Here is a 57671-nt window from a genome sequence, read left to right on the forward strand (position 1 = left end):
ATCTTCTTCAGCTGCCGGAAATACGAAAACAGCAGATGGAAAAAGCAAAAGCAGTAGAGAAAAAGAAAATACAAAAAACAAAAAAACTGCTTCCAAAACTTCAACATCGGAAGTGAAAGCAACCAAGACAACTGCTTCAGAAAAAGTTGTCAGCGAAATGAAAGCTTTTTTTGATAAAAAGAGAAAAAATCCATATCCGTCGAAGGTCGATGATTATACAGAGAAACAGATTAAAGAGCTTGGAAAAACATGGAAAAACTACGAAAAACTTTCGGCAGGAGAGAAAAAAGCAGTTCAGAAAGATCAGACGTATAAAGCTTTCCGGAAACTTCTGACTTCTCTTGGAGAAAAGTATCATTTTGATCAGGCAACAGGAACCAATCTGGCTGATAATAAGGAAGATGCACTTCCATGGTATGTTCAGATGGTAGTAAACCCAAAGATTGCTGATGAAAATGAAATAAAAACAATTCAGAAGGTTCTGGGCGAGGAGTCAGAAGTGCTTTCTCTTAACGAGATTCAGTTCGTAGATACTCTTACCGGCGACAGCTGGAAACCGAAGGATATTCTGAATGTGCAGCTTCCCATGGCAGATCTGGGAGATTACAAGAGCTGTATGATTGTACATATCACAGACAAAGGAAAAGTAGAATTCCTGAAAGGAAAAGTATCAGACAGCTATATTACATTTGATGCGGCAGAATTTTCCGCTTACGGAATCGTAGGTTTTATGGGAGATTCGAATGAGATACTTTCTGATCAGGAGAAGAAAAAACCTGTGTGGCCATGGATCGTGGGTGGCGGAGCAGCGTTACTTCTGGTAGTGATCCTGGGAGGTGTGCAGCTTGCTGACAGCCGTAAGGCAAAAGCTGCTTCCGGAAAAAAGAAGGATAAGAGTGAAAAATAAAAATGAATGAAAAAAGAGATACCTTTTCCACCTTTCATCCGGTGATTAATTTTACCTTTTATATCGGGGCATTTATTCTGGGAATGATGTTGATTCATCCGGTATTTCTGGCAGTATCGGCCGTTACGGCCGCGTCCTTTTATATCACTGTAAAAGGCAGGAAGGCAAAGAGCTTTCTGCTGGGAATGATCCCGCTTTTTCTTATGCTGTCATTTATAAATCCTTTATTTAACACTTACGGAGACAGAATTCTGTTTACCTGGTGGAACGGGCGACCCTATACACTGGAAGCTCTTGCATACGGAACCTGTCTTGCTGCTATGGTGGTGACTATTCTCTTATGGTTTGCCTCCTACAGCTTTGTAATGACAAGTGACAAGTTTCTGTATCTGTTTGGAAAAGCAGCGCCGTCGGTTTCGCTGGTGCTGACGATGATCCTGCGTCTTCTTCCCAACTATGAAAAAAAGATCGCGCAGATCGGCAATGCAAGGAAGAGCATCGGAATGTCCGCAGATAATGGAAATGCAAAAGAGAAAGCGGAGCATGGTCTGACCATCGTATCAGCGATGACTTCATGGGCACTGGAGGGTGGCATCATCATGGCAGACAGTATGCGGAGCCGTGGTTTCGGAACAGGAAAAAGAACGACGTTTTCTCTGTACCGTTTTGAAAAAAGAGATAAGATTCTGTTGGCGATCATGGCTGGTTTTCTTGCCATCGTGATCTTCTGCTGTATCATGGGCGGCAGCAGTGCACAGTACACACCGGAAATTCTGGTGGCAATGAGCCCATATACAGTTGTAGGAGCAGTTGCCTATGGAGCGTTTCTGGCTCTTCCTACAGCAGTTAATATTACGGAGGAAATCATATGGCACATTTTGAGATCAAAGATCTGAGTTTCTATTATCCTACAGAAAAAAAGAAACCGGCTCTTTCACATATCAATTTAAAGATTGAGAGAGGTCAGTATGTCACAGTCTGCGGAAAAAGCGGCAGTGGCAAGACGACACTCTTAAGACACCTGAAAAGCGTACTTGCCCCTCACGGAAAAACAGAGGGTGAGATATTTTTTGAGGGAAAACCTCTGAAAGACGCGGATCTTCGTACCCAGTCATCCAGGATCGGGTATGTTATGCAGAACCCGGATAACCAGATTGTCACAGATAAGGTGTGGCATGAACTGGCATTTGGACTGGAGAGTCTTGGCATGGATCAGAAAACGATTCGTCTCAGGGTGGCGGAAATGGCGAGTTATTTTGGCATTCAGAGCTGGTTCCACAAAAATGTGACCGAGCTTTCCGGAGGTCAGAAGCAGCTTCTGAATCTGGCATCGATCATGGCGATGCAGCCAAGCGTACTGATTCTGGATGAGCCTACCAGCCAGCTGGATCCTATTGCTGCTACGGATTTTCTGAATACAGTACGAAAGATCAACCGGGAGCTGCGGACAACGATCATCATTACAGAGCACAGACTGGAAGACATTTTTTATGCATCCGATAAAGTTGTGGTGGTGGAAGACGGAAAGATCATCGCAGACGACGAACCGAGGAAGATCGGCGATTTCCTGAAGAACGGAAACAATGATATGTTTGCGGCTATGCCCACGCCGGTGCAGATCTATTACGGGGTAAAAAAATTCCAGGAAGAGAAGAAAGCCGATCCGGAGAAAGAAACTGTAAAGTGTCCACTTACAGTCCGCGAAGGCGGTGACTGGTTAAGTCACATGTTTGAAGACAAAACTCCGGATATCACCAGGGTCGAGGATAAGATCACTACAGATCCGGATGAAGTAAAAGATCCGGCAGTTCTGGTAAAAGAGGTCTGGTTCCGCTATGAAAAAGATACCCCGGATGTATTGAAAGGAATTACCTTCCAGGTACCGCAGAATTCATTATTTGCCATTGTTGGCGGAAACGGAGCAGGAAAGTCGACGACGCTGAAAGCGATCAGCAATATCTGCAGGCCTTATCGCGGAAAAGTTTTTATCCAGGGAAAACCTGTGAAGAAATATAAGTCAGGAGAACTTTTTGACCATCTGCTGGCAATGCTTCCCCAGGATCCGCAGAGCCTTTTTGTGAAGAAGACAGTGCGTGAGGATCTGGAAGAAATGGTTCACGGAAAGGATGAAGAGAAAAAGAGCAGAATCGAAAAAGTGGCAGAAACCTGTCACATTGCACATCTTCTGGAACATCATCCTTATGACCTCTCCGGAGGAGAACAGCAGAGAGCAGCACTGGCAAAAGTGCTTCTTACAGAACCTAAAATCCTTCTGTTGGATGAGCCAACCAAAGGAATTGATAATTTCTTCAAACTGGAATTTGCAGAGATCCTGAAGGATCTCAAAAAACAGGGAGTAACGATTATCATGGTTTCTCATGATGTGGAATTCTGTGCAAAATACGCAGATCTGGTAAGCATGTTTTTTGATGGCAGCATCATCACGACAAATACACCAAACCGTTTCTTTTCGCAGAACAGTTTCTATACAACGGCAGCAAACAGAATGAGCCGCCATATATTTGAAAACGCTATTACAAATGAGGATGTGATCGAATTATGCAGACAGAATCTGTAAAATACTGGACTTTAAAAAGAATTTTAAGCTATGTGCTGATCCTGATTCTGATGCCTGTGACCCTGATGGTGTCCTGGCGTTTCGGAGATCGAAAATATTATCTGTGCAGCCTGATACTGATCGTTTATTCTATCATTCCGTTTCTGCTCAGTTACGAAAAAAGAAAACCACAGGCAAGAGAGCTGGTAACGATCGCAGTAATGTGTGCGATCGCGGTGGCTTCCAGAGCTGCATTTATCATGCTTCCGCATTTTAAGCCGATGCTTGGAATCATTATGATCACAGGAATGGCATTTGGCGCGGAAGCGGGATTTCTTACAGGAGCGCTTGCTGCTTTTGTGAGTAATTTTATCTTCGGACAGGGTCCCTGGACACCGTGGCAGATGTTCGCCTATGGAATTGGCGGACTGCTTGCAGGACTTCTGGCGAGAAAAGGGATCATGTCAGAGAAAAAGAGAATCCGCACTGCTGTGATCGGCTTTCTGATCATTCTGTGCATTGTGGGACCGCTTCTTGACACCTGTTCTGTTTTTACCATGGTGACAAACTTTACCAGGGCTTCGGTGGCTGCAATCTATATGTCGGGGCTTCCGGTGAATATTGTTCATGGAATTGCCACGGCGCTGACACTTCTGATCCTTTGTAAACCTATGATGGAAAAACTTGAGAGAATCCGGATCAAATACGGAATGATGGGTGAGGAAGATGAGATTTGACAGTTATCATCCGGTGATAAACCTGATCTATTTTGCGGCAGCGATCGTATGTACCATATGGTTTCATCATCCGGTATTCCTGGGAATATCTTATGTCTGTGCATTTGTATATTCCGTGAAGCTTAACGGGAAAAGAGCGGTGATCTTCAATTTGTGTCTGATTCCGCTGATTTTTCTGTATACGGCCTGGTACTCCTATTACAATCATTTTGGTGTGACAAATCTCCGTCAGAATTTTATCGGAAATCAGATCACACTGGAATCGGTCGTATACGGAATTGTCAGGGGAACCACAGTGGCAGCGGTGATCATGTTTTTCTCCTGCGTATTTGCGGTGGTTTCATCGGATAAAGTGGTGTACCTGTTTGGAAGAATATCACCAAGGTTGTCATTGTTTCTTTCGATTCTTCTGCGTAGTGTGCCGAGAATCAAGGAGAGAGGACGGAAGATCGAAATATCTCGAGAAGGAATCGGAAAAGGTGTGCGACAGGGAAATATCATTCAGCGGTTTTTGCATGGTCTCGGTCTGATTTCAATTGTGATTACCTGGACCCTGGAAGATTTTGTAGACAGCAGTGTTTCCATGAAAAGCCGGGGGTATTCACTGAAAGGAAGAACTGCTTTTTCCATATATCGTTTTGATAACAGAGACAGAAGTTTTGTTGTGATGATTTTCCTATGTCTGACTTTTGTGGCATCAGCTATTCTTCTGGATCAGACGGAAATTTACTATAATCCGGAGATCATTATGAATCCGGTTACGCCCATGTCTTTTGTATTTTATGCGGCTTACGCAGTGTTGCTGCTTTTGCCTATGGGCTTACAGATCGTGGGTGAGATCCGTTATAAGAGAAAGAAATAAAAAGTGTGAGCATTATTGTGAAGACCGGATTTACTGACAGTTTTCACAAGATGTAAATAAATGGCACAGAAATCTGTACCGAGAAAAAGAAAGAGAGGTAAAAAGATGCTTAGAAAAGAACTGCAGAAAAAAATGCAGGCAGTTGCAATGGCAGCTGTTGTGACACTTACTACCGTAGGTGCACCGGCTACTACCTTTGCCGGGGAACTTCCGGAAGAAGTGACTGCTGAAGACTTCTCTGATGCTGGGGAAGCAGTGACGGAGGAGGTCACAGGAGATGATTTTTCGGACGGAGAAGCCGTTGCAGAACAGAGTAGTGCAGACGAAAACGGAGTAGTTGAGGATGTTCCGGCTGTACAGGCTGAGGAGAGCAGCGAAGGAAGCACAGAGGACGAGCAGGCAAAAGCCCAGGCTTATCTGAAAGAAAACTTTATTGACGGAAGCAATAAGATCATAACCAGTGGCGGTACAGGCGTTACAAAAAGTGAGGATGGTCTTACTTACAATGTTGCCCTTACGATCCCGACCAGCGGATATGCTATCAGAAGTATGAGATTAAAATATGTGAATACTGTTTATAAAACAGGATGGTACATTGATAAGGATAATCCGTATGTTGGCTATAAAGCTCCGGCGACAAACGGTAGCAGAAGTATCACAAGACCTACCGCAGAGCAGGGTCCATACACCTTCACAGCAACCCTGAAACTTTTCGCCCTTGATACAGACACAACAGCGATCAACGACGGAACTGCAACAGCGCTTGCAACACAGGACTTCACCATCGTTCTGGCTCCGGAAAAGAAGAACTATACCGTAAATATCAAACCGGTAAACGCAAAAACAGGGGAAGCCATTGAAGGCGCAACCGTAGATATTCAGAAAGACTGGAGTTCCCTTACTCCGGCAGACGATGGAAGCTATACACTGGTAGAAGGTTCCGAGTATACACTGACAGTAACCGCAGACGGATACGATAAATATACACAGACGATCCTTCCATCTGCAAGCGGAGATATAGAAGTAAAGCTTTCTCCGATCGTATACAGAAATACAACCTTCGCAGTGACAGGAAATGACGGAGCAACCATCACAGACGCGGATATCACAGTAAAAGAAGGCTGGTATACAACTCTCAGACCGCAGGAAGACGGAAGCTACAAGCTCCAGGCAGGCAAAGAGTACAAATATACCATCACAAAAGACGGATATAAAGAAGCATCCGGAAGCTTCACCGTACCGGATGAGGCAGGCGATTATACCTTCCCTGTCACCCTTCAGTCCAATATCGATCCTGCAGATCAGGCAGCGGTAGACGCAGTAAAGAAAGCCTTTGACGCAGAATTCGGAACCTTACGTCCTGTTTACGGAACCGATTCTAACATTGCGGACATGGTACTGGCAAAAGTCAAAAAGTACAATCTGGATGTAGATGTATCCAATGTAAAGGTTTCTCTTGCAACATCTGAGGATACGGATTATATCGGCACTGACGGAACCATTCATTATGTAAAGAGTGATCTGAACAGCATGGGTGTGTATTCCAAGAGCCTGGACTGCACCTTTAAGTTTACCTGCAACAACGCGTCTGCAGTATCTGAGAGCCGCAGAGTAACTGTCAGCTGGGATCAGGAATATTTCAGAGGCAAAATGCAGGCAGAGGCTGACCAGCTTACCTGGGACAGCATTAAAGGAAATAATGCGTCACAGGAGGAAGTAACTTCTGATCTGACACTTCCGGGCTGCATGGGTACCAGCATGCGTAATATATGGTCTACCGTAACATGGGAATCTTCCGATCCGGAAGTGATCTCCATCCAGAATCCGTCCATCGATTCCCCAATCTATCCGAGAACCGGAAAGATCAACCCGAAAACAGAGGACACAGAGGTTACTCTGACAGCTACCTTTAAGGCAAACGATACACTCCTTAATGAGTATATTGAAAAAGCTGACAGTTTCGGAACCATTACAAAAACTTTCGAAGTAACTGTAAAGGGAAGCGGAAGCCAGGCACCGACTGAGGAAGAATTAAAAGCGATCCTGGATAAATATTATACAGCAGATCAGCTGAAAGATTTTACAACGCAGACACAGCTTGATACAGCGAACTGCACCGGTGACATTCAGCTTCCTCGTTACACAAGGATCAAAGATGAAAACGGTGAGTATGTATTTAACAATAAAGAGATCACGGTAACTTCCAGTGATGCTAACCTGATGAAGATCAATGGATACAGAGCAGCGGTGGATCTGTTTGCATATGATAAAGATACAACAGCAAATCTTATCGTTACCTTCACAAGAGAAGGCGTAACTGCCACAAAAGAGATCCCGATCACAGTTTCCGTAAAAGATATCAACGAAAAACTGGACGCAGAAATTGCTATGATGGATTACGCAAAAGCCCATTATTTCGATGGTATCAAAGGGGACAACGCTGACGCGGACAGCATTACCACAAACCTTCACGCATTCCAGGAAATGTATCTGGATAACGAAGGAAAAGCTGTATGGGTATATACCGCAGATGACAAAACAGGCGCAGGTATCATCACAGATGATTATTTTGATGATCCGTGGATCATGGAAGGACAGGGATATAATCACTTTAAATCTTCCAATAACGCAGTGATCCAGCATGAAAACCTTGTTGTGAACAGACCGGAGAGCAATACACAGATTACCATCAGTTCTCTTCTTTCCAGTGAGAAATACGGCCAGTTTGCAAAAGATCATCCGGATAACGCAAAACTTCAGAAACTTTACAAACAGGAAGCATCTGTCACAGTAACCGTAAAAGGAACAAAAGCAGAAAGTGAAGCTCTGAAAGCCAAGATCCAGGAAGCAAATACACTTCTTGAGAGCATCACAGAGGGAACAGAAGCAGGACAGTATCCGGAAGGAACAAAGAATGTTCTGGCAGAAGCAATCAAAGCTGCACAGGCAGTTTCCGATAACGCAGAGGCAACGGAAGCACAGCAGACAGAAGCAATCACAGCTCTTACCAAGGCTATGAAAGATTGTCAGGATTCCAGAATTCCGCAGAGCGCTGATGTAACAGTTATCGCTGCAACTGAAGCAAATACATCCGGAAAAACACAGGCTCTTACAGTAAAGGCTACAGATGCAGCGCTTTACGGATATACAAAACCGGAATCCGTACAGGCAGAGGTAACTGTTCTTGATGCACTTGCAGACCTTCATGCAGCAATGTACGGAGATGCATTTAAGGCAGCACCGGAAGATTACCTGGTAGTCAGTGAGCAGGGCTGGATCAATAAAGTATTCGGTGTTACTACCGCCAGTGTAGGCTTCTTTGTAAACAACAAAATGCCGATTTCTGCAGATACCGGATATGGAAGCACATGCAATGAGGCAGTTCTGCAGAGTGGAGACATCTTAAATGTAGTTTTATATCATGATACAACAGGATGGAGTGACAAATATCTGTATTTTGACGGTATTGCTTCCGATATCATGGCTAAGAAAGATTTTACCCTGAATGTAAAAGGATTTACAGCAGCATGGGGTGATGAGTCAGTTGCACAGAAAGACATCACAGTAGAATTACGTGACAGCGAAGGAAAGGCAGCAGCAACAGGAACAACTGATGAGAACGGAAATGTAACACTTAATGTACCGGCAGAAGGAACTTATACAGCTGTTATCACAAAAACACCTTATGAGTACTATATTCCTGTAGATGCCCAGATAGTTGCAAAAGCACATGAGCACAGCTACACTACATGGAAAAAAGTAAGCGACGCAACGGTATTCGCTCCTGAGAAACAGGAAAGCACCTGTGATTTCTGCGGAGAGAAAACAACAAAGGATGTCGGAAAGAAACTGGATCCAACTGTTAAGCTTTCAAAGACAACAGTTGCACTGACATTAAAACAGTCTGAAACAGTAAAAGTAAGCGGACTTGCAAAGGGTGATTCAGTTAAGGGCTGGACATCCTCTGACAAGAGTATTGCAACCGTAGATAAAAACGGAAAGATCACGGCAACAACAAAAGAAGGCAAAGCAACAATTACAGTAACACTGGCAAGTGGAAAGAAAGCGCAGATTGCAGTAACTGTAAAAGAGACCAAGCATGTTTACACCAAGTGGACCAAAGTAAGCTCAGCAACTGTATTTGCCCCTGAGAAACGGCAGAGTACCTGCAATCTGTGTGGCAGAAAAATAACCAGAGAATTTGGTACAAAACTGACACCAACAGTCAAGCTTACCAAGACCACACTTACTCTGAAAACAAAACAGTCTGTAACAGTAAAAGCAAGCGGACTTGCAAGAGGAGACTCAGTTAAGAAATGGACATCCTCCAACAAGAGCATTGCAACCGTAGACAAAAACGGAAAGATTACAGCAACAGCAAAAGAAGGTAAGGCAACGATTACAGTGACACTGGCAAGTGGAAAGACGGCAAAAGTAGCAGTTACTGTAAAACTTATCAGAACAACCAAGCTTACAAATGTGCCGAAGACACTGAGCATTACAGCCGGAAAGAAATATACATTAAAACCGGCTGTAACACCATCCAATTCTCAGGAGAAGGTAACTTATAAGAGCAGTAATACAAAAATTGCCACAGTAAGCAGCCAGGGTGTTGTTACAGCTGTGAAAGCAGGAAGTGCAACAATTACAGTACAGTCCGGAAAACAGAAAGCAACTGTAAAAGTAACTGTAAAGAAAGCACCGGCATTAAAAGCAATCAGAAATGTTCCGGGCAGTAAAACAATCGCAAATGGTAAAACTTATACATTAAAACCACAGCTTTATCCTTCAGGAGCAATTGCAAAAATTACTTATACAACCAGCAATAAGAATGTTGCAACAGTAGACTCAAAGGGAAAGATTACCGCAAAGAAAAAAGGAACAGCAGTGATCACCGTAAAAGCCGGAAAATTTACTGCCAAATGCAAAGTTACTGTAAAGTAAACAAATTATAAAATTAAAATCGCAGAAATGTGAAGTAAAAACCCCGGAGTACAGCAGAGTGCTGTTCCGGGGTTTTTTAATGCTGATAAGATATGGTATAATGGGAACCGTTAATATAAAACAAAGGGAGGATATGCGAAGATGAAGCCGGAAAAACTAATAGAAGTTCTTTCCCTCGCAGAACGCTTAAAAGATGCCGTCCGCCACTGCTATACATCCGGCGGCAGGCGTGAGAGTGTTGCGGAGCATTCCTGGCGGATCACGCTGATGGCGTATCTGGTCAGTGATGAATTTCCGGAGGCGGATCTTCTGAAGCTTATGAAAATGTGCCTGATTCATGATCTGGGAGAAGCTTTTACCGGGGATATCCCGACGTTCGAAAAGACAAAGGCAGATTCTGAGAAAGAGGCGGATGTGCTGGGAGAATGGGTAGAATCTTTGCCGGAACCGTTTTGCAAAGAGATGGCGGAGCTTTATGAGGAAATGGAAGAGCAGCAGACTCTGGAGGCCAGGATCTATAAAGCTCTGGACAAGCTGGAAGCCCTGATCCAGCACAATGAATCCGATATTAAAACCTGGATTCCGCTGGAGTATGATCTGCAGATGACTTATGGAAATGAGCAGGTAAAATTCTCAGAATATCTGACAGAGCTGCGTGAACAGGTAAGAGAGGACAGTGTGAAGAAGATCAGGGATGCCCGGAGATGAAATTTCTGTTCATGACGCAGCAATTGATGCTATGAGCTTCTGCCTTTTGATACATTGATTTTTTGAATTGGTATAGAAATAGAGGTTGTCGAAATGATGACCTCTTTTTGTTATACTTTTTTTGAAAATAAATGGTGAAGTGAAACTTTTTATGTTTTTGCAGGATATATAAGAGTGTAAAGATTAAAAGCTTTTAATTGAACACAAATGGCGAAATAAATGATTATTTTCGCCGGATATCAGAAAAGAAAGCAGGTTGAAAATGGCAGATGAAGAGGTACTTTTGCAGCGCCTTAGAAACAGAGAAGAGAATTCTATAGATGAAGCGATCGAGATTTATACTCCTTATCTGAGTACTGTTTTGTACAATATGGCCGGGAGCGGACTTCCAAAAGAGGATGTTGAGGAAATCATATCAGATGTATTTGTTACACTCTGGAGAAATGCGGAATACATAGATCTGAAAAAAGGTACATTGCGGTCATATATTGCAGCAGTGGCGCGTAATTTTGGGCTGAAACGGCTGAACAGAAAAAAGGATCACACATCCATTGAGGATGTTGAAATACCGGATGAAAGGAATCTGGCAGAAGAGACATCAAAAACAGATCTGGTGTGGAATGCCGTTATGAGCTTAGGCGAGCCGGATAATGAAATTTTTGTAAGACGGTATAAATTTGATGAAAAGATCAGAGACATCTCAAATGCAATGGGACTTAATATTTCTACAGTCAAGACCAGGCTTTCGAGAGGTAAAAGAAAACTCAGAAAAATTTTATCAGAAGCGGAGGAAAGATTATGAGGAAACAGGATTTGCTCAGAGACTTAAAGATAAATGAACAGACAGATATTTCCGGCAGTGCGCTTGACATTGACACAGAAAATATCAGGCGAAGCGTGCATGCAAAGCTTGACTTCGCAGATAGTGAAAGGAAGCAGATGACTATGAGATCTAAAAAGAAACTGATACCTTTATTAATAGCTGCGACGCTGACGATCGGAGTAACTGCTTTTGCGGCAACAGGAACGATTTCAAGCTGGATAGGTTCATCTTTATCCAGACCGGATTACAGAACACTTCCAACGGAAGCGCAGGTCAGAAAAGATATCGGTTATGAGCCTGTACTGATAGACACATTTCAAAATGGATATCGCTTCAAAGATGGAAATATCGTGAAAAACAGACTGCAGGATGATAACAATAATGTGGTGGAAAAATTCAGATCCGTTTCTTTTACTTATCAGAAAGATAATGACGAGGTTATTTTTTCACAGGAAAAATTTAATTCGGAAGTTGCTCCGTTCGGTGAAAATATTGCAGATGTAAATGGTACAAAAATATACTATACACATTATATAAACAAAACTGTACCTGCAGATTATGAACTGACAGAAGAGGATAAGGCGGCAGAAGCCAGCGGAAAACTTGTGTTCAGCTGTGGTTCTTCCAAAGTGGAAGTGCTGAAGGTTCAGAGTGTCACCTGGAAAAAAGATGGCATACAGTATCAGCTTCTGCAGTTAGATGGTAAGTTGTCTGCTGATGAGCTGGTTGACATGGCAGGGGAAGTTATTGAAAAATAGATGGAAGAAAATAACCTTTACACGGATCATTTTATAAGTTACAATAATTCTACATGAATTTTCAGAAAAATTAAATAATGATTAATTATAGACATAACGCCTCAAAACATTTACACATCTACTTCGATGCAGCAATTGACTGAGGCGTTTTGTTTATAATTATAGCATTTTAAGAAATGGGGGAATCTTATGAAACAAAAGAAAATAGCGGTGCTTCTGGCAATGGCACTTACGTTTTCGCAGAGTACAGGCGTAGTAATGCCGGTGACAGCAGAAGAACTCACAGAGGATGCCGGACTGGTAGAGAGTCAGAGTGAGAACAATGAAGAGACAGAGATGGCAGAGACAACAGAAGCAGATATGACAGAAGGTGAGGAAAACAGCGGAAATGAAACGGCAGAACTTCCGGATGAAGCAGAAGATATTCAGGAAGAAGACCTGACCGGAAAAGAAGCCGGGGAAGTGGTGGAAGCAGAAGAACCGGAAGAAGATGACACTGTTTCAGAGATTTTTTCGGACGAAGAAGGTGAGAGTTTCAGTGATGGTTCGGGAGCTTCGGAAGCGGCAGGTACAATTGCAGAAGAGTATCAGTTTCACTATGATTATGTGGACAGAGCACAAAGTGATCCGATGCTGCCAAACAGTCAGATAACGATCAACACCTGGATGATGCACAAAACAGCGAATGGTTCATGGCAGGATGATCCCTCGGCTGAATATAAGATGGAGATTTTGCCACCGTACGATTCCGACTTGAATTATGTTGGGAAAGCGGATATATCATTGGATGGTAATAACATTGTCATAAAATCTCATAATATAACGGGTCCTATTTCATTTAAAGTAAAGGTTACGAAGGACGGAACAGATCTTGGCATGTATGATTTATCAGCCAATATCAGTGAATACATGATCCTGCCGGAGAATCTCAGAGATGCTGGCGGGGATGAGCTTAACCCGGAGGTCGGAGAACAGATTGACATTGAAAAAGATCTGAAGCCACAGCTTGTCCGTTATAAAGATGGAAAGGGCGACCCGATTCCGGTAACCGGAAATAATTATAAGATTGTAATAGAATCATGGACAATTAGTAACATGGATGAAATTGTATGGGATTATGATACCAGTGCATGGAAATGGATTGATGTTCCGGGCCAGGAGCTTCCCATCCTTGAAAGAACAGCAGAGAATGACTCATGGTTTACACTGGCAGCAAAAGAAAAAAATGCAGACGGAAACTGGATCACGATCGCCAGCCGTCGGTATAGAGTTGGAAGCTTACAGACCGATGATAAAGCGCATAACGATAACAGTGAGGAAAAAAGTACTTATAATCTGCAGTGTGGATTTGAGGGCACGACCGGAAATGGAGCAATGCTGCCGAACAGTCAGATGACGGTTATAACAAGGCTGGTTAATAAAATGAATTATGAGGAGATAGGTGATTACAGACTGGAAATTCTAAGCCAGTCAAAGAAGGGAGATGTTTCTGTTTCCCAGGATGGAAAAAACCTTCTGATCAAATCCGGCAAAAGGACCGGCATGGGATGCTGCTATGTATCGGTACAACTTCCGGATGGAAATGGCGGATATCAGGAAGCCTTCCGGAGGGATATCGGGTTTGAAGTCAGTGAATATGTGATCCTGCCAGAAGATATCACGGATGCAAGTGGAAATGTGATCAATCCTGAAATAGGGCAGCAGATCGATATTGTAAAAGATATGAAACCACAGCTTGTCCGTTATAAAAACGGAAAAGGCGATCCAATTCCGGTAACTGGAAATAATTATAAGATCGTGATATCTTCAAACACAGATCAGAGTACGGGCGAAACACGATGGGATTATGACAATGTAAACTGGAAATGGATCAGTGTTCCGGGCCAGGAGCTTCCAATCCTGGAAAGAGCATCTGCTTATGGTACATGGTTTAGTTTGACCGCCATGGAAAAGGACGCGGATGGAAAATGGAGCCAGATCGCCAGACGTCAGTATAATCTGGATATTTTGCCGGAATATAAAGACGATAATATTTACGAAAAGGATCATAACGATAACAGTGAAGAACAGAGCTCTTATGCTTTGGGGACCTCTTTGGAAAACGGTACTGGAGATAGTTCGATGTTGCCAAACAGCCAGATGACGATCAAAACGGATTTGGTAGATAAAACAAAGAATTATCAGAGTGTAAAAAATTATAAGCTGAAGATTATAGAAACGTCGAAGCTGGGCGAAATATCTGTTTCCCAGGATGGGAAAAATCTTCTGATCAAATCCGGTGACTTCAGTGGTGGTGGCTGTTGTTATGTGTCAGTACAGATTCCGAACGGAAAAGGAGGCTATAAAGAAGCATTCCGAAAGGATATCTGGTTTACAGTCAGTGAATATGTGCTCCTGCCAAAGACTCTGAAAGATAAATCAGGAAAAACGATCAATCCGGCTGTTGGCAAAAGTGTCGATCTTTCAAATTTGGGAATAAAGATCGTGCAGTACAAGAAAGGAAAGGGTAACCCGATTAATGTAACAAGCTCCAATATGAAAGTGACAATAAACTCATGGAAAGATGAAAGTACCGGAAAGACAGAGTATGATTATGACAGTAATACATGGACTCTGAAAAAGGTAGCAGGTAAAGATCTTCCAATCCTCACCAGAAAAAAAGTTGATTCGACATGGGTTGCATTGACACTTATGAAGAAAACCGGAGATGGAAACTGGAATCAGGTTATTCGTAAAACATATAATATCGATATTGCAGAGCATACTCACGCTTGGACGACAGAAACCATTATAAAAAAAGCTACATGTACAGTAAAAGGAAGTCAGATCAAGAGATGTACGATCTGTGGTGAAGAAAAAAAGGTAAGTATTTCGGCTAAAGGACATACAAAAATAAAAGATGCTGCAGTTGCGGCAACCGTATTTAAGACAGGAAAGACAGAAGGAAGCCATTGTAAGGTATGTGGAACTGTGATTCAAAAGCAGAAGAGCACAGCAAAGCTGAAACCGGCCATTAGTCTGACTGCATCTTCTCTGAAACTGAAAAAAGGTCAGTCCACGTCTGCTTTTAAAGCAACAGGTTTTGCAAAAGGGGATTATGTGACAAAGGTTACCTCAAAGAATTCTGCGATCGTGAAAGTATCATCCGTAAAAAGTAATGGAACATTCAAGCTGACAGCAGGAAAAAAGACAGGCACAACTACAGTCACAGTTACCTTGAAGAGTAAGACAACAAAATCTTTCAAGGTTACTGTAAAGAACACCTTGGTAAAAACTACCAAGCTTTCCGGAGTTCCAAAAAACAAGACAATTTCCAAAGGAAAAACCTTTACTATCAAAGCAGTAGCAGCACCAAAGAATACAGATGAGAACATTATTTATAGATCATCTAGCACAAAGGTTGCAACTGTAACCTCAAAAGGCGTAGTCAAAGGTGTGAACAAAGGGACTGCAACGATCACAGTACAAAGCGGTTCGAAAAAGATGAGCTGTAAAGTAACAGTGAAATAAGTTTTACAAACAAAAAAATGACCTCCGCAAGTTTGACATGCGGAGGTCGCTTTTTGTTTAAAATTATTTACCGAAGTATCTCTTAAGAAGACCTGCGAATGCTTTTCCGTGGCGGGCCTCATCTCTTGCCATTTCATGAACAGTGTGAATCACTTCGCCTTCGGCTCGTGATCCTGAAAACCGTTACAGGTGTTGAAAATTCAGGTTTTTTAGGATTTTTATATTAGCACACTGTGTAATTCTTTCACGATGCTTCTTTAATAGTTTGCACACTGATCTACACTATTGGGGGTCAGAAAAATGGCAAAACAGAATGATGTAGGTGTATTTCAGCTCGATAATGGAAAATGGGCATTTCGTTATACGTTTACGAAAAATGGAAAACGTAGTTCTAGGAGAAGTTGTAAAGATGAATTTGGAAATCCGTTAAATACCAAGAGAGCAGCGATTAAAGCAAGGAAGAGTGCAGTAGAAGCGGAAACCTTAAATCAACCATTAAAACCAATAATACATAAAACAGTTGCGGAAGTATTCAAAGAATATAGAGAAAAGGGCTGTTCTGGTAAGGCATACCAGACAATCAAAAAACAGGATTCTTTGTGGAAAAATCATATCAGAGATAAGTTTGGTAAAAAATATGTTGATAGTATCACAGTAGCAGAAGTTAATGATTATTTAACTCAATTGTATTATGTGGACGGCTACGCATACAAATATACGGAAAGTTTTTTGAAGATGTTTTATCTGATTTTTGGACAAGCATATTCTCGTAACTATTTGAGCATTGATACATATAGTAAACTTTGCATTAATAAAGATACGAAAATTAAAATGCCAAATTTGAAAACAGATGAAGATACCGAAATTGTGACATTCAACAGAGAAGAAATCGCTCTTTTAGATGAATATTTCAAGGGAACAAACGCGGAAACAGCATATTTACTTGGAAAGTATTGTGGGCTTCGAATCAGTGAGTGTTATGGGTTGAAATGGGATAATGTGAATTTTAGGGATAATTCTATTAGCATTGACAGACAGATGCAGTATCAGAACGGGTTAATTAAGTTAGTGTCATTAAAAACAAGAAATGCCAAAAGAACAGTGTACATGAATAAAGAGTTAAAAAATCATCTGAAAAAGAAGTGGCAGCAGGCAAAATCGGATGCAATTACCTTTGCCGCAGTAAGAGAACAGAAACAACGTTTTATAGATGACCTTGACGACAGTAAAATTTCTTCTACGGAACTCGTGAATTGCCTGCCTAATGGAACAATTCAGACAGTAAACTCTTTTAAATACCCGTCAAGGGAGATAAAAAGCAAATTAGGCATTCAGTTTAAATATCATTATCTGAGACATACTTTTGGAACAAGGATGGCTGAAATGAACACGCCGCAGCATTTACTTTGTTCTATCATGGGACATGGAAATATTCATGTAACGCAGCAATATTATATAGCAGTATCTAAAAGAGGAATTGAAATTTTACAAAATAATCTAAATCAACTTTAAGTATCAACTTTTAAGAAGAAAACCGTCAGAAGCATTAACTTTTTGACGGTTTTCTATATCCTTTATTCATTTTTATAACGATCTGAAATATCAGAGAGGAATTTTTTCATATCTTCCACTACATCAGATGGAGCAATGATTGTTGCTTTTTTGCGGAAACCGCAGACCCACGCAAGAAACTGATCGCTGATTTCTACGGTGGCAGCTACTATAAAATGAGAATCGTCATCTGCGGTATAAATAGCGTCTTTTGTTCCAAAACGTTCGATTGCTGTGTCCAAAAGAGGATTTATAAAACGTATGCGGACACGGCGTTTTTTGCCACAAAACATAGAAAAAACTCTTTGTGTATAGCTGTTCATATCTATTAATAAGTATTCATCTTCGCCCTCTCTTGGCTGTTCTTCCAGAACTTTAACATTTTTCATGCGGTCTACACGAAATGTTCTCATAGCTTTCGCATAATCACTGTATGCCAAAAGGTAATAGTTTCCATCATTTATAAGTAGTTTAAAGGGACTTACAACATAAGCTGCTCCCTTGCGGCGTTCAACTTGTGAATGAACATCACTGATTTGATATTTCATGTATTGAAAACTGATTTTTGATGGTGTTCGTGGCTGTGCGTCCCAACGGCGTGACATAGCATAATTGATATTAGCGATATTATTCAAAATTCCTTTTCTGTTGGTCTTTACACGATCACAGAGAAATACTTCTTCTTGAAGCTGTTCTGCTGCAAAATTACTTCCTAGTGAACCAATTTTTTCCACAAGCTCTTTTGCTTTATTTTGAGAAATAAATTTTGTAGCGTAAACACATTCTGCAAGTAATTTCAGATCATCAAGTTCAAAATCACGTGAAAGAAGTCGATAATAAGAGCCGCCTTGTGAGGGGCATTCAATATCCATACCAAACTCGTCACGTAAAACAAGAATATCTCTGAGGACAGAACGGCGTTCCGCAAGAATATCATGCTCAGTTTCCAGATAATCTATAATATCTTTGATGGTTGTTGGATGGTTTTCATCTGTGTTTTTTAAGAAATATTCAGCTATATAGAGTGTTTTCAGCTTTTGCTTTTCTGATTTCGGCATAATTACAACCCCAAACATTTTTCTTTTATTTTACCATTCCAAGAGAAACAGGGAAACAAGTTTTATATTTTTTCCCTAAGGTTTAGCGACTATAATAAAAATAGAATCCTCTGCTAAACCTTAAGGAAAAAATATAGTTGTTCCAAGAGCAAAGAAAAAGAGTGGAATCCCACTCTCATTCAATCTCGATGTTTTCAACGCCATATTTCAGAATAATATTGATTAATTCATTTCTGGAATAGTTGGTTTCTGCGGCAAGTTGGTCTAATGCTGAAAGAGTGTCCTCTTTAATACGAACGGTAATAACTTTACTACCGTCTTCCCCTCGTTTTTTGAGCTTTAAAGGCTTATTCATCATGTCAATCCACCTCTCATTTTGTAACCATTATAGATTGACGTTATGTTTTTAAATATGCTACAATCAGATATATAAATGTAATACAACTAGATTGCAAAAAAAGAAAGGTGTGGGGTAAAATGCAAAGGAAGGTAACATTTACAGAAAGTAACAGAGACCAAAAGATAGTTCAAGGAATCCTTGAATATAAGGAAAAGCAAGGATTGACTACATTCATTGATGCGGTGCGAAATATATGTGAAATCGGTTTGGACTACAAGAGATTACAGGAGAAATAGAGGAAAAATATCATGGAAGAAAATAAAAAAATGTCGAAGCCTACAAAGGTAATCTTGGGGATTCTTATTGCCATTGTTTGTATTTGTATAGCTTTCTTTGCTATGTCAAATATTAAAAAAAATAAAGTAAAGAAAGAATATAAGGATTTATTAGAAAATGGCATGGATAATATTTCTCAGGACTATAATTTATCAAAAGTAAATGTTCAGGTAACAGGCATTGAAAAGAGAAATTTGGAATACGATTTCGATGCTATTATTGATTGTGAAGGTGATAATAATGCACTAATATTTGATGATGGTAATAATGAAGAATATGATTATGACCAAGTAAAGGATTTTAAGGAGGCTATTAAACGTGTCGTCTATTATGCTAATTATGATTTAACGACTACCATCAAAGGTGATGGCGAGTCCAATTGGGATCTAAATACTGCGGTGACTTTTAATGGAGAGACTATAAAAATGGCATATAATGATAAGGTGTCCAGTAGTTCATCTAAAAATTCATTAAGATGTAAGTATTGCGGTCGTTCATTTACTGATGATGAAAATAAAAAAAGCATTCGACATACAAATATGTGTTTAAATTGTTACGATAACTATCAATTTGGAGCAGCAGCTCAGTCGGCAGCAGAACAGTATAGACAAAATAATTAGCGTAATGGAGATAAAGATGGGATTTATAGATGATATTGTTAAAGTTTTTAAAGCCTTATATCCTTCGCTTGGAGAAAAGAATGAACAACTACGGAAACAATTAAGGAAAATAGAAATTATCAGTATAGTAAGTGTAGTATTAATTGAGTGTATAGTTATAAGATTATTCTTTTTCTGGATGCCTGGGCTAATTTATAGTGTTAGAGACATGTGGAGACTTGCTCCGGGTGCCGTTCTTATCTTAGGAATATGCTTGCTTGCTATAGATGTTTTTGGTATTGTCCCGCCTATTGTAGTTGCGATTTATAAATCAAAGACACGTGATTTGAGACAGAAAAAAACTTTTTATCAGAAATGTATTAATAATGGACTGAAAGAATGTAATACTGAAATGGAGAAAGAAAAAGCTACATTGATAGCCAAACAAATTGGTATCAAAAAAATCTCAGAAATTTCAAAGTATTTTTATGAAGCTAAAAAAACAGTAGAGTCAAATAGCTTAGAGAAAGCCGAAACTGTACAGAAGAACAAACTGGAAGAACAAAAAAAGCAAGAAGAAACATTATGTAATCAATTAAATAAATATTCTTCTTACTATGGACGAGAGAAACGTATAGCTATGCTGAAAGATGAAAGACGCGAAGTATTAGCAAGGATAAAAGAAAAGCAAAATCTTGTTAATGGAGTGAATAACGTTTTCTTTGAAAAAGAACATGACCCTTACCTGCATGGTGGAATTGCTTCTGGAATTGCAGGAACAGGGGCGGGAGTTGTCAGAGCTTTGGAAGTTCAACAAAAAAATGCTGATATTCGCGAAAGAAATGCCCAAAACACAAAATTATTAGGCCCTTCGCTTTATAAGATGAAAGAAGAAATAAGCCATGATAAAACGTATGCAGGACGATTATTAGAGTCGGTCAATGATGTTGAAATAAAATTGGTGTTAGAAGAACCACCTGCTGCTTGCTTTGAAAAATTAACATTTAAAAATACCAGAGTTGAAATATTGGAATGTGGTAGTTGCGTTGTGACGGTTGATGTAGAAATGTTAGAACCTATGCGTATTTTAGAAAATTTGAATGGTATTATAGATGGTACAGTTATTGCAGAAATTTATGATTCAAATAAATGTATAGGTAAAGCAAATATGGTTCTTCCTAAATATGGAATAAAATACGGCGATAAAATTGAGTTAAAGGGTATGGCATTATTTTGTGGAGAAACAGATAAAAATTATACTGTTAAATTCTGCCCGTCAGAGAATCTTTGGGCTATGGAGAAATAATACAATCAGGAGTGGATTTGCGTCCACTCCTTTCTCATGCTTATAATAGCTTTGCGTGTCCCTCAATGGCTTCTTCTATCCGCTGTGGCTCGATTCCTATATAACGCTGTGTAATGGAAGCAGAACTATGTTGCAGCAGGCGTTGGACTAAGGTAATATCATAACCGTTATTTTTATAAATTTCCGTTGCATACCATTTTCTGAAAGAGTGGGTTCCGATTCCCTCAAATCCAAGGTAATCGCAGACAAGAGCAAGTTGTTTACTGATTGCACGTTCGGTCAAATCAAAAATCTTTTCATTTTTTCCAATCCCATTTCTCAGACAATAATTTTCAATGTACTGCTGAATGATAAGCGGAACGGTGAAAACTCGTTTCTTTTTTGTTTTCTGTTCCGTTATCTCCAATCTGTATCTGTCCCCGTCCCTCACAATATCGGAAAGCCGCAGACTCAGAATATCAGATATTCTAAGTCCGAGGTTTCCTTCCAAGACAAGGGCGGTTGCAATTCGTTCATTAGGACGACAGCCGCAAAATCCTTCCCTCATGGTCTGAATGATTTCCTTGTACTGTTCTGTGGTAAGGGCTTTCGTTCGCTTATTCATTTTTTATCAGTTCCCTTCATCTTTTCCAGTTCTTCAATACAACTATTGATACGATTATTTACATCTTCCAAAAGTAAACTAACTGTGTTTCCTTCTGGAAAGAAGTGTTCATTGTCAAGTGCGATACAAGCAACATCAAGAAAGCTGCTGCATCTGTTCAATGTGTCTTGGATTTTACAGAATTTCATTTGCGGTTCCCCCTTAATAGTTCTTATTTTGTGAGTGAATAGTTCCATATTTCCTACAACTTTTTGGAAAGCCGCGGAAATAATGGATTTTATAGTTCTTATAATTTGTATTTTAAGAACTTTCCTCTCTTGGCTCATTTTTTGAACCAAGAGAGAAGAATTTCATGCACTGATTGAAAAACGTCTTGAGCGTGTCTGACGAAGAAACGCGGTATAAAGATTTTCGTAAACCTTCTTGAATTCCTTGGAGTTGAACTTGGAAGTAAGAACTTCTGTCCATCTGACTGTGTAGCGGTCTGTGGAAAGGCTTTCTACTTTTCTCTCTGCCATCTCATTTTTAAGGTTGTCTTTCAGTCCGTCTACAATTCCTTTTACTTCATCCAAAAGTGCTTCATACTCCATGATTTCCTCTACTGTTGAGTTGATTTTTTCGTTTGTCATAATTTGTTATCCCCTTTTCTTTTGGTATTGGTGAGAGGTTCAAGTGGTGGTTGGCTATTTAAGTATCTAGCGTTCTACTCAGTGCATCCCAATCTCCCTTATCCATTTCCACTCTGACCTTGTATTCTTGGTTTCGGCTTTCGCTTACTTTCGTCTATCCTTGACTTGTTCCTCTCTCTTAACTTGTCTTTATTATACCACTAATATCTAGTGGAATCTATTGGCAAAACCACTAAATATTAGTGTGTTTAACCACTGGTATTTAGTGTATAATTACCACTAGCAATTAGTGGAATATTGTGATAAAATATTGATAACATGGAGGAGGTGGATTCTGATGATACAATACAAATTTAATGTAATGGAAAAACTGAAAGAGATTGGTTATAATTCCAAAAGACTAAGAGATGAAAAACTTTTAGGAGAATCTTACATGACGCAATTAAGAAGGGGAAACCTTGTGTCTTGGAAGACCATAGACACACTTTGCAGGCTCTTAAACTGTCAAGTAGGGGATTTGGTCGAATACGTGGCAGAAGACACGCCAGAAACCGCAGAATAGCCCTTTTAGCATATTCCAATAGAAAAGAGGGAGTGTGCGCGGTCAGTCCTTTAAAGAGACCAGAAGGGCAGCAGGTAAGCGTCAGAGGGGGCAGGTATTCAGGATTCTTCTGGAAAAATTCGATTTTCCGATTATACGAGGGCAGAACTCCCACTAAGAGGTGCTTTCATTTCAGAAAACGGATGTAAGGGAAATACTAGAAAATAAACGCAAAAAAAGGCAAGTCCATTTATGAGGTCTTATAATCTCATAAATGGACTTGCCGCAATTTATTTATTAAATCCTGCCAGAAGTTCATCAAGTGCCTTCTCGACAGTTTTTTCAAGTTCTGCTTTGATAGAACGTTCAAGTTCCTGCTGCTCTCGTTTCGCCATTTTCTCCTGCCGTATTTTACGGAACTTCCTTCTTTGGACTTTATCAAAAGCACGACAGATTTGATTAACGTCATATCCGTCGAGATACATTGTATCGTAATAATCTGGAATACCGTCCCTTCTGTCTAGTTCATCTTGAAGTGTTTCATGTTCATACATCATAATGTGTCCTTTCTTTTCCTGCTGCTGCGGAAATTTTTATTCTTTACTATATATAAAAATTAATGAGGAACGGTTATCCTATTATGGTTAAGGAGCAGGAACGAACTATCATTAAAAATTTTTCCTTAGAGGTTTAGCAGAGTATAAGAGTATAATTGAGATAAACCTTTAAGGAAAAAATCAGGAGATAAATTTTATTGTCGCCGCAGCCTTGTTCTCAGTTGTTTATAATATAAGATTTTGAACAATTTCCTCTGTGAGAGAAAAGATTTCGTGGTAGTCTTCATCATACCAGGCATTAAAAACAAATGGCTTAACATTGTAATAACAACAATTAAATTCATTCCATAATTTTGAAAAAGTATATTTCCATCGAGTAGGAGAGATTTTATTTGTATTGGATTTTTCTTGATAGGCTCGATCAGCTTCTTCAAGATATTGGCTTCTCTTAATTTTAAATTTTTCATATTCAGCCATTTTTTCCTTGTCACCAGAAACTCTCTCTTGGCATTTTATGTCGTATTTATTTTCGTAAGTACGCCATACTTGGCGATCACCAAAATCTTTTAAAAGTATACCTCTTTGGATAAGTTTACTTGCCCAGTTCCTCATAGTGCTATCTGCTATGGAAATACCATAGTCTGTATAAAGAATTGATGCCCTTGTATTCCATGGTGATGTTTGAAATGTATAATCAGTATTTAGCAGATACATTACAATAGCAAATGCTTTTAAATTTGTTTGTTTATCAAGAGATAATTTTCTGATTAAGAGTTCTCGCAATTTTTCTTCTACAGTTGAAGGAACTTGTTTAATTTCTACTCTTTTTGAAGAATAGTGGTATTTATATCCCCAATTATTAAGTCGTGTTTGAACCTTATTAGCAAAATTTTTATCATTTGGGGCGAGTTCCATGATTTCTGCTATTTCAGATCTTGAATAAAAACGCTTTTGTAATTTCTCAACAGTCATTTTGGACTTTGATATTTTTTCTAAAACCTTTAGCAGACTAGCATATTTTATAGTCGCTAAACCTTAAGGAAAAAATATTGGTTATCCTTTCTCAAGTATTGTATAATCATGCACCGACCTTTTTATTTCCTGTTGAAGAAGCGGGAAAGTCTGCAACCTTTTTTTCTGCTGCCGCAGTTTCTTCTTCTGTTACTGAAATACGAATGATTCTGGCTTTTGGTTTTCCTTCATTTTTCTCATAAACAAGTTTTCCATTTCTTAACTTTGGAATGTTTCTATAATTTGGAAATTGTTCCATAAACCAGTCGCGAACAAATTTGTATGGACTGGATTGTCCTTTGGACTGAATTTCAATAGTATCCATTACCGCGTTCATCTCTTCCGCATTATCTAAGACACTGATGTATTCGCGCATCTTTTTATAGGTAAGATTTTTAAATTTGGAAGGTGCTTTTTTCTCTCTGCCAGACTTGATAATAATAGTCATTGCAGGAAAGTCTGCAAGAACATCTTTAAGAAGTTTATATTCAGGTGTGCCGTATTCTTCAGATGCTTTTTTGAATGTATAGTTTACTGTGATTGTGTTATTTGTGAAATTGATTTTGTAACCCTTAATTGTTGTGTTTTCTCTGTTATTCATAATATCTTACCTCTTTTTTCTGTTTCCTTTTGGAATTATTGATTTATGCTACAAACTCGCTATATTTTTCGTTCTCTTCTTGCTCTTTTTTGCTTTTTTCTTCCTCTTCCAGTTTCTTGAAGAATTCTTTGTAGGTGCTATAATCTTTAAATTTTTCAAGGAACCAAGCAAGTACGGCTTTGTAAGGATTTGCCTGAACTTTTGCCATGAGTTTCTGACGTTCAAATTCTTTCATATAATCAATTGCGTTATCATTTTCATCTTTTTCTACTGGCTGAACTTTGATAAAAAGTTCCATATTTTTATAAGTAAGATTTTTGTAAGTTTTCTTTTCTGGATTCTTTTTAATAGTCTTTGTTACCATTTTTGCATTAGGAAAATCTTTGCGGTATTCTTTCCACAGTTTATATTCATCTGTCCCGAAAATTACTGCATTTTTTGCGAATGCTTTTGTTACCTGTGCTTCTGTTTCACTCATCATTTTAATTACCATTTTTGCCATTGTTTTGATCTCCTTTGTATTTTATTTTTCTTTGTTTCCCTTGCTCTTTATGTATTTAGTATATCATGTAACAAAATAATACTTGTACTATAAATAGATGAAGTGATATAATGTACATAGAATAGTTCACGATACTTTTGGACTAATTTTTGGTAGAATTCATATTAGATTTTTAGAAGAAAGAGGGGCAGCAGGAAAAGGAAATTCAAGAATGAAAGAACTTGACAAAAAGATGATGATTTTTGCTTGGAAGTTGCCAAAAGTTGATGGAAGTATTTAATTAAAAATAAAATAGATCAGTTTGCACATTATTAGAGTTACACATTTCATTTATTTTGAAGTGTAGAAGAAAGAAAAATTTGCACATCATTTGCACATCTGTATCAACACGGTAAAAAGAAGATTTGAGTAGTGTTTGCACATTATTGAACTTGCACATTTGGGGTGTTGGGAGAGCAGGAGAGAGAAGCGGTTGCAGAAATATTTACACATTTTTATCAAGAACATCAAAAAAGGAAGGAACCACTTCTGTGATTCCCTCCTTAAAAATCCTTATTTTATGCGGATTTCTTATTTGCCGAAGTATCTCTTAAGCAGACCTGCGAATGCTTTTCCGTGTCTTGCCTCGTCTTTAGCCATCTCATGTACTGTGTCATGGATTGCATCAAGATCAGCTGCTTTCGCACGTTTGGCAAGATCGAATTTACCTGCTGTAGCGCCGTTCTCAGCGTCAACACGCATCTGAAGGTTCTTCTCTGTGCTGTCTGTTACGACCTCGCCGAGGAGCTCTGCGAATTTAGCTGCATGCTCTGCTTCCTCGTAAGCAGCTTTTTCATAGTACATACCAACTTCCGGATATCCTTCTCTGTGAGCAACTCTTGCCATTGCAAGATACATACCAACCTCAGAGCACTCGCCCTCGAAGTTTGCTCTCAGGTCTGCAAGGATGTCCTCGCTTACACCTTTAGCGATTCCTACAACATGCTCAGCTGCCCATGTGAGCTCGCCTTCCTGTTTCGTGAATTTAGAAGCTGGTGCTTTACATACTGGACAGGCTTCCGGTGCCTGCTCGCCTTCGTAAACATATCCACATACATTACATACCCATTTTGCCATAGTGATGATCTCCTTTTCTTATAAAAATTTATTTTGATTTTTTGTTTCTTCTAAATTAATAATAGTAATTATTACTGTTTTATAATAACATGTGATCTTTATTTTGTCAAGACTGTTTTTCCTCTTTTTTGAGGCATTCTTTGCAGATTCCGTAGAAGCTTGCGTCTACATCAAAGACCTTGCCATGGACGAATTCTGCAGCGACCTGTTCCAGGATTCCGTTGAGGCTGTCTGACTGCATATCGATCACCCGGTTGCACTTCGTACACATGAAATGTGAGTGCGGTGCGACCCTTCCATCATAGCGGTCCGCGCTTCCGAAATTGGTCAGCTTCCGGATCTCGCCGATGTCACTGAGAAGAGAAAGATTACGGTAGACAGTTCCGAGACTGATGTTAGGATAGATCTGTCGAAGATTCTCGTATACTGTATCTGCCGTTGGATGATCTGTTCTGGATCTCAGAAATTCCTTGATGGATTCTCTCTGACGGCTGTATTTAAGTGCTGCCATAATGATTCCTCCCTGTTAGTAATAGTAATTATTACTGATATTAATATAACCGACAGAAGAGGATTTGTCAATGAGTTTTGTGAAAAAAATATATACTAATTTTATTAGGATATTTTGTACAGATTGCGATATTTTATTTATAGGAAATGATACAGGGATTTTGTAAATGATAGCAATTTATCAATAAAAAAGCTTATTGAAAAAATTTTAAAAATAAGTTGACAGAGACTAACTCAAGTGATATGATTGCGGTAGTTAGAGAGATCTAACTAATGTATAAAAGGAGAATGCAAATGACTTGTGCAAAATTTGAATCTGTCATAGGTTATCATTGTTCCCCTGTATTAATGGGAATGAAACCGGCGAATCTTGTATCCTTTTCCAAGGAAAAAATGCCGGAGCTGCCGGAGATCGTTTCGGATTATAAAGAGGGTCTTGAGCGGGAAGGTATTCATATGGAGATCATCTGTGGATGCAGAAAGCATTATCTTCTTCTGGTATACCGGCAGGATATGTTGCAGGAATATCTTGAACAGGAAGAAGCCAGGAAACTTTTACTCCAGGATGGGTATGATATAAATGGGACTTTGGATGAGATGATCGCTCATCTGAAGGAGCGTTTTTTTCATAAAACGGAATTTCCGCATGAGATCGGATTATTTCTCGGGTATCCTATTGAGGATGTTAAGGGCTTTCGCAGGTTTGGAGGCAGTGACTGTAAGCTTTGTGGTTACTGGAAGGTTTATGATGACGTGGAGCAGGCGCGAGTGATTTTTGCAAGCTATGACCGTTGTCGGGAATTTACTGCGGCGCAGATCCGTCAGGGTTATTCGATTTTGCAGGTAATTGGCATGAGGCATCTCTGTACATCTCAGATGTATGTATAAATAAAGTTAAAAACAGGAGGTTTTTAAGATGAGCAAGGTAGGAATTATTTACTGGTCTTCTACAGGTAATACAGAGGCAATGGCACAGGCTATTGAGGAAGGTGCAAAAGCAGCTGGTGCTGATGTTGAGATCATGGAAGTTGCAGATGCAGATGTAGATAAAGCTCTCTCTTATGATGTTCTGGCACTGGGGTGCCCGGCAATGGGAGATGAGGAGCTTGAGGATGGCGAGTTTGAACCGTTTTTCTCTGATCTGGAAGGCAAGCTTTCCGGTAAGAAGGTTGCGCTTTTTGGTTCCTATGACTGGGGCGATGGTGACTGGATGAGAACATGGTGCGGCAGAGCGAAAGATGCTGGTGCAGAGCTTGTTGAGGATGAGGGACTTATTGTAAATAATACTCCTGATGATGAGGGGCTTGCTGCCTGCCGTGAGCTGGGCGGAAAACTGGCGTAGGATTTCTGGATATAATTAAAAACTGAATTGGGCATTGGATTTTTTGTGGAAGCTGCCTGGATGAAAGGATGTGGGTCTTTTTGTCTGGGTGGCTTTTTTTATATGGGGAATGGGCGTCGGCGCGGTGCTGGATGCTTTGAGGGTGTCGAATAATGAGATAATTTTTGGATGAAATTTGATTGGATATTTTGGGACTATGTGGTAAAGTTATCATATCTTATAAGATGTTTGTCTGTATGGACTTCTTTTTGCTTCGATTTCCGGAGCGTTTTTCCATTTGGGTGTTTGAGATTATAGAGAATCCGGTTTATGGGATTTTTATGTTTTTGTGTGTGGTATAATGTAGATACCAGAGGAGTATGAATGACTAATAATACAATATTTGACGATGTTTTCCGTACAATGATGGAAAAGATGACATATCTGGTGATTCCGCTTATCAATGAAGTGTTTCATACGTCGTATCCGGATGATGTGAAGATTATACAGCTTCGCAATGAGCATCAACTGGAGGATGGAGAGATTATTACGGATGCCAGTTTGCTGATTGAAGGTAAGGTTTATCATATTGAATGTCAGAGTACAGATGATACAAGTATGGCGATTCGGATGGTGGAGTATGATTTTGCTGTTGCATTGGAAAGAGCAGTGAAATTTGGACGAAAATATCGTGTGGAATTTCCCAAGTCGTGTGTGCTATACTTAAGATGTGGAAGAAATACTCCGGATTTTCTGGAAGTGGAGATGGTACTTCCAGATGGAAAGTTGTGCGAGTATAAGGTTCCGGTAATTAAAATGAATAAGTATACGAAAGACAATATTTTTGAGAGAAAACTTCTGATGCTGCTTCCATTTTATATTATGAAATATGAGCAGATGGCTGATAACATAGAGCGGGATTCGGTGAAATTGCAGGAGATGTTAAAAGAATTCGAAGACATCCGGAAAAAACTGGAAGAGGAGATTTCAAATTCCGGAAGAGCAGAATTGTATATGGATCTGGATAAACTGATCATCAGAATAGCAGACTATATTTTCAGGAATAAAGAAAAAATCAGGAAAGGAATAGGTGAGGTTATGGGTGGAAAGGTTTTGCAGCTGGAATCAGAGAGATTGCGTGCGGAAGGCGAAGCGCGCGGGGAAGCGCGAGGGGAAGCACGCGGAGAAGCCAGAGGTAAAGCTATGGGTGAAGTTCGCCTGAGCACATTGATTAACAGGCTGATTCTGGATAATCGAACAGATGAAATACAGAGAGTGGTGACAGATGCTGACAGGAGAAATGAATTGTATAAGGAGTATGATTTATAAGTAAAAATTTTGGTAATAAATGATGTGGGAAGCTGCCTGGATGAAAGGATGTGGGTCTTTTTGTCTGGGTGTCTTTTTTTATATGGGGATGCCCGGGAGAATGAGTGAGGTTTGAAGAAATATAGAAGAAATGAATATTCAGACGGAAGAAACTGTGTTGATTTTAATATTTAAGTAGCCTAAAATAGATGAAGATGAGTAATTAATTTATGGATGAGGAGGTGTCGAGGGATGACGCGGGAAGAGGCAGAAAAGTATTTGTATTATGCGATGACGATCGGGGAGCAGCTTCTTAGCTGTGGTGCGGAAGTTGGGCGTGTGGAGGATACGATTCGGCGTATCTGTATGGCGTATGGTGCTTCCAGGGCGGATGTTTTTTCGATTACTTCCAGTATTGTGACTACGATCTATGGGGAAGATTTCGGGATCTGTACGCAGACGAGGCGTGTGCCGGGGATGGCGAACGATCTGGGGCGACTGGATGATTTAAACCAGCTTTCCAGGTATATTTGTGAGTACCGGCCGAAACCGGAGGAGATCAAAAGGCGACTCGAGGTGATTCGGAATAAGCAGGGGTATTCTTTTAAGACGCAGATTCTGATCTATGCGGTAATCTCAGGTTCGTTTTCCGTATTTTTCGGAGGCGATTTCAAGGATATGATCGCTTCGGCGCTGATCGGTATTGCGTTGAAGCTGTTTGAGGCTTTTGTGAAACGTGGGGCGCTGAATTCGCTGCTTACGGTGCTTCTGTGTTGTGGAGCGGGTGGTGTTCTTTCCAATCTTACGGTGTTGATCGGGCTTGGACATCATGCGGATCTGATCAGTATCGGAAATATTATGCTGCTGATTCCGGGAATCGCTTTTACCAATTCTCTGAGAGATATGTTTTCCGGAGATACGATCACGGGTCTGATCCGGTGTATGGAATCGATACTTCTGGCTCTGGTCGTAGGACTTGGATTTACGGCTGCGAATCTGCTGTTCTAACCGAATAAACTGTGGCAGTTATTCGTATATAGAGCTATGCAGCGAATGTAGATTGAGAATATTAAGTTCCAGACAGGAACTCAAAAAGCAATAAGCAATGGATGGGGACCTTGCTTGTATCGGGAGGAAAAATTATGCGGGAGATTATACAGCTGATCGTATCTTTCACGGGATCCCTCGGCTTTGCGGCATTATTTAATATACATGGAAAAAAACTCTGGTTCGCAGCAGTTGGTGGTTGTTTGTCGTGGGCGGTGTATCTGGCAGTGGAGTTCATAACGCCAAGTCCGTATGCGTGTGGTTTCTGGTCAACAGTAGCGATCACTTTGTATGCAGAGTGCATGGCGAGAGTTCACAAAACACCGGTAACGGTGTTTCTGGTTTCGGCTACAATTCCGCTGATCCCGGGAGCTGCACTTTACCGTACTATGAACTGGATGCTGATGAGAGACTGGGCAAATTTCCAGAAGGATGGGATTTATACAATACTTTTTGCGGCCAGTATGGCGGCGGGTATGACGTTAACGACCATTGCGTTTCGAATGGCCTGGCGGTGGATGTACAGGCAGCGGAGGATGTAGTTACTGTTTGCAGAAAACGAGAATTGCAGCGAGAAATTCCCCGTTTACAAATCTTCCGAAATGTGATACGATTTCCCATATGGAAAACTCGTGGAAGAAGAGAGTACATGTGTACACCACACTACAGGGAAATCCCCGGAGGACTTTTTCCTGAAGCAGACAGAGGCTATAAGCAGTCTGACTTCGGAAGGTTCCGAGACTGAGAGGGATGTGCAGGCACAGATGGAAGATGGCTTCGGAGAGGCATTGCTGACCCGGTTTTGGAGAGAATACCAGAGTCCCTTTTAACGGACACCGGCAGGCAGTGACAGGACCGCCTGTTACAGCGGAAGGGTATAGTTTATTGATTCTGTACCTGATGAGGTTTCTGTCGTGAGGCAGAAATAAAAAGAAGTGGTAACACGGGATAATAACTCGTCTTCTCATAGAAATATGAGAAGACATTTTTTATTTCATGAAAAATGGAGGAAAGAAAAGATGGAAAAACAGAGATATTATATCAGTACTGCGATTGCATACACATCTGGTAAACCGCATATCGGAAATACTTATGAGGTAGTTCTTGCAGATGCGATCGCACGTTTTAAGAGACAGCAGGGATATGACGTATATTTCCAGACAGGAACTGACGAGCATGGCCAGAAGATCGAGCTGAAAGCAGAGGAAGCAGGCGTTACTCCTAAGGAATTCGTAGATAATGTTTCCGGTGAGATCAAACGTATCTGGGATCTGATGAACACATCCTATGACAAATTCATCCGTACAACAGATAAAGACCATGAAGAGCAGGTCAAAAAAATCTTCAAAAAAATGTATGCAAAGGGAGATATCTACAAGGGACATTACGAGGGAATGTACTGTACACCTTGCGAATCTTTCTTTACAGAGTCTCAGCTTGTAGATGGTAAATGTCCGGACTGCGGACGTCCGTGTGTACCTGCAAAAGAAGAAGCTTACTTCTTCAAAATGAGCAAATATGCAGACAGACTGATCGACTACATTAACACTCATCCGGATTTCATTCAGCCGGAGTCACGTAAAAACGAGATGATGAACAACTTCCTTCTTCCGGGACTTCAGGATCTCTGCGTATCCAGAACATCTTTCAAATGGGGAATTCCTGTAGATTTCGATCCGAAGCACGTAGTATATGTATGGCTGGATGCCCTGACAAACTATATCACAGGTATCGGCTATGACTGCGACGGAAACAGCAGCGATAAATTCAACAAATATTGGCCTGCTGATCTTCACCTGATCGGAAAAGATATCATCCGTTTCCATACGATTTACTGGCCGATCTTCCTGATGTCTCTGGATCTTCCGCTTCCGAAACAGGTATTCGGACATCCGTGGCTTCTTCAGGGTGATGGAAAAATGAGTAAATCCAAAGGAAATGTAATCTATGCAGATGAGCTTGTTGAGTTTTTCGGTGTAGATGCTGTCCGTTATTTCGTACTCCATGAGATGCCATTTGAGAATGACGGTGTGATTACATGGGAGCTGATGGTTGAGAGACTGAATTCCGACCTTGCAAACACACTTGGAAATCTTGTAAACCGTACTATTTCCATGTCCAACAAATATTTTAACGGAGTTGTTGAGAATAAGAATGTAACTGAGCCGGTTGATGATGACCTTAAGAACTTCATCCTTCAGGTTCCGAAGAATGTTTCTGCAAAAATGGATAAGCTTCGTGTTGCAGATGCCATCACAGAGGTATTCTCTCTGTTCAAGCGCTGCAACAAATATATTGATGAGACTATGCCATGGGCTCTTGCAAAGGATGAGACAAAACAGGATCGTCTTGCAACTGTTCTCTACAACCTGGTTGAAGGAATCTGCATCGGCGCATCTCTTCTGAAGTCCTTTATGCCACGTACAACAGAGCGTATCCTTGTACAGCTTAATGCAAATGAGAGATCTCTTGAGGAGATGGATCAGTTCGGACTTTATCCGTCAGGAAACCGTGTAACAGATAAGCCGGAGATTCTTTTTGCAAGACTTGACCTGAAAGAGGTTCTTGAGAAAGTTGAGAAGCTTCATCCGAAGAAAGAAGAGCCGAAGGAAGAAGTAAAAGAGGAGAAAGCAGAAGATGTGATCGATATCGAGGCAAAGCCGGAGATCACTTTTGACGATTTCGAGAAGCTTCAGTTCCAGGTTGGTGAGATCATTGCCTGCGAGGAAGTTAAGAAATCCAGAAAACTTCTCTGCTCGCAGGTTAAGATCGGAAGCCAGGTACGCCAGATCGTATCCGGAATTAAAGCTCATTATTCCGCAGAGGAAATGGTAGGCAAAAAAGTTATGGTTGTTACAAACCTGAAACCGGCTAAACTTGCCGGAATCCTCAGCGAGGGTATGATTCTCTGTGCAGAGGATGCGGACGGAAATCTTTCTCTTATGGTACCGGAGAAAGAGATGCCTGCAGGTGCTGAGATCTGCTAAATATGAAGCTGAATCATTTTGATGAAAATGGAAATGCTGTTATGGTTGATGTGTCCAATAAACCGGACACTCACCGCACAGCAACAGCTACCGGTGTCATTCATGTAAGTCCGGAGATTATGGCTGCTGTAAAAGACGGCAGCGTGAAAAAGGGTGACGTACTTGGCGTGGCACGTGTAGCAGGTATTATGGGAGTGAAGCGTACTTCTGAGCTGATCCCCATGTGTCATCCGCTTCCCATTCAGAAATGCTCGGTGGATTTTGAGATTGATGAGAATGCAGGAGTGATTCGTGTATTCTGTACAGTAAAAACAGAAGGAAAAACCGGCGTAGAGATGGAAGCGCTGACAGGTGTTCAGGTGACACTTCTGACAATCTATGATATGTGCAAGGCTATTGACAAGCACATGGTCATGTCAGATATTCATCTGGAAGAAAAGACGGGAGGCAAAAGCGGAGATTTCCGTTTTGAAAAATAATGATAGACAGGTGCGGAAGAAACATTGATTATCTCAGAATTTCCGTAACTGACAGATGTAATTTGCGGTGTATCTATTGTATGCCGGAGGAGGGAGTGCAGCATGTGGAGCGCTCCCTCATTTTGCAGGAAGAGGAAATTCTGAGGATCTGCCGGGTGATGGCAGAGCTGGGAATCCGGAAGATCAAGCTTACCGGAGGTGAGCCGCTGGTGCGTCCGGGAATGCCCCGGCTTGTTGAAAAACTGAAAAATATGCCGGGAATCGAGAAGGTGACTCTGACTACAAATGGTGTGCTTCTGAAAGATCAGATGAGGGATTTTGCCGGGGCGGGACTGGACGGATTAAATATCAGCCTGGATTCGCTGGATGCAGATTGCAGTAGGAAGATCACCAGGCGGGATGAGCTTGGACGAACGTTTGGAGGAATTGAAGAAGCGCTGAAGTATCCGGAGATTTCGCTGAAAATTAATTGTGTACCGCTTGGAATTCCGGAGCAGGATCTTTGCAGAGTTGCTTTTCTGGCACAGGATCATAAGGTGCATGTGCGTTTTATTGAGATGATGCCCATTGGAATAGGAAAAGAATTTCGAGGGGTATCGGAAGAGGAATTGCTGGGAATCCTGGGAAAAAAACTTCCACGTTTTTCTGTGTATGAAGGGGAGCCGCTGGGAAATGGACCCTGCCATTATTATGAGGTAGAGGGTTTTTCCGGGAAGATCGGTTTTATCAGTGCGGTGAGTCATAAGTTTTGTGGTGAGTGTAACCGGATCCGGTTGACTTCCCAGGGATTTTTGAAGACCTGCCTGCAGTATGCGGCGGGACGGGATCTCCGTGCGGTGATCCGGGGCGGCGGATCGGATGAAGAACTGAAGGCTGTGATCCTGGAGGCTCTTTCGGAAAAACCGGATGGGCATATTTTTGGTGGAAACCTGGAGAAACAGAAGGAAGATAAGACAGAGAAGCTTTGTATGAGCCAGATCGGAGGTTGAGGATGAAAAGAGTTGCGGTAATTACTTCCAGTGACAAGGGGTACAGAGGTGAGAGGGAGGATCTTAGTGGTCCTGCTGTGAAGGAGATCGTGGAGGCGGCTGGTTATCAGGTTGTTTCCATGGATATTTTGCCGGATGACCGTGAGATGCTGAGTGCCAGAATGGCGGAGATTGCGGATCTGGGTCTGGCGGAGCTGATCCTGACTACGGGCGGTACTGGTTTTTCCCAGAGGGATGTAACGCCGGAGGCTACTGAGGATGTGATCGAGCGACGTGTTCCGGGGATTCCGGAGGCGATGCGGGCGTTTAGTATGACGATCACGAAGAGGGCGATGCTGAGTCGTGCTACGGCGGGAATCCGGAAGAAAACGCTGATCATTAATCTGCCGGGGAGCCCTAAGGCTGTGCGGGAGAGTCTGGAGGTTGTGATGGATTCGCTGGGGCATGGAATTGAGATTTTGACTGGAGAAGCGGGGGAGTGCGGGCGGTAGAACGGTGGGGGTTAACGAACGGACGGTCCGCACAGCCGGGGCCTGACGTTTGGAGACGATAAGTTCTACCGGACACGGGAAGAAAGTGGAGACAGCGCTGGTTGTGCGTTTGAATGGATGGATAAGTTCTGGCGATGATATAGTTTTTTTAGAGGAGTTATAATAAATGGGAAAAGTACTTGCGGTTTGTATCAGTGAGAAGAAGGGGACGCAGAAGAGTAATGTTGGTTCGGCGGTTTTTGTGAAGGACTGGGGGATTGAGGGGGATGCTCATGCGGGGAAGTGGCACCGGCAGGTGAGCCTGCTTTCCGGTGAAAAGATCGAGGCGTTTCGTGCGAAAGGTGCGGATGTTGAGGATGGTGCTTTCGGGGAGAACCTGGTGGTTGAGGGAATTGATTTTGCGAAGCTGCCGGTTGGTACCAGATTTCGCTGTGGTGATGTTGTGCTGGAGCTGACTCAGATCGGGAAAGAGTGCCATAACGGATGTGCTATTTTTCAGAAGATGGGTGAGTGCATCATGCCCCGGGAGGGTGTATTTACAAAAGTGCTGAAGGGTGGAAAAGTATCTGTGGGTGATGAGATGACTGTGGATAAAGCGATGATTTTTGATACACATGCACATTATGATGATGAGGCTTTTGACGAGGATCGTTTTGCCATGCTGGACAGGATGCAGGAGAACGGAATAGGGCATATTGTGGACGTGTGTGCTTCGGTAGGACATTTTGACAGAGTTTATGATCTGGTGGAGAAATATCCTTTTGTTTATGGTGCAGTGGGCGTGCATCCGGATGATGCGGAGAAAGTGGATGATGCGGTTCTGGATGAGATCCGGAGATACTGCGACATGGAAAAAACTGTGGCAGTGGGAGAGATTGGGCTGGATTATTACTGGCATAAGGAGAAAGAAGAGCATCTTCTTCAGCAGAAGGTATTCCGCTGGCAGATGGACATCGCCCGTGAAAAAAAGCTCCCGTTTATGATCCACAGCCGTGATGCTGCGGAGGATACTCTGAATATTGTGAGAGAATATATGAAGGATGGAATGTATGGCGGGATTATTCACTGTTTTTCTTACAGTAAAGAGATTGCAAGGGAATACCTGAACATGGGACTTTATCTTGGAATTGGTGGTGTAGTCACATTCAAGAATTCCCGGAAGCTGAAGGAAGTAGTAGAGTACGCACCTCTGTCCCAGATCCTTCTGGAAACCGACTGCCCATACATGGCACCTGTGCCGAATCGCGGAAAAAGAAATTCTTCGCTGTATCTGCCGGAGGTTGTAAAGACAATCGCGGAGATTAAGGGCGTCAGCTGCGAGGAAGTTGTGGCTGTGACGGAGAGTAATGCGATGCGGGTGTTTGGAGTGGTTTGAGAGATGAATTGCTGAAAAGTAATGTAGCTGTTTGAACATGGAAAATGTTTATATATAGAAAAAAGAGTCACTGTATAGAAGATGAGAAAGGAATCCCATGCATTTCTTCTGATGAAACAGATCCAGGCGATCTATCGGGAAGAAGGGAAACTGAATGACCTTTCTTCTGATGAACGGTTTAAGCAACGGCAGGCGGTTATCAAACCGCTTGTGGATGCGTTTTTTGCGTACCTAAAAACTATAAATGTGTCTAAGAAGGATAAATTTGGTGATGCTGTTGGCTATGCGCGGAATCAGGAAAAATATCTCCGTGTATTTCTTACAGATGGAGATGTCCCAATCGATAATAATGCATCCGAAAGGGCAATCCGGGGTTTCTGTATCGGAAAGAAGAACTGGCAGATGATCGATACAATCCATGGTGCCAAGTCTTCCGCAATCATTTACAGTATTGTAGAAACTGCAAAAGCCAATAATCTGAAACCTTTTGATTATGTGCAGCATCTCTTGGAAGAGATTCCGAAACACATGAATGATAAGGATTGTTCTTTTCTGGAAGATCTTCTGCCCTGGTCAGAAAAACTTCCAGCCGGGATCCGCAAAGCTTAAATATCGGTGGCTGCAAAGCAGCCGACTAAAAATGTCAAGGTACTCGCTATTTTGCGTTTACCTTTCGGAAGCGGCATGTTCCTTGATGTGTGTTTGAGAATGATGTAAAAATGTATGGTATAAAGAAAATAAAGGAATATATAGCAAATCAGCTACAGAATGATTTGGAATACGATCAAATGACACTGAAAGAGTATATTGACCCGTTTACGGGTGAGCCAGTAAAACATAACAAATAAAATAAGCCCGAAAGGGCTTGGTAAGTAAATGATGTTGCGATTGGCGAATCTATTTCGATGAGTCTTTAGACTCCAGTGCCGGTAATAGACCCTTATAAGGTCAAAGCAAACCACCGGCTTAGCCGGTGGTCGTGATTACAGGGACTTTAAGATGTTTATAAGGCGGGAATTAGCTTCCGGCATCATAATGCAGAAGCGGACAAACTCACCCTCCAGACACTGAAAAGAGGAGCAGTCACGGATCATAAGCCCCTGACGGATACAGGCTTCAAATACATCGTAGGAGGTCAGTCCTTCTTTAAGGATCTTAAGAAGGATAAAGTTGGCGTATGCAGGATAGACCTTATAGGTGGAGATATCTTTCAGCTCATGGATCATGCGGTCGCGTTCGGACAGAATGAGCTCGCGTGTGCTGCGGATATAATCTTCATCCTGAAGCATAATCTCACCTGCAAAAGCACCGATACTGTTTAAGGACCATGGAGTCTGTTTCTCGCGCATTTTTGAGAGAAAATCCATGTTTCCGGTGATTCCGTAGCCCAGACGCATTCCTGGTGCCGCGAAAAATTTCGATACACCGCGGAGTACCATGAGGTTGGTGAATTCCCGGGTAAGTGGAACTGCTGTGATAGCGTTGATGTCCGGGGCAAATTCTACATAAGTCTCGTCGATCATTACGAAGATATTTTTTTCCGCACAGAAGCTGATCAGGCTGCGGAGATCTTCCTGGGAAATGGCAGAGGAAGTCGGATTGTTCGGATTGCAGAGAATCAGAAAATCATAGCCCCGTTCAAGCTTTTTGCAGAGATCCGGAATATCCGGCTCGAAATCTGCACTTTCCTGAAGGTGGTAATATTCCTGGGTACTTCCGGAAAAAGAAAGCTCTCTGGAATATTCAGAGTAGGTAGGTCCGAGAATCAGGGTATGCTGCGGAGCTCTTTCCTGGATGAGGAGAGAGATCAGTTCACTGGAACCGTTTCCCGGAAGGATGAAATCTGCCGGAATATTGCAGTAGCGGGAAATGGTATTGCGAAGAGATGTGTATTCTCTGTCAGGATAGGAAGAAAGAATATCAACGTGTTCAGCAATTGCCCTGCTGGCCTTCGGTGATAAGCCAAGCGGATTAACGTTGGCACCGAATTTGACGATGTCTTCTTTTTTCAGATTGTAATAGCTACATATTTTTTCTATATCACTTCCATGAAAAACTGGTTTTGTGTCCATTATCTGTCACCTCATTTATCTGCTTATTATTCGTAAAAATTAATTCCAGTATACACCAGAATCAGGGGTATTTCCAGAAATCTTTTGCCGGGCTGATTTTGGCGGACCGGTATGGAAATCTGCCGGGCTGTCTGATAAAATAAAAACAGGAATATCTGGCAGTGGCAGCCTGTGATCATATAAGGAAAAGAGGAAACGGCTATGAAGACAGAAGACAAAAAAATTGCAGTGATCGGAATTGGTGGTGTTGGTGGATATGTGGCAGGTATGCTGGCAAAGGCATATCCGCAAGTGACTATGGTAGCCCGTGGAGCGCGTGCAGAGAGCATTCGTGAAAAGGGACTTGTGCTGCACAGTGATTATAAGGGAGAAATCGTGGCGAAACCGGAGCGGGTGGTCCCAGTCCGGGAAATGGGACAGCAGGATTATATTTTTATCTGTGTAAAAAATTATTCGCTTGCAGAAGTATGTGAAAGTATCCGGGATATGGTTACAGAGGATACGGTGATCATTCCGGTAATGAACGGTGTGGATCCCGGGGAAAAGATCCGCGCACTTATTAAAAAAGGAACGGTTGTAGATTCGCTGATCTATACGGTGGCTTTTGCAAATTCGGACTTTTCGATTTCGCAGCAGGATACTTTTACCTGGCTCTGTATCGGCATCAAGGATGCGAATGAGAAACAGCAGGAGAAAGTCAGAGAGGTGGCCGAGATCCTGAAGGGTGCGGATATTGATTACAGGGATGAAGGGGATATCCAGGTAGAGATCTGGAGAAAGTATATCCTTAACTGTGCGTTTAATGTAATGACTGCTTTTTATGACAATACCATCGGAGAGCTTCGAAAAGATCCTGTGAAAGCGGAACAGTATGAGAGGCTTGTATGGGAGGCTGCCAGTGTTGGACGTGCCAAAGGTGTTGCTTTGACAGATGAACATATTAATGAAGTGATCCATAAATTCCGTCATGTGCATGCAGATAATGCGACAAGCTCGCTGCAGAGGGATTTCCGCATCCGGAAAAAGGAGACGGAGCTTGAGACATTCAGTGGTTATATTGTACAGGAGGCGAAGCGTCTAGGGGTGGACATTCCTCTTTCTGAAAAAATGTATGAGGGTCTGAAGGAGATGGCGGAGAAATTCTGAGCATGTGATTAAAAGCTGCTCTTGACAAAAATTCTCACCTTTGTTACAATGACGAAAATCAATTCCGTGAGGGAGTAGTTCGCGTGTAAACGTGGTTTGTCAACATACTGGTGTCATCACCTGGCAAATCTTAAAGAATGAGACTCATGTATGCTTTATTTCGGTTACAGAAATAGAGCATACGTGAGTCTTTTTTTATGGCTCCGAACCGGCATATATGAAAAGGAGAAGAAGATATGTTGTTGTTTATGAAGGTACTTTTTACCCAGTTTATTGCGGAAATGGGCGACAAAACACAGCTGATGCTGGTGGCGATGACATCGAAATTCAAGCTGAAGGACATTCTGATGGGAACCGGTGTTGCGATTCTGGTACTGAACGGACTGGCTGTTCTTGCCGGTGGTCTTATCAGCACAGTGATCCCTACCTGGCTGATCCGTCTGATCGCAGGCGCAGCGTTCCTGTTTTTTGCTGCGACCACATTAAAAGGTGACGATGACGAGGAAGAAAATGTGAAGGATCGCAAGATCAAATTCGCACCGCTTTCTGTATTCTGTACATTTTTTGTTGCGGAGCTTGGAGATAAAACACAGCTTACAGCGATCACCTTCGGTGCAAATGAAGGTTTAAGTTCGGCAGTTGTTGTATGGCTTGCCTGTTCATTAGGCCTTTTTGCTGCAGATGTGATCGGACTTCTTATCGGCTATCTTCTGAAAAGCAAGGCTCCGGAAGGAATCCTTAATACGGTTGCATTTTTTATTTTCTCAATTTTCGGAATCATTACATTAAGGCAGGGATTCGGACTTCTGCTGGGAGCAGGATCTTCCATGGTACTCCCTTTGACTGTGGTGGTTACGGTTGTATTTGTGGTGGTCTGCCTGGTGTTGTATAGGAAAGGGAAGAAGAAAGCTGCTTAGATGATTAATCAATTATAACAATCCTGCATACACTGTAAAAAAGCGTCTTCGGGGGCTTGGCAGTGAAGGATTATATAGAGGAACGTGCAGTTGAAGTAGCGGGATATATCATTGAAACAAAGGCGACTGTGAGACAGGCGGCGAAAAAGTTTGGGATCAGTAAGAGTACGGTACATATGGAAGTAACAATATAGAACGGTTCGTTTGGGTAATAGAATAAGAAAAACCAAGGAGGAACGAACCATGAAGGATTTGAAAACTAGAATTACGGAGAATGGCATTGATTATGTACTTGTCGGGGATTATTATATCCCAGACTTGAAGCTGCCGGAGGAAAAGCGATCTATCGGTAAGTGGGGACGAATGCACAGGGAGTATCTGAAAAAGCAGTGCTACGGTAGATATTCCAGTTTACTGCTGACCGGAAAACTTTGGAGCTATCTGGAGGATTTGGACGAACAAGCGGAGGAACGGTTTACGTGTATTGTTGATCAGATGAAAGCGGCTGAGGGAGTGACGGAGGAATTGAAGCGGAAAGATGCTATGCTTTGGGTACAACGGTGTAATAATATTAGAAACAGAGCAGAAGAAATTGTACTGAACGAAATGGTTTATATTTAGTATGGAGCAGTCAGCCGAAAGGCTGGCTGTTTTTCTTTTCCTAGCGACAGAAAATGATTGACAATGTTATAAGACTGTGGTAGTCTGAAAACAAGAACAGACTACTGTAGTCTTATAGGAGGCGAAACAAGTGACAGAGGAAAATATCAAACTTTTTGATTCGGAATTAAAGGTAATGGATGTTCTGTGGAAGGATGGTGACGTGCCAGCGAAATATGTTGCAGATACTTTAAACAGAGAAGTCGGCTGGAATAAAAACACAACGTATACATTGATTAAGCGGTGTATCAATAAAGGCGCGATTGAACGAACGGAACCGGGATTTATGTGCCATGCGCTTATAGCAAAAGAACAGGTACAGGATCTGGAAACAGATGAACTTATTGATAAGATATATGATGGATCTGTTGACAAGTTGTTTGCGGCACTTCTTGGCAGAAAAAAACTTTCTATGGAGCAGATTAAGAACCTGAAGCAGATCGTCAGTGAATTGGAATGAGGTGATGTATATGAGCCTGCTGCAAATGAGTTTTCTGGGAACGGTTATTATTTTACTTATTGTGGTATTAAGGGCTGTGCTTATCAACAGATTACCGAAGAAAACATTTTTGATTTTATGGTGGATTGCATTAATACGGTTATTAGTTCCATTTTCCATAAAATCAGTCACAAGTATTTATTCTCTGTTGCAGAGTATTTATTCTGATATAAACCCAGTGAGAACGGCGCAAACGACAACATTTTTACCCATTCATGGTAATATGCCTGAGATAGCAAATGGATTATCAGAGGCTATGGTGCAGAGAACAGAATCCATTTCGATTTTGAGTGTAATATGGCTGGCAGGTCTGTTACTTTGTTTTGGATTTTTTGCGGTTTCCTATATAAAATGTTATCGGGAATTTCGATTTTCGCTGCCTGTTGAAAATGATATTTTGGAAGCATGGAAGGAAAAACATCCACTAAAAAGGAGTCTATCCATCCGGCAGACAGAAACCATAGCTGCACCACTTTCTTATGGTGTGATTCGCCCAGTTATTTTAATGCCGAAAAATACAGAATGGAAAAATATTTATCAGCTTCGTTATGTGTTGGAACATGAATATGTGCATATCAGACGGCTTGATATGCTTACAAAGCTGATAATGATTGCTGCAGTATGCATTCATTGGTTTAATCCTCTTGTGTGGGTAATGTATATTCTTTTTAACAGAGATTTGGAATTATCCTGTGACGAAACCGTAGTCCGTAGATTTGGAATGGATATAAAGTCGGTATATGCAACTGCTTTAATATCTATGGAAGAAAAAAAGAGCGGACTGACACCATTATGTAACAGTTTCAGTAAAAATGCGATTGAAGAGAGGATAAGAGCAATTATGAAGATAAAGAAGACATCTAAGTTTGCAGTAATTATAAGTGCAGTATTGGTAATTTGCGTGACAGGTGGATTTGCAACTTCCGCATCATCCTTGGAGAAAAAGACAGAGACAGCGCAAGAAAACGGTGAAACAACAGTTGCTTTAAACGAAGTGAATATCCGGGAAGATGAATCACTTTCAAGTTCGGATGTGGAATGGTGGACAGCAGAAGAGTATGCGAAATGGCTGGACGAGGAAAAAGAAGTTCTGCAGTCTATGATTGGTGAAAAAGCTTATACAGGCGGCGACGGATGGTTTGTATGGACACAGGAAAAGGTAGATGAGACGATTGCACTTTATGAGGATAATCTTCAAAAAATAAAAGATGGGATGAAGTTGTCGAAATCATCTGATGATGCAGTGGGAATTACAATGGCATATTCTCCGGAAAATATAGAATATGCGAAGCAGGAAGCAGAAACGGTCACCGAAAATAAAGACAGTAATGAAAATGTATTCAGCGAAGAACAGCTTTCTGAATATGCAAAAGCGGGAATAACTTACCAGAAAGAAACAGGATTTCTGATGTATGATGGAAAGACCATTGGATATTTCCGGGATGAGTTTAAGCCGGGTACTTATACAATAAGTTCCAAACGTGGAGGTACGCTTCGAGTTGAAGTGCAAAGGGAAAACTATGGCACCATCACAGACGTAAAGGCAGAACCGTTATCAGATGATTTTTGGTCAGAACCGGCGGCATTGGTTGAAAGTTCCGGCGGAGAAGCTGTAACTGCAGATGAAATGAAAGGATCTGTTTTTGAAGAAGGAGGAAGTGAGAACATAGCGGCTGATGACATGGGCGAATATAGCAGTGAAGAGGGAAAAGGTCTTAATATTGCTGTTCCACAGGAGTATGCTGATTATGGAGTATCCTGTGATGCTCAAGGAAACTGGGTTTATAATGGTAAGATTATAGCAGATTTATATGATGAGGGAAGGGGAATCTTTTCTAACAGCAACGGCACTATGTACATTGAAGTAACGAGAGACAAAAGTGGAAAGATTAGCAGCTTTCAAAAAGTAAGCAAAAATAGAATGCAGGAATTATTTACTGAATTTAATCCGGAAACGGAAACATTTGCGGAATATAATTCAGAGGCGAAGCATTAAGTTAGTGCTAAATGAAACGAGGATGATTAAGTGGGAAAAATATTGCTGGTATCATTCGAGGGAGATGAGGAAGAGTTGGTAAATTCTGTTATTTCCGTGTTAGATTCCGGCAGAGAAAAATTCCTTTTTCAGGAAATACAACTTCAATCGAAAATAAGGCATAAGGGTATAGCGATTGATTTGAAACGGAGGGAAGTTGTTCGTGATAATAGAAAAATAGAATTAACTTACACCGAGTTTGAAATCCTGCAGTTATTAGCACAAAATCCAGGAAGGGTATTTAGTAAGGAGCAGATTTATGATGTAGTCTGGAAAGAAGCCTATTCTGGCGATTACAATATTGTCATGAGTCATATCAGCCATATTCGTGAGAAGATAGAAGATGATCCGGGCAACCCGGTATATATTCAAACCGTCTGGGGTGTAGGATACAAGTTTAATGAGAGGGCAGGCAGCGAGTAAATTCGCTGCCTTTCCTTTACAGGGATGGATTCAGATTTCGCTGAGTTTCAAGATAATATTGCTCTGCTGATACAGCCAGTCCGTGAATTCCGTTGGCTTGGTTGTTCCTGCCTTTACAGCTTTCTTACGCCGCAGAGCTTCTTTCTTAAAAAGGTCAAACGCAGTTTTCATTTCTTCCAGACGTTCAATCGGAAAATCAGCAGTTTTTTTGGATTTATTGATTTTATTACGCCAATTCTGGCATTCATTTTTATAAAGCAAATCATAGTTATTTTCTCTGGCTCGTTCATCAAATTCCCTTTTATTTTGAAGTGCCTGTGCTTTACGGCACTTATCACTGCATAGTTCATAACGCTGGTTTTTTGCCAGAAAATATTTTCCACAGACTTTGCACTGACGGAAACAAAGGCCCCAGTCATTCAGCCGATTCAAGTAATAAGTGATAAGCGGATAAAAAGAGCTGTAGGCAGCTACGCATTCTGTTCTGCGCCTATTATCCGGAAACCAAAGTTCAAGTCGAGTGATTTCAGCAGGAGTGTTGCGGAAATAAAGACTGCCAGTATGAAAGCGTTCTGGTTTTCCGGTATCAGAATTAAAATTCATGACATTTTCTGTTTGGAATGCCTGAGTCAAAATTTGGATTTTTTCTATAAAACGATCACAGGCAGTATTACGGTCACGATATTCCCTTGTAACAAGATATTCATTCCAAATACGGAATGTAGCATACATTCTCACCGGATCACCGGTGAGATATTTTTTTGCCAGAAAATCACCAGCAGTCTGTTCCAGTGCAGGCTGTTTCCAACGGTTAGTGTGCAATGCATCACGTAGGGGAGCAAGTCCATATATATTCCAGTTCTTTTCTTTATCATATTCAAAATCTATCAGAAAACGTCCTAGAGGACGTGTTATATCATATATGACATCGTTATCTTTATTTCCGTCCAGTCGAAAACGGATTTGCTGTTCCGTTCCGATTAAAATTCGCTCCTTCATTTTGTCTCTATCCAATGCCAGAACGAAGAGGATGTGGTCGTAGCAAGGTTCTTGCCTTATAAATTGATAAGTCATTTCTATTTGCTCCTGTTTTGTATGGTAATTTTAAAAAATATAATATTAGTTACATTTATGGTATCGCGAAAGTATTGAAAAGTCAAGATGAGATTGATAAGATACGATTGCATGGTAATTTCGTACTATGCAGTGTACTTTGACAACTTTATGACCGTCTAACCTGAGATAAACCGCCATGACCTTCGATAAAAGAAGTGAGCGCATCCGAATGGATGACGTGTTGTATGCCTTAACAGCAGTATGACTCAGGAAACAGGAAAGATAAAACGGCAATGAGAAGCTAAAAAAATGAGATCAAAAATGGAGGAACAACATGAGTGAAAATAAGAGATTAAACAATTATGATGAACTGCCTCTTGTACTGGATGTGGCTGATATTCAGCGGATTATGGGGATTTCCAGAGTAACGGCTTATGAACTGGTTCATACACCCGGTTTTCCGGCATTTCGAAGCGGCAGATTAATTAAGGTTAGTAAAATTGCTTTTTTCGAATGGATGGCAAAGGGGAATGGAAGGGTGCCGGAGAATAGTAACTAAATCTGGAGCAGAGCGGAGAGCGAAGTCTTTTGTGCAGGTTAAGGGCGGCAGCCATTGCCCAGTGAGTTGATGCGTGCGTCTACTCGTACTGGGTATTACCTGACGCAAATTCACGCAGGTTTGCAGCTTCGCTGCCTTATTTAATTTGGAAAAACGTGAAAAAGGAGGGCAAGAAAATTATTGAAAGCAACAAGACACAATGGACGCTCCGGGAAAAATGGCACTTATAATCCCAGGCATAATGATCGCCGTTTCGACTTGGAAAACAGTGAACATATTGATGCTGGAAGAGTCAGAGAAAATATTTACTGGGACTGTTACCGTGGCTATACCACAATGCAGAACAGGGAAGAAGATTCTCAGGATATCAGTTTTGAGAAAATTGAATGTACTTTTTATCAGGAACATTATGGAAAATATATAGAAGCGCAGAATGAAAGAAATGCAAGAACCCGTCATACAGAGCGTAACCGATCTGTGGAAGATTTACTAAAGAACAATAAAACCTGTCCAGAGGAAACTATTTTTCAAATAGGAACAGTAGAAGAATCTGTTTCCTATGAAATATTACTTGCGGTCGTACAGGACTTTACAAAGCAGTTCACAAATCGGTTCGGTTCTCATGTCCATATTCTGGACTGGGCACTGCATTTGGACGAAGGAACGCCGCACATTCATGAACGTCATGTTTTTGATTGTGAGAATAAGTACGGGGAAATCTGTCCCCAGCAGGAAAAAGCACTGGAAGAATTAGGGATTGCACTTCCAAAACCGGATAAACCTAAAGGCCGCAATAATAATCGAAAGCAGACTTTTGATGCTATTTGCCGGACAATGCTTTTTGATATAACTCGAAAATACGGGTTGCATCTGGAAGAAGAACCGTCTTATGGAGGGCGAGATTATCTTGAAAAGCAGGATTATATCCTGTTTAAGCAAAAGAAACAGATGAAAAACCAGACAGAAATACTGGATACACTTACTTTGAAAATTGAAGAAGTAGAAGCTTTGATCGATGAAGTTTCAGATATTGCTTACGACAAAGCTGTGGAGGTTGTGACGGATGAGGTCAGAGTGGAAACCCATAAAGAAGACATTCGTCTGGTAGAACAGTCAAAGGCGTGGGTGCTTTCCCCTGAGCGCAAGGCTTCCCAAAAAGAAAGAACTTATGCTGTAAGTCGATTGGACGGAGTAATTACCAAAATTACAAAAGCTATGCAGACAGCAGTTAAAACAATCCAGACCACGCTGATAAAACCGGAAGTCAAAAAGGTGAATACCGAACAGATTAAGAAAAAAGCCAGAAGTTCCATTCTGGATAGGCTGGCAAAAGCAAAAATTACTGCGGAACAGGAGAACCGAGAGCGATGGGAACACGAAGGAAGAACTAAATTGGGAAGGAACGATATGGAGTTGTGATGTAAAGAAAAGAGGAAAAGGATGAATATATTTGAAGCAGTTAAACAGTCTGTGACTACCCGGCAGGCTGCAGAAAGCTATGGAATACGGGTAAACAAGAATGGAATGGCGGTCTGTCCATTTCACCGTGACAAGAATCCAAGCATGAAAGTGGACAGGCGTTTTCATTGTTTCGGATGTCAGGCAGATGGGGATGTGATTGATTTTACGGCACACTTGTACAATTTAAAACCAAAAGAGGCGGCAGAGAAATTGGCAAGAGATTTTTCTATACATTATGAGAACATGGGGCACAGCCCGCCACAGAGAAAACAAATCAAACGACAGCTAACACAGGAACAGAGGTATCTGCAGGCAGAAAATAGATATTTCCGTGCACTGGCAGATTACCTGCATTTGTTGAAACAGTGGAAAGAAGAGTGTGCTCCGAAACAGGTGGAAGATGTCTGGCATCCGCTGTTTATGGAGGCATTGGAAAAAATATCAGAAACAGAGTACCTGTTGGATACATTATTATCAGGCACATTAGAAGAACGAGTTGCCGTAGTGGTGCTCATGGGAAGGAGGTGACAGCGATTGAACAGAGAATTTCAGACTTTATCACCACAGACACGACAGGAATTGTGCGAAGTAATGGATATAATGGAAACGGAGTTGACAGTAGAGGAAATCAGAGAACAACTGGAAATGACACAGAAGGGTGCTGTGAAAAACAATCGGCATAACTGTAAGCTAATTTTAGAACATGATCCTCTGTTAAAAGGTGTATTCCGGCACAATATTTTGACTGAGCAGACAGACATTGTAAAACCCGTGTGGTGGGAACGGATAAGCCCGGCATTCACAGATATGGATTTGAACTATATTATGCTTTATTTGGAAGAGACTTACGGTTTGACGATGGATAAGATTGTGCAGAAAAGTATTGTCCATCAGGCAGATCGGAACAAATATCATCCTGTCCGGAATTATCTGAATAGTTTGCAATGGGATGGACAGGAGCGTATCCGCTATGTGCTGCATCATTTCTTGGGCGCACCTGTGGATGAGTTGACGTATGAAAGTATGAAAATGTTTTTGCTGGGAGCTATTGCCCGTGCGTTCCGCCCTGGAATTAAGTTTGAATATATGCTCTGTCTGGTCGGTGGTCAGGGCGTAGGAAAATCTACATTTTTTCGATTCATGGCAGTAAAGGATGATTGGTTCACCGATGACATCGGCAAACTGGATTCGGAAAAAGTTTATTGTCAGCTTCGTGGTCATTGGATGATTGAAATGTCTGAAATGGTCGCAACGGCACGCTCTAAGAGTATTGAGGAAACAAAGAGCTTTCTGAGCAGGCAGAAAGAGACTTATCGGGATTCTTATGCAGTATATGCTCTTGATCGTCCGAGGCAATGTGTATTTGGAGGAACATCCAATATAAAGCGATTCCTGCCTTTTGACCGTACCGGAAATCGAAGATTCGTTCCAGTTCAGACGAACCGGGCAGAGATGGAGGTTCATATCCTCGAAAATGAGAAGGAATCCAGACAGTATATTGATCAGGTGTGGGCGGAAGCAATGATGTTGTACCGTAATGGGAATTTTAAATTGGCGTTTTCAAAGGAAACAGAAGCACAGCTTGATAAATTGCGGCAGGAGTTCATGGCAGATGATACGGAAGCAGGAATGATACAGGTATGGCTGGATGAACATGAAGACAGGAAAGTTTGTTCGTTGATGCTTTTTAAGGAAGCACTGGATAATCCTTATATAAAGCCGAAGAAGGCGGAGACAGACCGTATCTGTGAAATCATGAATACAAGTATTGTGGGATGGAAACAGGGGACGATGACAAGATTCAAGGACTACGGTACACAGCGTTCGTGGGTATGTGTAAACGAGACGCAAAAGACTTAAAAAATGAAAATGACTGGCATTCGATTACTGAGAAGGAAGCCCGGCAGGTGGAGTTACCTTTCCGGTAAAATGCCAGTCAGGTTTACGGTAGTTGGCGTGTTGTTTACACTTTTTTCTATGGATATTGCTTTGACTTGTAGAATTTGTAAACAGTAAACAGATATATAAGAGTAATTTGGTATTGAGGAAAGAAAACTGAAAAAACAAAAAGAATTAGATTTTTTGGAGTTTGTTTACAGCGGTGGTTTACAACAGGGATGCCCCTTTGACTGGCATCTATTTAAGTTGAACAGGAATGACATTTAGCAGGACTATTTCAAAGAACATTTTCATAGTTATGGACAAGGATATACGGGAGGAGGTGGGAATTCCGCTATGAAAAAGAGAAAACTTAATTATCGATTCCATAATCCAAACACTGCGGAAGTAACCGCCGACTATCTGTTAAAGATATTGATTGAAGCAAATGCAAGTAAGGTGGAACAGGCAATACAAGAAGCAGCGGATGAGCTTCCCAATGAACCAAAACATGATGGAGGGTGTCCTGCGTAGCGCGTGGGATGCCTTTTATTTTTTTGCTATTGCTTGTGTTCTGTCTGAAAATCAGTTAAAATTAGTTCTAGAAAGTCATAGATTAGTCATAGAATTTAGTCATAGAAAATTTTGAAAGGCGGAAGAATATGATATATACGGATAGCCAATTAAAAGAAAAGATTGTTCGCATGATAGAATCTTTTGAAAATGAAGTTGTAGAATTTAAAGAAGCACGCACAAATTATTCGTTTAATGACATTGGTAAATATTTTTCTGCACTTAGCAATGAAGCAAATCTTCGGGGATTACAGGAGGCGTGGCTGATTTTCGGAATTTCGGATGATAAACGATATGTAGGAACGGAATTTCGGAAACAGGGAAGTCTGCAAAGTTTGAAAAAGGAAATCGTAAATGGAACCAATGAACGATTGACATTTCTGGAGATATACGAACTGACAATGGAAAAATGTCGAGTGATAGCATTTCAAATTCCTCCAGCTATTAGGGGGATTCCGACAACATGGCAAGGGGCAGCGTATGCCAGAGAGCATGAATCTATATCACCGCTTCCGATGAATAAAGTAGATCTACTTAGAAGTCAAATAGGAATGGATTGGTCAAAAGAAATTGTAGAAGATGCAACGATAGAAGACTTGGATGAAGAAGCGATTAAAAGAGCAAGAGAACTTTTCTCAAAACGTCAGAGTGATCGAAAAAAAGCACAGGAAGTTTTAAAGAAACTGTCTGATATTGAGGTTTTAAATAAAGCTGGTATTACAATAAAAGGAAAAATCACCAGAACGGCATTATTGTTATTAGGAAAAAGTGAGGCTAAATATTTCTTTGATGGCTTTATTCCTAGAATTACCTGGACACTTTATAATGCAGATAATTCGGTAAAAGCTTATGAACATTTTGATATACCGATGTTAATGGCAGTGGATAAGGTATATTCCAGGATCAGAAATGTAAAGTATCGTTATATTGCCGGACAGCAGACTTTGTTTCCGGATGAAGTAGATCAATATGAACCAGAGCTGATCAAAGAGATTATTAATAACTGTATTGCTCATCAGGACTATCGCTTGCGTGGAAAAATCAACGTAGAGGAATTTGAGGACAGACTGGTATTTATCAATGAGGGGGCTTTTATACCAGAAACTATTGAACAAGCACTGGAACCGGGATATAAACCACCGTATTATCGAAATGTGTTTTTGTGTAACGCAATGGTAAATCTGTATATGATTGATACAAATTCAATGGGAATACCAATGATGTATCAGATACAGCGTGATAAATGCTTCCCATTGCCGACATATGATTTGAACACAATTAATAGAGTTACAGTGACTGTGTACGGAAAGATATTGGATAAGAATTATACTCAGCTTTTATATTCCAATGAAGATTTAGATATGAGAACTGTATTTTTGTTGGATAAAGTTCAGAAACAGGAAGTAGTTTCTAAAGAAAGCTTTAAGGATTTGAAGAAAAAAGGTCTTGTGGAAGGACGTTATCCTAATGTTTTTGTATCTTTCAAGGTGGCAGATATTGTCGGACAGAAAGCTGCTTATGTTCGAAATAAAGGGTTAGATGATGATATTTGCAAGCAGTTAATTATAAAAGCACTTCAGTCAATGGGAGAAGCCAGCAAAAGAGATTTAATGGAAGTACTGGAAAAAGCATTGCCAGAAGTACTTAGCGATGAACAGAAATCGAAGAAGGTTTCTAATTTGTTACAGGCAATGAAAAAGGATGGAATTGTTGTTACAACAGGAACTAATAGGTATGCAAAGTGGTACTTGATAAAAAATGATTGATTTACAAAAATGCGAGGGGGATGAAAAATGAAATATATTACACAAGATTGGACATCTACTAAGGATGGATATTTATTTTTTGTTCAAAGACTACAAGAAATGTTGTTTCATTATTCAGATGATATTGTTAAAGCGCCTGTTCATAATACACAAACATTATTAGAAGAATATGTTGATACTGAAAAAGATGTGGTGAAAGGGAGTATTAAGCAATATCAATTAGATATAATTGCAAAAGAGATTAAGTCGAGTTTAATGACAGACGTTATTGTTCGAGAGTTGTATAAATATGAAGTTATTGAAGAGATGGCAAAATTTTTAGATAAAGATCAAAGAACAGCGGTACATTATATATTCAATAAGATACCAAAGAAAAAGTACTATGAAATATGTTGTAAATACTTGAAAGAAAATTTGTCGGAATCAAACCGTAAAACAGAAATTGAAAAAGGACTTCGTGCTTGGCTTGCTTTTTTGCTATGGCATGGATATTCATCGGAATATATATATAGATTCCTGAGAAATATATTTGAGGAAAGTATAAATGATCCAGAAAAAAAAGCACAGATTTTTTTGAATAGGTTTGATTTTGAAATTGGTAAATACAAAGTGTACTTTGTTTTTTATGAAAAATTAAAGCCATATCAAAAGTTGTTAAATGAAAGATTGCATATTTCGTTTGAAGATGATGGTTGCTTTAAACAGATTAAAAGAAAGCAAAAGTCCTTTATAGGGGTTATGGAAACAAAGGCATATGATAATTATTCAGCAATGAAACGAGCGTATTCTGCATTAGAAATTTTTTTGAGATATTTAGAAGTTTTTTTGAATGATAATATCAGTGTAATAGGTAAAAACGGATTGGTAATTCGACAAGATACCCAAGAGGGAATAATTCTTCCCGTAAAAGCGTTTGGGTATAAAAGTATCAAGCCTGAGCCACGAGAAAATTTTAAAACTGAAATAGATACAATTGTTTTGGGATGCCAAGAAAAAGGAAAGGAAACTTATTCTCAGCTTAATAAGATTGTTGATTTGCATAATGCGGCATTAAATCAACAAGACTTAAATGATGCATTTCTTAATTTGTGGTCAGCGTTGGAGGTTGCAAGTGTTACAGATAGTTCAAAATCCAAAATTGAAAGCGTTACTGATAATATAGTTTCCATTCTACAAAATGACTATTTCGAATGCATATTTTCTAATATACTTGACGATTTGAAAAATAATTTAGGTAATCGAAAAGTAAGTTTGTTGCTTAAAGATATAACAGAATTCGATAAAGAGATTTGTAAAATCGCAGGCTTTATATTTCTTGAAAAATATGAGAAATATCGAGAAGATTATTTTGCGAATGAGCTTAAGTATTATCCCAATATACGTTATAAAATATATAACTTATATGAGCAAAGAGAAAATCGCGAAAAATTATGGCATCTTTCCGAAAAGTATTGTCAAAGAATTGAATGGCATCTTTATCGCTTATATAGGCTTAGAAATGCTATTGTTCATGCAGGGGAAAGCCATAAACGAATACAAATGTTAGGAGAACATTTGCATATCTATGTGGATCGTGTAATTCTTGAGTTGATGGTTAAATTAGCAAAAGATAAATGCCTTGGGACGATACAAGATGTTTTTACAGATACATATTTGTTATTGAATAAAAAGAAAAAAAAATTTAAAAGAACCAGGTAATGTTGATGAACAATCCATTATGCTATTGTTAGAAAATTTTTTTATCGAAGAGTAATGCATATAAGGAATATTCTGAAGAAAGGGTATTCCTTATTTTGCTATTTACAATTATATTTTAGATGGTACAATAAAGTTGTAACAGAACGACTTAAATATAACAGAAAGGTATTAGATATGAATATAGCTGCTTATTGTCGTGTCTCCACTGATAAAGCTGATCAGCTCAACAGTCTGGAAGCTCAAAAGCAATTTTTCTCTGAGTACACCCAGCGTACTGGTGACAACTTAGTTAGATTATATGCAGATGAGGGTATTTCAGGCACGAAAATAAAAAATCGAAAAGAATTTTTACGCATGATGGCTGATGCTGAACATGGACTATTTGATATGGTAGTAGTAAAGGACATCTCTCGCTTTGCCAGAAATACTGTAGACCTTCTGCAGAATGTCCGCAAACTGAAAGCATTAGGAATCGAGACACAGTTTTTGACGGCCAACATGACCAGCATGGGAAACAGTGAATTTGTTCTGACAATCTTCGGTGCATTGGCGCAGGAAGAAAGTGCCAATACTTCAAAGCGTGTGAAATTCGGCAAGAAAATGAATGCTGAAAAAGGACGAGTTCCGAATATTGTGTACGGATATGATAAAACCATTGGAGATTACTTTAATTTGGCAATCAACGAGGAAGAAGCAGCTGTTATCAGGCAGATTTATAAATGGTATATCGAAGAAGGATATGGTGCCGCCAAGATTGCAAACATGCTGAATGCGAAAGGCATCCGAACAAAGCGTAATTGTCAGTGGAGCCAGAATGCGACGTGCCGGATTTTAACGAATGAACTTTATACCGGAAAAATTATCAATGGAAAGCAGGAAGTAACTGACTTCCTGACCGGACAGAGAACGGAAAAAGATGAAACGGAGTGGATGGTAACAGAACGTCCGGAACTGCGGATTATTGAGCCGGAAATGTATGAAAAGGCACAGGAGATTTTGGAGTGCAGAAGCAAGACTTTTAAATTAACAAAGGAACGGCAGAGCAATAAGTATTTGTTTTCTACTCTGATTAAATGTAAGGAATGTGGCTGGTCATTTCGACGAACTGTTCGTACTTATAAGAATACTTATATTCGCTGGGTATGTTCCGGTCATAATGGACGTGGGGCGGATAGCTGCCCGAATGCTCAGACAGTGGACGAGGAAGAGTTGATTGAAGTTCTGTCCGAATACTTTTCCGAGCTGCTGAAAGCAAAGAAAAATGTAATTCGTCACGTAACAGGCGAATTCCAGAGGGTTTACAAAGCCAAGGATGAGAACCTGAATTACGAAAAGGAATTGAACGCACAGCTTCACAAGCTTCAAAAAATGCGTCAGAAATACATGGATATGTACACCGATGACCTCATTACACGTGAGGAACTGAATGAAAAAATCGGCGGCACAAAACAGGAAATCGAGCGTCTGGAGAATGAGTTGAAAATGGTTGCTTATCACCTGACAAAAGGTGAACAACTGGAAACAATCTTGAATCGCACGTTTAAAGAGATTGAAGATATTTCCGATGTTCACCAGATGACCAATGCACAGCTTAAACGGATTATCCAGAAAATTGAAGTAGACAAGGATGGTAACGTAGATATTTACTTACGAATCTTCGGTGATTTAGGCTTAGATGAAACCGTTCTAATTAGTGACAACCAAACATAAGGATTGCGTAGAACGCCTGAAGCTTATTAACCCGTCTCTTGCCGGGGAAGTGCGAAAGGTGTTGGATGTGAACAAGCAGGAGCGGCACATCCGTGGCGGACTTGCCACACGGGAAAAATATCTGCATGCACATATACGATGAGAAAAAACGAATAGAACCGATGTGGTAAAAAGCTTACTCAGTTGTTAAATATCCGGCAGATACAATATTAAGAAGTTCTATATTATAAAGATTAAATATTAATTTTACAAATGATTATGGTCATGCTATTATATGACCATAATAGTTCTTGACCTGTACCAGCCACCTACGGATATGTGAATATCCGAATATCATACAGGTGCGGAACTAAAAAACTCATCACATAAAATTAATAATTACACCCATGAAGGATTTTGTGGATCAGCGTACATGAGATCCTTCGGAAAGAAGCTGTTATGTCAGTGGAGTTTTCTGTGTCTCCGATGATGTAGCAGCTTTTTTCTTTGAGATAACAGTGGAGATTTAAGCTTTTTTCAGAAAAGAATTCGCAGTATTTTCACAAACACATGATACATTGTAGAAGGTGCTATAATCGACAGAAAAGTTTTTGACATAAGAGGAAATACAATGAGATCAATAAAGAAACGAAATATTGTAAACAACGATAAAAAAGGAAACCCGGGCTGGGTTTATATCCTTGCGTTCCTTTTTCCTGTAATCATATTTGTAACAGGTTTTGCACTGAAGGGAGTTTATCCATTTGGGGAAAATTCAGCACTTGTGGTGGACGGCGTTCATCAGTACACTGCCTTTTACAAAGAGCTTGCAAGCCAGTTGAAAAAAGGTCTGGACTGGACGTACTCCACACATGCGATGGGATACAATTTTTACGGTCTGTTCTGCTATTATCTGTGCAGTCCGTTCAGCCTTCTTGTGCTGCTGCTTATGAAATTTATGTATGTCAATGAGGCAGTGACCGTTACAATCCTGATCAAGGTGGGACTTTGCAGCGTGTCCATGGCATGGTATTCGGGGAAAAAATATCCAGGCAGAGGGGGCATGGCAGTTTCTCTTGGCTGTATGTATGGCCTGTCCAATTTTATGCTGGGATATTACAGCAATGTAATGTGGCTGGATTGTATTATGCTGCTCCCGGTCCTGGCGTATCTGATCGAACAGATGGTATGCACCGGAAAATGGAAATTCTATTGCATGATCCTGGGATACTGCATTCTGACAAGCTATTATATGGGATTCATGCTGTGTACATTTGCGGGACTTTATTACATAGCGAATCTTATCACAGCAGAACATCGTGCAGAAAAAATCCACTGCTCGCTGCTGAAATTCACAGGTGCCTCTGTGATGGGTGCAGGTCTTGCGGGGATCACATTGATTCCCGGAATTACTGCTGTTTCACGAACCGTGGCAGCAGCAGAAGCAGGAACCGGACTGAGCGGTGTGTACGGCAATATATGGAAGCAGTTAAGTGCTTTTATGGAAGATTCCATGTCCTTTGTGAAATCAGGAGAACAGGGGGATGTGAATCTTTACTGCGGATGTGCAGTGCTGCTCCTGGCAGGAATATATTTTTTTAACCGGGAAATCCGTGTTGTGGAAAAAATCGTTATGGGTATTTTGAGTGTGTTATATTTCGCGGGATTTCATGTGACAGTGCTGAACCTGCTTTTTCATGGACTGCATAAGCCGGTGGGAATTCCCAACCGTTTTGCGTTTATTCTGATATTTCTGATTCTTAGGATTGGATGCGATGCCTGGGGAAAAGCTGCCGATGCAAGTCGAAGGGGAATTCTGGCAGGTTTTGCGGCAGCGGAAATATTCTGCACAGTGATTGGCATTAAGTCCGGGAAGACCTGGGAAATTGTGATTACGGATGTAGTAATCGCGTTGCTGTTCTGTCCGGTGTGGATGGAGCACTGGATTTGTGGAAAAATGCTGAAAAAACGACTCGCGGGTGTGGAAAGCCGAAAGCTCGTGAGCCTGATGCTGATGATGCTGATTCTGGCAGAAACAGGAATTCACGGAATTGTAAGTATTACAGATAATGGAACTGCAAGCAGGGATATTTATGTGGAAAGCGAGCAGGAAACTAAAGAACTGCTGAGTTCAGCAGGGTCTGACCAGAATGAATATCGTGCAGTGATCGTGAA

Annotated in this window: 51 protein-coding genes and 9 pseudogenes (2 of these 60 cut by a window edge); 46 read left to right on the forward strand and 14 right to left on the reverse strand. The window is 40.8% G+C overall.

The window, feature by feature from the left end; genetic code table 11:
- The 10 genes from WMO28_RS02435 to WMO28_RS02480 all read left to right on the forward strand — a co-directional run.
- On the forward strand, positions 1–907 hold the 3' end of the coding sequence (locus WMO28_RS02435) for a hypothetical protein (RefSeq protein WP_349055954.1). It extends 2810 nt beyond the left edge of the window; only the last 907 of its 3717 coding nucleotides appear in the window; its start codon lies off the left edge, out of view; it ends in the stop codon at positions 905–907.
- Between the two features lie 2 nt (positions 908–909).
- Positions 910–1803, forward strand: coding sequence for an energy-coupling factor transporter transmembrane protein EcfT (locus WMO28_RS02440; RefSeq protein ID WP_178645350.1), 894 nt, complete (start codon positions 910–912; stop codon positions 1801–1803).
- Entirely contained in the window at positions 1776–3485 is a 1710-nt protein-coding gene (locus tag WMO28_RS02445) for an energy-coupling factor transporter ATPase (RefSeq protein ID WP_178645349.1), read from the forward strand. Before WMO28_RS02440 ends, WMO28_RS02445 begins: the two co-directional genes overlap by 28 nt.
- On the forward strand, positions 3467–4201 hold the full coding sequence (locus WMO28_RS02450; RefSeq protein WP_178645348.1) for an ECF transporter S component: 735 nt from the start codon (positions 3467–3469) through the stop codon (positions 4199–4201). The genes WMO28_RS02445 and WMO28_RS02450 overlap by 19 nt, the downstream gene beginning before the upstream one ends.
- The gene (locus WMO28_RS02455) at positions 4191–5063 is read left to right on the forward strand and encodes an energy-coupling factor transporter transmembrane component T family protein (protein WP_178645347.1); all 873 of its coding nucleotides are present in this window, start codon (positions 4191–4193) and stop codon (positions 5061–5063) included. The genes WMO28_RS02450 and WMO28_RS02455 overlap by 11 nt, the downstream gene beginning before the upstream one ends.
- Before the next feature lie 60 nt (positions 5064–5123).
- Entirely contained in the window at positions 5124–10007 is a 4884-nt protein-coding gene (locus WMO28_RS02460; protein ID WP_349055955.1) for an Ig-like domain-containing protein, read from the forward strand.
- A gap of 141 nt (positions 10008–10148) precedes the next feature.
- Entirely contained in the window at positions 10149–10715 is a 567-nt protein-coding gene (locus WMO28_RS02465) for an HD domain-containing protein (protein ID WP_349055956.1), read from the forward strand.
- A gap of 262 nt (positions 10716–10977) precedes the next feature.
- The gene (locus WMO28_RS02470; protein ID WP_178645344.1) at positions 10978–11517 is read left to right on the forward strand and encodes a sigma-70 family RNA polymerase sigma factor; all 540 of its coding nucleotides are present in this window, start codon (positions 10978–10980) and stop codon (positions 11515–11517) included.
- A complete protein-coding gene (locus WMO28_RS02475) occupies positions 11514–12296 on the forward strand; it encodes a hypothetical protein (protein WP_178645343.1) in 783 nt (260 codons plus the stop codon). The genes WMO28_RS02470 and WMO28_RS02475 overlap by 4 nt, the downstream gene beginning before the upstream one ends.
- Positions 12297–12485: 189 nt before the next feature.
- Positions 12486–15806 (forward strand): Ig-like domain-containing protein, encoded by a 3321-nt coding sequence (locus WMO28_RS02480; RefSeq protein WP_349055957.1) that lies wholly within the window; start codon positions 12486–12488, stop codon positions 15804–15806.
- A 63-nt stretch (positions 15807–15869) separates the two neighbouring features.
- Here WMO28_RS02480 and WMO28_RS02485 read toward each other — a convergent pair.
- A pseudogene (locus WMO28_RS02485) lies at positions 15870–15962 on the reverse strand (NADH peroxidase); the annotation flags it as partial.
- 144 nt (positions 15963–16106) lie between these two features.
- On the opposite strand from WMO28_RS02485, the gene WMO28_RS02490 reads away from it, so the two are divergent.
- Positions 16107–17318 carry a tyrosine-type recombinase/integrase gene (locus tag WMO28_RS02490; protein WP_349055958.1) on the forward strand — a complete coding sequence of 404 codons (1212 nt, stop codon included), beginning with the start codon at positions 16107–16109 and terminating at the stop codon, positions 17316–17318.
- A gap of 62 nt (positions 17319–17380) precedes the next feature.
- Here the strand turns inward: WMO28_RS02490 and WMO28_RS02495 are convergent, their stop codons facing one another.
- Complete coding sequence (locus WMO28_RS02495) at positions 17381–18415, reverse strand: helix-turn-helix transcriptional regulator (RefSeq protein ID WP_349055959.1); 1035 nt, start codon at positions 18413–18415, stop codon at positions 17381–17383.
- Positions 18416–18590: 175 nt separating this feature from the next.
- Positions 18591–18773 (reverse strand): ribbon-helix-helix protein, CopG family, encoded by a 183-nt coding sequence (locus WMO28_RS02500; protein ID WP_349055961.1) that lies wholly within the window; start codon positions 18771–18773, stop codon positions 18591–18593.
- 290 nt (positions 18774–19063) lie between these two features.
- Here WMO28_RS02500 and WMO28_RS02505 point away from each other — a divergent pair, with 290 nt between their 5' ends.
- Complete coding sequence (locus WMO28_RS02505) at positions 19064–19711, forward strand: hypothetical protein (RefSeq protein WP_349055962.1); 648 nt, start codon at positions 19064–19066, stop codon at positions 19709–19711.
- Between the two features lie 16 nt (positions 19712–19727).
- Positions 19728–20996, forward strand: coding sequence for a hypothetical protein (locus WMO28_RS02510; RefSeq protein WP_349055963.1), 1269 nt, complete (start codon positions 19728–19730; stop codon positions 20994–20996).
- Between the two features lie 40 nt (positions 20997–21036).
- Here WMO28_RS02510 and WMO28_RS02515 read toward each other — a convergent pair whose 3' ends face one another.
- The 3 genes from WMO28_RS02515 to WMO28_RS02525 all read right to left on the reverse strand — a co-directional run bounded on the left by WMO28_RS02515 (position 21037) and on the right by WMO28_RS02525 (position 22229).
- Positions 21037–21600, reverse strand: a complete 564-nt coding sequence (locus WMO28_RS02515) for a tyrosine-type recombinase/integrase (RefSeq protein WP_349055964.1) — start codon at positions 21598–21600, stop codon at positions 21037–21039.
- On the reverse strand, positions 21597–21788 hold the full coding sequence (locus WMO28_RS02520; RefSeq protein WP_227195445.1) for a hypothetical protein: 192 nt from the start codon (positions 21786–21788) through the stop codon (positions 21597–21599). Before WMO28_RS02520 ends, WMO28_RS02515 begins: the two co-directional genes overlap by 4 nt.
- 162 nt (positions 21789–21950) lie before the next feature.
- On the reverse strand, positions 21951–22229 hold the full coding sequence (locus tag WMO28_RS02525; RefSeq protein WP_227195447.1) for a hypothetical protein: 279 nt from the start codon (positions 22227–22229) through the stop codon (positions 21951–21953).
- Between the two features lie 337 nt (positions 22230–22566).
- Here WMO28_RS02525 and WMO28_RS02530 point away from each other — a divergent pair, with 337 nt between their 5' ends.
- Entirely contained in the window at positions 22567–22791 is a 225-nt protein-coding gene (locus WMO28_RS02530) for a helix-turn-helix domain-containing protein (RefSeq protein WP_288700349.1), read from the forward strand.
- A gap of 269 nt (positions 22792–23060) precedes the next feature.
- On the opposite strand, the gene WMO28_RS02535 is transcribed toward WMO28_RS02530, so the two are convergent.
- The 6 genes from WMO28_RS02535 to WMO28_RS02560 form a co-directional block, all read right to left on the reverse strand.
- Complete coding sequence (locus tag WMO28_RS02535) at positions 23061–23327, reverse strand: hypothetical protein (RefSeq protein WP_227195450.1); 267 nt, start codon at positions 23325–23327, stop codon at positions 23061–23063.
- Between the two features lie 225 nt (positions 23328–23552).
- Entirely contained in the window at positions 23553–24299 is a 747-nt protein-coding gene (locus WMO28_RS02540; RefSeq protein WP_349055966.1) for a hypothetical protein, read from the reverse strand.
- A 106-nt stretch (positions 24300–24405) separates the two neighbouring features.
- A complete protein-coding gene (locus WMO28_RS02545) occupies positions 24406–24939 on the reverse strand; it encodes a hypothetical protein (protein ID WP_349055968.1) in 534 nt (177 codons plus the stop codon).
- A gap of 43 nt (positions 24940–24982) precedes the next feature.
- A complete protein-coding gene (locus WMO28_RS02550; RefSeq protein WP_349055970.1) occupies positions 24983–25441 on the reverse strand; it encodes a hypothetical protein in 459 nt (152 codons plus the stop codon).
- A 570-nt stretch (positions 25442–26011) separates the two neighbouring features.
- Entirely contained in the window at positions 26012–26557 is a 546-nt protein-coding gene (locus WMO28_RS02555; protein ID WP_178645178.1) for an NADH peroxidase, read from the reverse strand.
- A 106-nt stretch (positions 26558–26663) separates the two neighbouring features.
- Positions 26664–27068, reverse strand: a complete 405-nt coding sequence (locus tag WMO28_RS02560; RefSeq protein ID WP_178645177.1) for a transcriptional repressor — start codon at positions 27066–27068, stop codon at positions 26664–26666.
- A gap of 293 nt (positions 27069–27361) precedes the next feature.
- Between WMO28_RS02560 and WMO28_RS02565 the strand changes: the two genes are divergently transcribed.
- The 14 genes and pseudogenes from WMO28_RS02565 to WMO28_RS02630 form a co-directional block, all read left to right on the forward strand.
- A complete protein-coding gene (locus WMO28_RS02565) occupies positions 27362–27955 on the forward strand; it encodes a DUF3793 family protein (protein ID WP_178645176.1) in 594 nt (197 codons plus the stop codon).
- A 28-nt stretch (positions 27956–27983) separates the two neighbouring features.
- Positions 27984–28409, forward strand: coding sequence for a flavodoxin (locus tag WMO28_RS02570; RefSeq protein ID WP_178645175.1), 426 nt, complete (start codon positions 27984–27986; stop codon positions 28407–28409).
- A gap of 363 nt (positions 28410–28772) precedes the next feature.
- Positions 28773–29717 carry an RpnC/YadD family protein gene (locus tag WMO28_RS02575; protein ID WP_178645174.1) on the forward strand — a complete coding sequence of 315 codons (945 nt, stop codon included), beginning with the start codon at positions 28773–28775 and terminating at the stop codon, positions 29715–29717.
- A gap of 231 nt (positions 29718–29948) precedes the next feature.
- A complete protein-coding gene (locus tag WMO28_RS02580; RefSeq protein WP_349055974.1) occupies positions 29949–30704 on the forward strand; it encodes a threonine/serine exporter family protein in 756 nt (251 codons plus the stop codon).
- Between the two features lie 134 nt (positions 30705–30838).
- A complete protein-coding gene (locus WMO28_RS02585; RefSeq protein WP_178645172.1) occupies positions 30839–31285 on the forward strand; it encodes a threonine/serine exporter family protein in 447 nt (148 codons plus the stop codon).
- A 90-nt stretch (positions 31286–31375) separates the two neighbouring features.
- A complete protein-coding gene (locus WMO28_RS02590) occupies positions 31376–31573 on the forward strand; it encodes a hypothetical protein (RefSeq protein WP_349055976.1) in 198 nt (65 codons plus the stop codon).
- 144 nt (positions 31574–31717) lie between these two features.
- Positions 31718–33730: a methionine--tRNA ligase gene (gene metG, locus WMO28_RS02595; RefSeq protein ID WP_349055978.1), complete on the forward strand. Its 2013-nt coding sequence runs from the start codon at positions 31718–31720 to the stop codon at positions 33728–33730.
- 2 nt (positions 33731–33732) lie between these two features.
- A complete protein-coding gene (gene moaC, locus WMO28_RS02600; protein WP_178645169.1) occupies positions 33733–34209 on the forward strand; it encodes a cyclic pyranopterin monophosphate synthase MoaC in 477 nt (158 codons plus the stop codon).
- Positions 34209–35198, forward strand: coding sequence for a GTP 3',8-cyclase MoaA (moaA, locus tag WMO28_RS02605; RefSeq protein WP_178645168.1), 990 nt, complete (start codon positions 34209–34211; stop codon positions 35196–35198). Before moaC ends, moaA begins: the two co-directional genes overlap by 1 nt.
- Positions 35199–35200: 2 nt before the next feature.
- On the forward strand, positions 35201–35689 hold the full coding sequence (locus WMO28_RS02610; RefSeq protein WP_178645167.1) for a molybdenum cofactor synthesis domain-containing protein: 489 nt from the start codon (positions 35201–35203) through the stop codon (positions 35687–35689).
- 166 nt (positions 35690–35855) lie between these two features.
- Positions 35856–36263: pseudogene (locus WMO28_RS02615) on the forward strand (MOSC domain-containing protein); the annotation flags it as partial.
- Between the two features lie 24 nt (positions 36264–36287).
- Positions 36288–37064 (forward strand): TatD family hydrolase, encoded by a 777-nt coding sequence (locus WMO28_RS02620; RefSeq protein WP_349056069.1) that lies wholly within the window; start codon positions 36288–36290, stop codon positions 37062–37064.
- Positions 37065–37148: 84 nt separating this feature from the next.
- Positions 37149–37673: pseudogene (locus tag WMO28_RS02625) on the forward strand (IS66 family transposase); the annotation flags it as partial.
- A gap of 122 nt (positions 37674–37795) precedes the next feature.
- Positions 37796–37912: pseudogene (locus tag WMO28_RS02630) on the forward strand (IS200/IS605 family transposase); the annotation flags it as partial.
- 135 nt (positions 37913–38047) lie between these two features.
- Here the strand turns inward: WMO28_RS02630 and WMO28_RS02635 are convergent.
- Positions 38048–39136, reverse strand: coding sequence for a pyridoxal phosphate-dependent aminotransferase (locus WMO28_RS02635; protein WP_349055981.1), 1089 nt, complete (start codon positions 39134–39136; stop codon positions 38048–38050).
- A 201-nt stretch (positions 39137–39337) separates the two neighbouring features.
- Here WMO28_RS02635 and WMO28_RS02640 point away from each other — a divergent pair, with 201 nt between their 5' ends.
- The 8 genes and pseudogenes from WMO28_RS02640 to WMO28_RS02675 all read left to right on the forward strand — a co-directional run bounded on the left by WMO28_RS02640 (position 39338) and on the right by WMO28_RS02675 (position 44816).
- Positions 39338–40282, forward strand: coding sequence for a 2-dehydropantoate 2-reductase (locus WMO28_RS02640; RefSeq protein WP_178645164.1), 945 nt, complete (start codon positions 39338–39340; stop codon positions 40280–40282).
- A 236-nt stretch (positions 40283–40518) separates the two neighbouring features.
- Positions 40519–41199 (forward strand): TMEM165/GDT1 family protein, encoded by a 681-nt coding sequence (locus tag WMO28_RS02645; protein WP_349055982.1) that lies wholly within the window; start codon positions 40519–40521, stop codon positions 41197–41199.
- A gap of 62 nt (positions 41200–41261) precedes the next feature.
- A pseudogene (locus WMO28_RS02650) lies at positions 41262–41387 on the forward strand (sporulation transcriptional regulator SpoIIID); the annotation flags it as partial.
- 55 nt (positions 41388–41442) lie between these two features.
- Positions 41443–41820: a TnpV protein gene (locus WMO28_RS02655; RefSeq protein WP_008707145.1), complete on the forward strand. Its 378-nt coding sequence runs from the start codon at positions 41443–41445 to the stop codon at positions 41818–41820.
- A 130-nt stretch (positions 41821–41950) separates the two neighbouring features.
- A complete protein-coding gene (locus WMO28_RS02660; RefSeq protein WP_008707144.1) occupies positions 41951–42319 on the forward strand; it encodes a BlaI/MecI/CopY family transcriptional regulator in 369 nt (122 codons plus the stop codon).
- A 25-nt stretch (positions 42320–42344) separates the two neighbouring features.
- Positions 42345–43187: pseudogene (locus WMO28_RS02665) on the forward strand (M56 family metallopeptidase); the annotation flags it as partial.
- Between the two features lie 12 nt (positions 43188–43199).
- A complete protein-coding gene (locus WMO28_RS02670) occupies positions 43200–44354 on the forward strand; it encodes a hypothetical protein (protein WP_349056074.1) in 1155 nt (384 codons plus the stop codon).
- A gap of 30 nt (positions 44355–44384) precedes the next feature.
- Complete coding sequence (locus WMO28_RS02675; RefSeq protein ID WP_022388636.1) at positions 44385–44816, forward strand: winged helix-turn-helix domain-containing protein; 432 nt, start codon at positions 44385–44387, stop codon at positions 44814–44816.
- A gap of 30 nt (positions 44817–44846) precedes the next feature.
- Here WMO28_RS02675 and WMO28_RS02680 read toward each other — a convergent pair whose 3' ends face one another.
- Complete coding sequence (locus WMO28_RS02680) at positions 44847–45890, reverse strand: DUF6076 domain-containing protein (protein ID WP_195979371.1); 1044 nt, start codon at positions 45888–45890, stop codon at positions 44847–44849.
- A 316-nt stretch (positions 45891–46206) separates the two neighbouring features.
- Here WMO28_RS02680 and WMO28_RS02685 point away from each other — a divergent pair, with 316 nt between their 5' ends.
- The 10 genes and pseudogenes from WMO28_RS02685 to WMO28_RS02730 form a co-directional block, all read left to right on the forward strand.
- Positions 46207–46431, forward strand: coding sequence for a helix-turn-helix domain-containing protein (locus tag WMO28_RS02685; RefSeq protein ID WP_008707138.1), 225 nt, complete (start codon positions 46207–46209; stop codon positions 46429–46431).
- 477 nt (positions 46432–46908) lie between these two features.
- On the forward strand, positions 46909–47850 hold the full coding sequence (locus WMO28_RS02690; RefSeq protein WP_435375711.1) for a serine/arginine repetitive matrix protein 2: 942 nt from the start codon (positions 46909–46911) through the stop codon (positions 47848–47850).
- A gap of 21 nt (positions 47851–47871) precedes the next feature.
- Positions 47872–48470, forward strand: a pseudogene (locus tag WMO28_RS02695) (CHC2 zinc finger domain-containing protein); the annotation flags it as partial.
- Positions 48471–48492: 22 nt separating this feature from the next.
- Positions 48493–49820: pseudogene (locus tag WMO28_RS02700) on the forward strand (virulence-associated E family protein).
- A 307-nt stretch (positions 49821–50127) separates the two neighbouring features.
- Positions 50128–50304 (forward strand): hypothetical protein, encoded by a 177-nt coding sequence (locus tag WMO28_RS02705; protein ID WP_171030313.1) that lies wholly within the window; start codon positions 50128–50130, stop codon positions 50302–50304.
- Between the two features lie 128 nt (positions 50305–50432).
- The gene (locus WMO28_RS02710; protein WP_117593511.1) at positions 50433–52109 is read left to right on the forward strand and encodes a DUF8451 domain-containing protein; all 1677 of its coding nucleotides are present in this window, start codon (positions 50433–50435) and stop codon (positions 52107–52109) included.
- A 27-nt stretch (positions 52110–52136) separates the two neighbouring features.
- Positions 52137–53807, forward strand: a complete 1671-nt coding sequence (locus WMO28_RS02715) for a hypothetical protein (protein ID WP_349055984.1) — start codon at positions 52137–52139, stop codon at positions 53805–53807.
- A 174-nt stretch (positions 53808–53981) separates the two neighbouring features.
- Positions 53982–55517 carry a recombinase family protein gene (locus tag WMO28_RS02720; RefSeq protein ID WP_117593509.1) on the forward strand — a complete coding sequence of 512 codons (1536 nt, stop codon included), beginning with the start codon at positions 53982–53984 and terminating at the stop codon, positions 55515–55517.
- Positions 55504–55659: pseudogene (locus WMO28_RS02725) on the forward strand (sporulation transcriptional regulator SpoIIID); the annotation flags it as partial. The gene WMO28_RS02720 and the pseudogene WMO28_RS02725, both read left to right, overlap by 14 nt.
- 468 nt (positions 55660–56127) lie before the next feature.
- On the forward strand, positions 56128–57671 hold the 5' portion of the coding sequence (locus tag WMO28_RS02730) for a YfhO family protein (RefSeq protein WP_349055985.1). The gene runs 1003 nt beyond the window's last position; 1544 of the gene's 2547 nt are visible here — the first part of the coding sequence; its start codon is at positions 56128–56130; its stop codon lies off the right edge, out of view.

The sequence above is a fragment of the Blautia aquisgranensis genome (assembly GCF_040096615.1).
Lineage (GTDB): Bacteria > Bacillota > Clostridia > Lachnospirales > Lachnospiraceae > Blautia_A > Blautia_A aquisgranensis.

What these genes read in the sequence shown, in the direction of transcription:
- WMO28_RS02720 (WP_117593509.1), top strand. Translation starts at nt 53,982, where the DNA reads ATGAATATAGCTGCTTATTGTCGTGTCTCCACTGATAAAGCTGATCAG.
- WMO28_RS02475 (WP_178645343.1), top strand. Translation starts at nt 11,514, where the DNA reads ATGAGGAAACAGGATTTGCTCAGAGACTTAAAGATAAATGAACAGACA.
- WMO28_RS02520 (WP_227195445.1), bottom strand. Translation starts at nt 21,788, where the DNA reads ATGAAATTCTGTAAAATCCAAGACACATTGAACAGATGCAGCAGCTTT.
- WMO28_RS02550 (WP_349055970.1), bottom strand. Translation starts at nt 25,441, where the DNA reads ATGGCAAAAATGGTAATTAAAATGATGAGTGAAACAGAAGCACAGGTA.
- WMO28_RS02560 (WP_178645177.1), bottom strand. Translation starts at nt 27,068, where the DNA reads ATGGCAGCACTTAAATACAGCCGTCAGAGAGAATCCATCAAGGAATTT.
- WMO28_RS02575 (WP_178645174.1), top strand. Translation starts at nt 28,773, where the DNA reads ATGACTAATAATACAATATTTGACGATGTTTTCCGTACAATGATGGAA.
- WMO28_RS02580 (WP_349055974.1), top strand. Translation starts at nt 29,949, where the DNA reads ATGACGCGGGAAGAGGCAGAAAAGTATTTGTATTATGCGATGACGATC.
- WMO28_RS02470 (WP_178645344.1), top strand. Translation starts at nt 10,978, where the DNA reads ATGGCAGATGAAGAGGTACTTTTGCAGCGCCTTAGAAACAGAGAAGAG.
- WMO28_RS02495 (WP_349055959.1), bottom strand. Translation starts at nt 18,415, where the DNA reads ATGCCGAAATCAGAAAAGCAAAAGCTGAAAACACTCTATATAGCTGAA.
- WMO28_RS02620 (WP_349056069.1), top strand. Translation starts at nt 36,288, where the DNA reads ATGATTTTTGATACACATGCACATTATGATGATGAGGCTTTTGACGAG.
- WMO28_RS02570 (WP_178645175.1), top strand. Translation starts at nt 27,984, where the DNA reads ATGAGCAAGGTAGGAATTATTTACTGGTCTTCTACAGGTAATACAGAG.
- WMO28_RS02505 (WP_349055962.1), top strand. Translation starts at nt 19,064, where the DNA reads ATGGAAGAAAATAAAAAAATGTCGAAGCCTACAAAGGTAATCTTGGGG.
- WMO28_RS02655 (WP_008707145.1), top strand. Translation starts at nt 41,443, where the DNA reads ATGAAGGATTTGAAAACTAGAATTACGGAGAATGGCATTGATTATGTA.
- WMO28_RS02530 (WP_288700349.1), top strand. Translation starts at nt 22,567, where the DNA reads ATGATACAATACAAATTTAATGTAATGGAAAAACTGAAAGAGATTGGT.
- WMO28_RS02440 (WP_178645350.1), top strand. Translation starts at nt 910, where the DNA reads ATGAATGAAAAAAGAGATACCTTTTCCACCTTTCATCCGGTGATTAAT.
- WMO28_RS02450 (WP_178645348.1), top strand. Translation starts at nt 3,467, where the DNA reads ATGCAGACAGAATCTGTAAAATACTGGACTTTAAAAAGAATTTTAAGC.
- WMO28_RS02525 (WP_227195447.1), bottom strand. Translation starts at nt 22,229, where the DNA reads ATGACAAACGAAAAAATCAACTCAACAGTAGAGGAAATCATGGAGTAT.
- WMO28_RS02670 (WP_349056074.1), top strand. Translation starts at nt 43,200, where the DNA reads ATGAAGATAAAGAAGACATCTAAGTTTGCAGTAATTATAAGTGCAGTA.
- WMO28_RS02545 (WP_349055968.1), bottom strand. Translation starts at nt 24,939, where the DNA reads ATGAATAACAGAGAAAACACAACAATTAAGGGTTACAAAATCAATTTC.
- WMO28_RS02500 (WP_349055961.1), bottom strand. Translation starts at nt 18,773, where the DNA reads ATGATGAATAAGCCTTTAAAGCTCAAAAAACGAGGGGAAGACGGTAGT.
- WMO28_RS02710 (WP_117593511.1), top strand. Translation starts at nt 50,433, where the DNA reads ATGATATATACGGATAGCCAATTAAAAGAAAAGATTGTTCGCATGATA.
- WMO28_RS02465 (WP_349055956.1), top strand. Translation starts at nt 10,149, where the DNA reads ATGAAGCCGGAAAAACTAATAGAAGTTCTTTCCCTCGCAGAACGCTTA.
- WMO28_RS02705 (WP_171030313.1), top strand. Translation starts at nt 50,128, where the DNA reads ATGAAAAAGAGAAAACTTAATTATCGATTCCATAATCCAAACACTGCG.
- WMO28_RS02680 (WP_195979371.1), bottom strand. Translation starts at nt 45,890, where the DNA reads ATGACTTATCAATTTATAAGGCAAGAACCTTGCTACGACCACATCCTC.
- WMO28_RS02565 (WP_178645176.1), top strand. Translation starts at nt 27,362, where the DNA reads ATGACTTGTGCAAAATTTGAATCTGTCATAGGTTATCATTGTTCCCCT.
- WMO28_RS02490 (WP_349055958.1), top strand. Translation starts at nt 16,107, where the DNA reads ATGGCAAAACAGAATGATGTAGGTGTATTTCAGCTCGATAATGGAAAA.
- WMO28_RS02480 (WP_349055957.1), top strand. Translation starts at nt 12,486, where the DNA reads ATGAAACAAAAGAAAATAGCGGTGCTTCTGGCAATGGCACTTACGTTT.
- WMO28_RS02510 (WP_349055963.1), top strand. Translation starts at nt 19,728, where the DNA reads ATGGGATTTATAGATGATATTGTTAAAGTTTTTAAAGCCTTATATCCT.
- metG (WP_349055978.1), top strand. Translation starts at nt 31,718, where the DNA reads ATGAGAAGACATTTTTTATTTCATGAAAAATGGAGGAAAGAAAAGATG.
- WMO28_RS02640 (WP_178645164.1), top strand. Translation starts at nt 39,338, where the DNA reads ATGAAGACAGAAGACAAAAAAATTGCAGTGATCGGAATTGGTGGTGTT.
- WMO28_RS02635 (WP_349055981.1), bottom strand. Translation starts at nt 39,136, where the DNA reads ATGGACACAAAACCAGTTTTTCATGGAAGTGATATAGAAAAAATATGT.
- WMO28_RS02555 (WP_178645178.1), bottom strand. Translation starts at nt 26,557, where the DNA reads ATGGCAAAATGGGTATGTAATGTATGTGGATATGTTTACGAAGGCGAG.
- WMO28_RS02515 (WP_349055964.1), bottom strand. Translation starts at nt 21,600, where the DNA reads ATGAATAAGCGAACGAAAGCCCTTACCACAGAACAGTACAAGGAAATC.
- WMO28_RS02455 (WP_178645347.1), top strand. Translation starts at nt 4,191, where the DNA reads ATGAGATTTGACAGTTATCATCCGGTGATAAACCTGATCTATTTTGCG.
- WMO28_RS02535 (WP_227195450.1), bottom strand. Translation starts at nt 23,327, where the DNA reads ATGATGTATGAACATGAAACACTTCAAGATGAACTAGACAGAAGGGAC.
- WMO28_RS02445 (WP_178645349.1), top strand. Translation starts at nt 1,776, where the DNA reads ATGGCACATTTTGAGATCAAAGATCTGAGTTTCTATTATCCTACAGAA.
- WMO28_RS02715 (WP_349055984.1), top strand. Translation starts at nt 52,137, where the DNA reads ATGAAATATATTACACAAGATTGGACATCTACTAAGGATGGATATTTA.
- WMO28_RS02685 (WP_008707138.1), top strand. Translation starts at nt 46,207, where the DNA reads ATGAGTGAAAATAAGAGATTAAACAATTATGATGAACTGCCTCTTGTA.
- WMO28_RS02585 (WP_178645172.1), top strand. Translation starts at nt 30,839, where the DNA reads ATGCGGGAGATTATACAGCTGATCGTATCTTTCACGGGATCCCTCGGC.
- WMO28_RS02540 (WP_349055966.1), bottom strand. Translation starts at nt 24,299, where the DNA reads ATGACTGTTGAGAAATTACAAAAGCGTTTTTATTCAAGATCTGAAATA.
- WMO28_RS02460 (WP_349055955.1), top strand. Translation starts at nt 5,124, where the DNA reads ATGGCACAGAAATCTGTACCGAGAAAAAGAAAGAGAGGTAAAAAGATG.
- WMO28_RS02610 (WP_178645167.1), top strand. Translation starts at nt 35,201, where the DNA reads ATGAAAAGAGTTGCGGTAATTACTTCCAGTGACAAGGGGTACAGAGGT.
- WMO28_RS02645 (WP_349055982.1), top strand. Translation starts at nt 40,519, where the DNA reads ATGTTGTTGTTTATGAAGGTACTTTTTACCCAGTTTATTGCGGAAATG.
- moaA (WP_178645168.1), top strand. Translation starts at nt 34,209, where the DNA reads ATGATAGACAGGTGCGGAAGAAACATTGATTATCTCAGAATTTCCGTA.
- moaC (WP_178645169.1), top strand. Translation starts at nt 33,733, where the DNA reads ATGAAGCTGAATCATTTTGATGAAAATGGAAATGCTGTTATGGTTGAT.